The organism is Streptomyces sp. PKU-EA00015, assembly GCF_013387495.1.
Classification (GTDB): Bacteria; Actinomycetota; Actinomycetes; order Streptomycetales; family Streptomycetaceae; genus Streptomyces.
The window spans coordinates 170,996-228,086 of sequence record NZ_JABZEE010000010.1 but is presented as its reverse complement, the minus strand read 5'-3'; the positions used below and the strand labels follow the sequence as shown (position 1 = coordinate 228,086).

The 57,091-nt window shown below is 72.1% G+C and carries 52 protein-coding genes (2 of these 52 cut by a window edge); 21 read left to right on the top strand and 31 right to left on the bottom strand.

Annotation, left to right across the window (positions count from 1 at the left end):
- The 8 genes from ddaH to HW130_RS10270 all read right to left on the bottom strand — a co-directional run.
- Positions 1–167, bottom strand: the beginning of a protein-coding gene (ddaH, locus tag HW130_RS10305; RefSeq protein WP_177149155.1) for a dimethylargininase. Its footprint begins 664 nt before the window's first position; the window shows 167 of its 831 coding nt (coding positions 1–167); its start codon is at positions 165–167; the stop codon falls past the left edge of the window.
- A gap of 139 nt (positions 168–306) precedes the next feature.
- Positions 307–816, bottom strand: coding sequence for an Lrp/AsnC family transcriptional regulator (locus HW130_RS10300; protein WP_177149154.1), 510 nt, complete (start codon positions 814–816; stop codon positions 307–309).
- Between the two features lie 38 nt (positions 817–854).
- Positions 855–1,628 (bottom strand): hypothetical protein, encoded by a 774-nt coding sequence (locus HW130_RS10295; protein WP_309140387.1) that lies wholly within the window; start codon positions 1,626–1,628, stop codon positions 855–857.
- Entirely contained in the window at positions 1,612–3,207 is a 1,596-nt protein-coding gene (locus HW130_RS10290; protein ID WP_177149153.1) for a VWA domain-containing protein, read from the bottom strand. The genes HW130_RS10295 and HW130_RS10290 overlap by 17 nt, the downstream gene beginning before the upstream one ends.
- Entirely contained in the window at positions 3,207–4,451 is a 1,245-nt protein-coding gene (locus HW130_RS10285; protein WP_309140385.1) for a hypothetical protein, read from the bottom strand. Before HW130_RS10285 ends, HW130_RS10290 begins: the two co-directional genes overlap by 1 nt.
- Positions 4,452–4,639: 188 nt before the next feature.
- Positions 4,640–7,033: a SpoIIE family protein phosphatase gene (locus HW130_RS10280; RefSeq protein ID WP_177149152.1), complete on the bottom strand. Its 2,394-nt coding sequence runs from the start codon at positions 7,031–7,033 to the stop codon at positions 4,640–4,642.
- A gap of 189 nt (positions 7,034–7,222) precedes the next feature.
- On the bottom strand, positions 7,223–9,622 hold the full coding sequence (locus HW130_RS10275; RefSeq protein ID WP_177149151.1) for an MFS transporter: 2,400 nt from the start codon (positions 9,620–9,622) through the stop codon (positions 7,223–7,225).
- 212 nt (positions 9,623–9,834) lie between these two features.
- Positions 9,835–10,278, bottom strand: coding sequence for an SRPBCC family protein (locus tag HW130_RS10270; protein WP_177149234.1), 444 nt, complete (start codon positions 10,276–10,278; stop codon positions 9,835–9,837).
- A gap of 140 nt (positions 10,279–10,418) precedes the next feature.
- Here HW130_RS10270 and HW130_RS10265 point away from each other — a divergent pair, with 140 nt between their 5' ends.
- Positions 10,419–11,450: an Rv2578c family radical SAM protein gene (locus HW130_RS10265; RefSeq protein WP_177149150.1), complete on the top strand. Its 1,032-nt coding sequence runs from the start codon at positions 10,419–10,421 to the stop codon at positions 11,448–11,450.
- A 78-nt stretch (positions 11,451–11,528) separates the two neighbouring features.
- Here the strand turns inward: HW130_RS10265 and HW130_RS10260 are convergent, their stop codons facing one another.
- Positions 11,529–12,095 (bottom strand): adenylosuccinate lyase, encoded by a 567-nt coding sequence (locus HW130_RS10260; protein WP_177149149.1) that lies wholly within the window; start codon positions 12,093–12,095, stop codon positions 11,529–11,531.
- Positions 12,096–12,427: 332 nt separating this feature from the next.
- Here HW130_RS10260 and HW130_RS10255 point away from each other — a divergent pair, with 332 nt between their 5' ends.
- From HW130_RS10255 to pssA, 9 genes are all read left to right on the top strand, one after another.
- Positions 12,428–14,209 carry a 3-hydroxyacyl-CoA dehydrogenase family protein gene (locus HW130_RS10255; RefSeq protein ID WP_177149148.1) on the top strand — a complete coding sequence of 594 codons (1,782 nt, stop codon included), beginning with the start codon at positions 12,428–12,430 and terminating at the stop codon, positions 14,207–14,209.
- Positions 14,210–14,306: 97 nt separating this feature from the next.
- Positions 14,307–15,158, top strand: coding sequence for a TetR family transcriptional regulator (locus tag HW130_RS10250; protein WP_218183337.1), 852 nt, complete (start codon positions 14,307–14,309; stop codon positions 15,156–15,158).
- Between the two features lie 384 nt (positions 15,159–15,542).
- Positions 15,543–16,880 carry a crotonyl-CoA carboxylase/reductase gene (ccrA, locus tag HW130_RS10245; protein ID WP_177149146.1) on the top strand — a complete coding sequence of 446 codons (1,338 nt, stop codon included), beginning with the start codon at positions 15,543–15,545 and terminating at the stop codon, positions 16,878–16,880.
- A 17-nt stretch (positions 16,881–16,897) separates the two neighbouring features.
- Complete coding sequence (locus HW130_RS10240; protein ID WP_177149145.1) at positions 16,898–18,910, top strand: protein meaA; 2,013 nt, start codon at positions 16,898–16,900, stop codon at positions 18,908–18,910.
- The gene (locus HW130_RS10235) at positions 18,907–19,881 is read left to right on the top strand and encodes a CoA ester lyase (RefSeq protein WP_177149144.1); all 975 of its coding nucleotides are present in this window, start codon (positions 18,907–18,909) and stop codon (positions 19,879–19,881) included. The genes HW130_RS10240 and HW130_RS10235 overlap by 4 nt, the downstream gene beginning before the upstream one ends.
- A 16-nt stretch (positions 19,882–19,897) precedes the next feature.
- Complete coding sequence (locus HW130_RS10230; RefSeq protein WP_126884275.1) at positions 19,898–20,410, top strand: MaoC family dehydratase; 513 nt, start codon at positions 19,898–19,900, stop codon at positions 20,408–20,410.
- A 2-nt stretch (positions 20,411–20,412) separates the two neighbouring features.
- Complete coding sequence (locus tag HW130_RS10225; RefSeq protein ID WP_177149143.1) at positions 20,413–21,618, top strand: acyl-CoA dehydrogenase family protein; 1,206 nt, start codon at positions 20,413–20,415, stop codon at positions 21,616–21,618.
- A 172-nt stretch (positions 21,619–21,790) separates the two neighbouring features.
- Positions 21,791–22,447: a phosphatidylserine decarboxylase gene (locus tag HW130_RS10220; RefSeq protein WP_177149142.1), complete on the top strand. Its 657-nt coding sequence runs from the start codon at positions 21,791–21,793 to the stop codon at positions 22,445–22,447.
- Positions 22,440–23,297: a CDP-diacylglycerol--serine O-phosphatidyltransferase gene (gene pssA, locus HW130_RS10215; RefSeq protein WP_177149233.1), complete on the top strand. Its 858-nt coding sequence runs from the start codon at positions 22,440–22,442 to the stop codon at positions 23,295–23,297. Before HW130_RS10220 ends, pssA begins: the two co-directional genes overlap by 8 nt.
- Before the next feature lie 67 nt (positions 23,298–23,364).
- On the opposite strand, the gene HW130_RS10210 is transcribed toward pssA, so the two are convergent.
- The 3 genes from HW130_RS10210 to HW130_RS10200 all read right to left on the bottom strand — a co-directional run bounded on the left by HW130_RS10210 (position 23,365) and on the right by HW130_RS10200 (position 25,732).
- Entirely contained in the window at positions 23,365–23,751 is a 387-nt protein-coding gene (locus HW130_RS10210; protein ID WP_177149141.1) for a VOC family protein, read from the bottom strand.
- A gap of 108 nt (positions 23,752–23,859) precedes the next feature.
- Positions 23,860–24,318: an SRPBCC family protein gene (locus HW130_RS10205; protein WP_177149140.1), complete on the bottom strand. Its 459-nt coding sequence runs from the start codon at positions 24,316–24,318 to the stop codon at positions 23,860–23,862.
- 280 nt (positions 24,319–24,598) lie between these two features.
- Positions 24,599–25,732: a glycerate kinase gene (locus tag HW130_RS10200; RefSeq protein WP_309140383.1), complete on the bottom strand. Its 1,134-nt coding sequence runs from the start codon at positions 25,730–25,732 to the stop codon at positions 24,599–24,601.
- A 185-nt stretch (positions 25,733–25,917) separates the two neighbouring features.
- On the opposite strand from HW130_RS10200, the gene HW130_RS10195 reads away from it, so the two are divergent.
- The 4 genes from HW130_RS10195 to HW130_RS10180 all read left to right on the top strand — a co-directional run bounded on the left by HW130_RS10195 (position 25,918) and on the right by HW130_RS10180 (position 29,906).
- Positions 25,918–26,412: an NUDIX hydrolase gene (locus HW130_RS10195; protein WP_177149139.1), complete on the top strand. Its 495-nt coding sequence runs from the start codon at positions 25,918–25,920 to the stop codon at positions 26,410–26,412.
- Positions 26,413–26,549: 137 nt separating this feature from the next.
- The gene (locus HW130_RS10190; protein ID WP_177149138.1) at positions 26,550–27,758 is read left to right on the top strand and encodes a hypothetical protein; all 1,209 of its coding nucleotides are present in this window, start codon (positions 26,550–26,552) and stop codon (positions 27,756–27,758) included.
- A gap of 158 nt (positions 27,759–27,916) precedes the next feature.
- Positions 27,917–29,074 (top strand): hypothetical protein, encoded by a 1,158-nt coding sequence (locus HW130_RS10185; RefSeq protein ID WP_177149137.1) that lies wholly within the window; start codon positions 27,917–27,919, stop codon positions 29,072–29,074.
- 85 nt (positions 29,075–29,159) lie between these two features.
- Complete coding sequence (locus HW130_RS10180) at positions 29,160–29,906, top strand: Sir2 family NAD-dependent protein deacetylase (protein ID WP_177149136.1); 747 nt, start codon at positions 29,160–29,162, stop codon at positions 29,904–29,906.
- A gap of 39 nt (positions 29,907–29,945) precedes the next feature.
- On the opposite strand, the gene HW130_RS10175 is transcribed toward HW130_RS10180, so the two are convergent.
- Positions 29,946–30,440: a methylated-DNA--[protein]-cysteine S-methyltransferase gene (locus tag HW130_RS10175; protein WP_177149135.1), complete on the bottom strand. Its 495-nt coding sequence runs from the start codon at positions 30,438–30,440 to the stop codon at positions 29,946–29,948.
- A gap of 13 nt (positions 30,441–30,453) precedes the next feature.
- A complete protein-coding gene (locus HW130_RS10170) occupies positions 30,454–31,929 on the bottom strand; it encodes an AlkA N-terminal domain-containing protein (protein WP_177149134.1) in 1,476 nt (491 codons plus the stop codon).
- Between the two features lie 266 nt (positions 31,930–32,195).
- Here HW130_RS10170 and HW130_RS10165 point away from each other — a divergent pair, with 266 nt between their 5' ends.
- Complete coding sequence (locus HW130_RS10165) at positions 32,196–33,347, top strand: hypothetical protein (RefSeq protein WP_177149133.1); 1,152 nt, start codon at positions 32,196–32,198, stop codon at positions 33,345–33,347.
- Positions 33,348–33,413: 66 nt separating this feature from the next.
- A complete protein-coding gene (locus tag HW130_RS10160; protein WP_177149132.1) occupies positions 33,414–34,433 on the top strand; it encodes a zinc-dependent alcohol dehydrogenase family protein in 1,020 nt (339 codons plus the stop codon).
- Positions 34,434–34,461: 28 nt separating this feature from the next.
- On the opposite strand, the gene HW130_RS10155 is transcribed toward HW130_RS10160, so the two are convergent.
- Positions 34,462–34,995: an O-acetyl-ADP-ribose deacetylase gene (locus HW130_RS10155; RefSeq protein ID WP_177149131.1), complete on the bottom strand. Its 534-nt coding sequence runs from the start codon at positions 34,993–34,995 to the stop codon at positions 34,462–34,464.
- Positions 34,996–35,041: 46 nt separating this feature from the next.
- Positions 35,042–36,457: an NAD(P)/FAD-dependent oxidoreductase gene (locus HW130_RS10150; RefSeq protein WP_177149130.1), complete on the bottom strand. Its 1,416-nt coding sequence runs from the start codon at positions 36,455–36,457 to the stop codon at positions 35,042–35,044.
- An 88-nt stretch (positions 36,458–36,545) separates the two neighbouring features.
- Here HW130_RS10150 and HW130_RS10145 point away from each other — a divergent pair, with 88 nt between their 5' ends.
- The gene (locus tag HW130_RS10145; protein ID WP_177149129.1) at positions 36,546–37,340 is read left to right on the top strand and encodes a nucleotidyltransferase domain-containing protein; all 795 of its coding nucleotides are present in this window, start codon (positions 36,546–36,548) and stop codon (positions 37,338–37,340) included.
- A gap of 28 nt (positions 37,341–37,368) precedes the next feature.
- Here HW130_RS10145 and HW130_RS10140 read toward each other — a convergent pair whose 3' ends face one another.
- The 4 genes from HW130_RS10140 to HW130_RS10125 form a co-directional block, all read right to left on the bottom strand.
- Complete coding sequence (locus HW130_RS10140; protein WP_177149128.1) at positions 37,369–38,187, bottom strand: inositol monophosphatase family protein; 819 nt, start codon at positions 38,185–38,187, stop codon at positions 37,369–37,371.
- A gap of 108 nt (positions 38,188–38,295) precedes the next feature.
- Positions 38,296–38,952 carry a M15 family metallopeptidase gene (locus HW130_RS10135; RefSeq protein ID WP_177149127.1) on the bottom strand — a complete coding sequence of 219 codons (657 nt, stop codon included), beginning with the start codon at positions 38,950–38,952 and terminating at the stop codon, positions 38,296–38,298.
- Positions 38,953–38,997: 45 nt separating this feature from the next.
- The gene (locus HW130_RS10130; protein WP_177149126.1) at positions 38,998–39,609 is read right to left on the bottom strand and encodes a TetR/AcrR family transcriptional regulator; all 612 of its coding nucleotides are present in this window, start codon (positions 39,607–39,609) and stop codon (positions 38,998–39,000) included.
- Between the two features lie 34 nt (positions 39,610–39,643).
- On the bottom strand, positions 39,644–41,077 hold the full coding sequence (locus HW130_RS10125; RefSeq protein WP_177149125.1) for an amidase: 1,434 nt from the start codon (positions 41,075–41,077) through the stop codon (positions 39,644–39,646).
- 55 nt (positions 41,078–41,132) lie between these two features.
- Here HW130_RS10125 and HW130_RS10120 point away from each other — a divergent pair, with 55 nt between their 5' ends.
- Positions 41,133–41,924, top strand: coding sequence for an SDR family oxidoreductase (locus tag HW130_RS10120; protein WP_177149124.1), 792 nt, complete (start codon positions 41,133–41,135; stop codon positions 41,922–41,924).
- A 39-nt stretch (positions 41,925–41,963) separates the two neighbouring features.
- Complete coding sequence (locus HW130_RS10115; RefSeq protein WP_309140381.1) at positions 41,964–42,947, top strand: nucleotidyl transferase AbiEii/AbiGii toxin family protein; 984 nt, start codon at positions 41,964–41,966, stop codon at positions 42,945–42,947.
- Here HW130_RS10115 and HW130_RS10110 read toward each other — a convergent pair.
- From HW130_RS10110 to HW130_RS10075, 8 genes are all read right to left on the bottom strand, one after another.
- Positions 42,913–44,442, bottom strand: coding sequence for an NCS1 family nucleobase:cation symporter-1 (locus HW130_RS10110; protein ID WP_177149123.1), 1,530 nt, complete (start codon positions 44,440–44,442; stop codon positions 42,913–42,915). The two genes, HW130_RS10115 and HW130_RS10110, sit on opposite strands and share 35 nt — an antisense overlap.
- A 24-nt stretch (positions 44,443–44,466) precedes the next feature.
- Positions 44,467–45,468, bottom strand: coding sequence for a TIGR03842 family LLM class F420-dependent oxidoreductase (locus HW130_RS10105; RefSeq protein WP_177149122.1), 1,002 nt, complete (start codon positions 45,466–45,468; stop codon positions 44,467–44,469).
- 21 nt (positions 45,469–45,489) lie between these two features.
- Positions 45,490–46,893, bottom strand: a complete 1,404-nt coding sequence (hydA, locus tag HW130_RS10100) for a dihydropyrimidinase (protein ID WP_177149121.1) — start codon at positions 46,891–46,893, stop codon at positions 45,490–45,492.
- Positions 46,894–46,928: 35 nt separating this feature from the next.
- A complete protein-coding gene (locus tag HW130_RS10095; protein ID WP_177149120.1) occupies positions 46,929–48,209 on the bottom strand; it encodes an aspartate aminotransferase family protein in 1,281 nt (426 codons plus the stop codon).
- Positions 48,206–49,048, bottom strand: coding sequence for a nitrilase-related carbon-nitrogen hydrolase (locus HW130_RS10090; protein ID WP_177149119.1), 843 nt, complete (start codon positions 49,046–49,048; stop codon positions 48,206–48,208). The genes HW130_RS10095 and HW130_RS10090 overlap by 4 nt, the downstream gene beginning before the upstream one ends.
- Positions 49,049–49,216: 168 nt before the next feature.
- Positions 49,217–51,040 carry a hypothetical protein gene (locus HW130_RS10085; RefSeq protein WP_177149118.1) on the bottom strand — a complete coding sequence of 608 codons (1,824 nt, stop codon included), beginning with the start codon at positions 51,038–51,040 and terminating at the stop codon, positions 49,217–49,219.
- A 107-nt stretch (positions 51,041–51,147) separates the two neighbouring features.
- The gene (locus HW130_RS10080; RefSeq protein WP_177149117.1) at positions 51,148–51,345 is read right to left on the bottom strand and encodes a winged helix-turn-helix transcriptional regulator; all 198 of its coding nucleotides are present in this window, start codon (positions 51,343–51,345) and stop codon (positions 51,148–51,150) included.
- Between the two features lie 66 nt (positions 51,346–51,411).
- Positions 51,412–51,666 (bottom strand): helix-turn-helix domain-containing protein, encoded by a 255-nt coding sequence (locus tag HW130_RS10075; RefSeq protein ID WP_177149116.1) that lies wholly within the window; start codon positions 51,664–51,666, stop codon positions 51,412–51,414.
- 64 nt (positions 51,667–51,730) lie between these two features.
- Between HW130_RS10075 and map the strand changes: the two genes are divergently transcribed.
- Positions 51,731–52,498 (top strand): type I methionyl aminopeptidase, encoded by a 768-nt coding sequence (gene map / locus HW130_RS10070; protein WP_177149115.1) that lies wholly within the window; start codon positions 51,731–51,733, stop codon positions 52,496–52,498.
- Here the strand turns inward: map and HW130_RS10065 are convergent.
- Complete coding sequence (locus HW130_RS10065; RefSeq protein ID WP_177149114.1) at positions 52,495–53,286, bottom strand: glycoside hydrolase family 75 protein; 792 nt, start codon at positions 53,284–53,286, stop codon at positions 52,495–52,497. The two genes, map and HW130_RS10065, sit on opposite strands and share 4 nt — an antisense overlap.
- A 103-nt stretch (positions 53,287–53,389) precedes the next feature.
- Entirely contained in the window at positions 53,390–55,204 is a 1,815-nt protein-coding gene (ggt, locus tag HW130_RS10060; RefSeq protein ID WP_177149113.1) for a gamma-glutamyltransferase, read from the bottom strand.
- A gap of 106 nt (positions 55,205–55,310) precedes the next feature.
- Between ggt and HW130_RS10055 the strand changes: the two genes are divergently transcribed.
- Positions 55,311–56,054 (top strand): hypothetical protein, encoded by a 744-nt coding sequence (locus tag HW130_RS10055; protein WP_177149112.1) that lies wholly within the window; start codon positions 55,311–55,313, stop codon positions 56,052–56,054.
- A gap of 648 nt (positions 56,055–56,702) precedes the next feature.
- On the opposite strand, the gene HW130_RS10050 is transcribed toward HW130_RS10055, so the two are convergent.
- Positions 56,703–57,091, bottom strand: partial view of a DUF6278 family protein gene (locus tag HW130_RS10050; RefSeq protein WP_177149111.1) — the 3' portion only. It continues 64 nt past the right edge of the window; the window shows 389 of its 453 coding nt (coding positions 65–453); the start codon falls outside the window, past its right edge; the stop codon is at positions 56,703–56,705.

Below are 57,091 nucleotides of genomic sequence, written 5' to 3'. Positions count from 1 at the left end.
CCGAGGTCTCGGTAGGTGCTGACGAGGGTCTGCCACTGGGCGCGGGCCAGGTCGTGGTCGACCTCGCCGCCCTCGCGCATCCAGGGATTGATGGCGTACTGCACGTCGTAGTACCGGGGTTCACAGACCAGGTAACGCCTGGGCCGGGGCACACGTCTTTGTGGCACCGAGGGATTCCTCCCGCTTCGTCTCGATGTCCGGTGGACGTCTCCACGGTAGGAATCGGGACGGAGCGGCGACAAGAAACAAGAGCTGCGTGTACGCGCAGGAATGCTGCGTTTTCGGGTGTCCCGGCGGCGGTTCGCTTCACGCCTCGCCGGAAGGGGGTTCCTCCATGGTCGCGGCCCTTCCCGCACCGGCCTCCGGACTGGAGGTGAGCAGGTGGGAGAGCACCATGTAGCTGATCGTCTTGCGGATGAACGGCTCCGCCCGGATACGCTCCAGCACCTCCTCGAAGTGCTCCACGTCGGTGGCCCGCACGTGCAGGAGCGCGTCGGCGCCGCCGGTCACGGTCATCGCGGCCATGATCTCGGGGTAGTCGCGCACGACTTCCGCGAGACGGCGCGGCGGCGCCGCGCTGTCGCAGTACACCTCGACGTACGCCTCCGTGCGCCAGCCGAGGGCGGAGGGGCGGACCGTCGTGGTGAACCCGGTGATGATGTCGGCCTCGCGCATGCGGTCGACGCGTCGTTTGACGGCGGTCGCCGAGAGGCCGATCGCCGCGCCGATCTCGGTGAAGCTCGTCCGCGCGTTCGCGACGAGAGCGGCGACGATCTTGCGGTCCAGCTCGTCGAACGGCGCGGATCTGTTGGTCATGGCGCATTTCCTCCGGACGGCCCTGCTGCGCGCGGACACTATCGGAAGATGGCCATGGCCTGCACTTCGAGCACCGATTCGGCCGCGTTCCAGTCCTGCACCTTGCCCAGGCAGCGCGCCGAGAACGTGCCCTGCGGGACCTCGTTGCGCAGCCCCTCGGTCGCGCAGGTGACGCGGACGCGCGGACCGGACGACGGGTCGTCGGTGTCGCCGTAGGGGGCGAGGAGGACCGTGGACTCGGGCGATTCGCCGATCTTGCGGAACCGGCCGCGGATGAGCACGAAGTCCTCGATGTCGCGCAGCCGCACGGTCTGCGCCGGCGAGGCGCCGGACCGGGGATCGTTCGCCAGCGCGCGGGCGAGCGCGGCGTTGCGCCGTACCGTTTCGCCCACGAGGTCGACATGGACGATGACGTCCTTCTTCTCCAGGACGTCCATGATGACGCCGATGACGGAGATCGGCTCGGCGACCTCCATGTACTTGCTGACGATCTCCCTGTTGTCCTTGCGCCCGCCGCCCGCGCTCAGCCCGAAGACCTTCGCCCGTACGCTGCCGTCCTTGCTGTCACTGGTGCGCTGCTCGACCTCCTTGCGCAGCGCCGCCGCGTAGCCGCGCATCTGGTAGTGGTCCATGACGGACCGGTCGTGCAGGTAGAAGCAGATGCTGTACGTCAGGTCCCGGCCGCCGCGTCCGCCCCGGACCAGCCGCTTCACGGTCAGGACGAACAGCACGGCGGCGCCCGCGGCCGTCGTCAGCCACAGGAGCATCCAGGGCCACCACACGCCCCACCATGCCTCAGTGAACACACCCACGGATCTCCTTGAATGCGCTGAGGAGGGAACGGCCGGTGGCGTCGACCATGCGGCCGCCCGTCGCCCGTGCCCCCCGGTCCAGTTCCTCGTCGTCCGCCTCGCCGTAGCGGACGGTATAGGTGCGCACCGCGCGGGTCTCCTCCGGCAGCCGCGCGTGGCGGCGGACGAAGGCGTCGAGACCTATGCCGGTGTTGTTCTCGCCGTCCGTCATCAGCACGATGGAGACGTTGCGCCCCGGCCGCTGCCGCAGGGCCGTGGACACGCTGCGGTAGGCGCTCTCGAGGGAGGACCATACGGCGGTGCTGTCGTCGAAGTCGTCGGACGCGACGAAGCCGCGTAGGCGGTCCAGGTCGTCCTGGCCCTCGTACGTGACGCTGCGCTCGTCCAGTACGCGCCCGCCGAAGCGCATCACGGTCAGCGTCTCGCCGCGGTAGAACCGCACGAACTTGCCCGAGTGCGAGTCGTCCGCGCCGGCGAGTCCGTCGAAGGTGGCGCGCAGCCGTTCGATGCGTTCCCCGCGCATCGACGTGGAGAAGTCGAGCAGGAAGATCACCTGGGCCGTGCGGTCGCGGTGCGGGTCCCCGTAGTCGGTGAGGAGCCGGTCGACGACTCTCTGGTCGTCGGGGAAGTAGAGCGCGTTGCCGACTCCCTCGCGCAGCGGCGCGACGCGGGGCACCGCCGGGTCGATCGGGCGGCGCATGGTGCGTTCCATGATCCGTCGCTGGACGGGTTCGCTGCGCAGCCACTCCACCAGCCGGTCGTACGCGGCGCGCTTGGCCGGGTCGAGGAGGAGCAGGGGGTAGTCGGACAGGACCATCCCGTCCTTGGGATAGACGATCTCCAGCGGTTCGCGGAGCCGGCCGCTCCTGTTGAGCACGAGCAGTTCGGACTCGTAGGTGATCAGGGCGTTCAGCTCGCCCTGGCGGGCCACGTAGCCGTCGGCGAGCGAGCCCGAGGCGTCGCTGGTGAGCGCGTGGCCGGCGAAGAAGCCGCGCAGCCGGTCGCAGGAGACGTCCGCCGGGCGCAGGGCGGTGCCGGTGCCGGCCGCGGCGGTCGCCACGCCGACGAGCGCGGCGAGGCCGCTGTTGCTGCGGCGCGGGTCGGCCATCCCGAACCGCAGGGAGCCGTCGGCGGCGGCGTCGGCCGCGTCGGACCAGGAGATCTGGCCGTCCGGGGAGTTCCGGCGCAGCCGGTCGGCGACGGCGCGCTTCATGCCGATGACGACGGGCGACCGCATGGTGTTGGTCGCCAACGGCTTCTCGCCGCTCGCACCGTTCGCCTTGGCCCTCAGCAGGTAGTACCGGTCGGACGACAGCCACGCCAGATCGTGCCGACGGGGGCCCGGTCCGGCCAGCTCGTTGCTGGCGTCCAGCGTCCCCCGGTGGTCCATCCGCAGCCTGATGCCGGTCTCGCGGTGCAGGTCGTCCAGCAGGGGCGCCATGTCGGCGAGTTCGGTGCTGGCCAGCACGCTCAGGGTGACCGGGTCGGGGCGGTTCGTCGAGCAGGCGGTAGCCGCGGCGAGCCACAGGCCCGCCAGGCACAGCGCGACCAGCCTGGTCGCGCGGCCGGGCGCCGCCATCAGGGCTGCCCGGACGCGATGCCGGCGGCGGGACAGTCCCCGACGGCGGAGATCATGCGCTCCAGAAAGCGCAGCCGGGGCATCTCCGACCTGGTGTCGTCGCCGTCGAAGGCGGGCGCGGGGACCTCGCGCTCCCGGAGGAAGCGGGTGAGCTGGTCGCCCGCGACCTGGCCGGCGGGGTCGAGGATGCGGAAGCCCAGTTCCATGGCGCGGCGCCGCAGCTCCGGGTCGCGTGTGATCAGTTCGCCGAGCCGGTCGCCGTCCTTGTTGAGGGCGATGAACTGCGGCTGGGTGACGAACTGTCCGGACGGGTAGAGCAGTACGCGCTGCGCGTCCGGCTTGCCGTACCGGTTGCGGTACTGCACCTGGTAGGCGAGGTACTGGTGCTCGTAGGCCACCACCACCGGGGCGATGTTCTTGCCCTCGGGGGAGATGTAGGTGCGGAAGACGTCGGCGGCGGGGAGGCCCTGCTCCATGAGGTGCCGGATGTCCCGGCCGCGTTCGTCGGCCTCCCGGTCCGTGTCCGGCACCTCGTCGCCGCCGCCGTTCCAGGTGAAGGCGACCAGCGCGAGGTAGGTTCCCGCGGAGTTGGAGCCGCAGACGTCGGGGGTCTGGGCGACGATCCGGTTGGCGTTGGTGATGCCGTGCCGCCGCACCCCGATGTCGTTCCAGCGGCGCTTGTCGTGGATGTGCTGGAGGAACTTCCGCATGTCCAGCACGTAGTAGAACGGCTGGCCGGAACCGGGCCCCCGCTGCGCGGTCGCGATGCCGGCGTCGGCGAGCGTCTCGGCGTACTCGCGGTAGGTGGCGAGTGCGATGGGGCTGACGAACGGACGGTGGACCTTGGCGTACCGGTTCGCCGCCGCGCGCTCGCCGGTGATCAGGTCGCCGGCGGGCTGCCCCGAGGGGAAGACGAAGTCGTACGAGGAGATGTCGTGGACGGCGACCTCGCGCGAGCCCGAGCTCGTGATGTGCACCCGTATGTGATACTTCATCAGGATGCGCTGCACCTCTTCGTCCTCGAAGAAGTCACGCTTGGAGGCCATCTTCCCCTCGAGCGTGACGACCCGTTCGAGGGGCAGCAGGATGTTCCCCGACACCGCCAGCACCGTCGTGCCCGTCAGCACGGCGGCCAGCAGCGGGAGGACCGTCAGGAGGAAGCTGCGCCGCGACCAGGACGATCGCGACTCCCGCCTGATGCCCAGCCGCGGTTCCTCGGCGGTCCGTCTCTCCCCGACCTCCACGGGCGCCTCCCCCTCGTCCCCGGCATCACCTCGAGCAACATCCTTTCGCCTCCGGGTGACTCCCCGGAGACCTCACCGCCACCGTCAGGTGAACGGTTCAACTCCCGCTGTCCAAGGGCCGCTTGGGCGGACGACGGCTTGTCCGGACGGCTCGGACCATCCGCCCCGGACACCCGCCCACCGGGCCGTTACGGCAGGGACAGTTCGCACCAGACCGTCTTGCCCCGCCCCGTACGGCTCGTGCCCCACTCCCGCGCGAGGGCGCTGACCACGCGCAGGCCCCGCCCCGCCTCCTCCTCCGGCCCTGCGCCGCGCAGCGTCGGCAGGGTGTGGTCCTCGTCGGCGACCTCGCACAGCAGCGTCCCGGCCCGTACGAGACGCAGCTCGGCGCGCCGCCCGTCGGTGTGGCGCACGGCGTTGGCCACGAGTTCGCCGACGAGCTGTTCCGCGGTCTCGGTGAGCGCGTCCAGCCCCCAGCCGGCGAGCTGTCCGCGGACGAGCCGGCGGGCACGGGCGGCCTCGCGCGGCTCGAGCGGCAGCTCCCAGGTGGCGACGGAACCGGGCTCGATGCCGTTCAGACGGGCCATCAGCAGCGCGACGTCGTCCTTGCGCCCGCCCCGGGTGTTGAGGGCACGGATGATGGTGTCGCAGGCGTCGTCCATGGACGCGGCCGGGTGTGCGGCCGACTCGCAGAGCGTCGCGAGGCCCACGCCGATGTCCTCGCCGCGCACCTCCACCAGGCCGTCCGTGCACATCACCAGCCGGTCGCCGGGCGACACGGGCACACGGACGCTCTCGAACGGCACGCCGCCGACGCCGATCGGGGCTCCGGTGGGCAGGTCGAGAAGTTCGCTGCGGCCGTCCTCGGCGCGGACGATCACGGGCGGGATGTGGCCCGCGTTCGCCAGGTGCAGTTCGCCGCGGATGGGGTCGTACACGGCGTAGAGGCAGGTGGCGAGGTAGTGCTCGCCCATGCGCTGGGCCAGGTCGTCGAGGCCCCGCAGCAGCTGCTCGGGCGGCAGGTCGAGGGCGGCCATGGTCTGCACGGCGGTGCGCAGCTGGCCCATCATCGCGGCCGAGTTGAGGCCGTGGCCCATGACGTCGCCGACGACGAGCGCGGTGCGCGAACCGGGCAGCTTGACGGAGTCGAACCAGTCGCCGCCGACCCGGCCCAGCAGCGTGCCCGGCAGATAGCGCGTGGCCGTGTCACAGCCGGCCATGCGCGGGGTGACCTGCGGGAGCATCGAGTCCTGGAGTGTCTCGGCGACGTTCTCCTGATAGGTGTACATGCGCGCGTTGTCGATCACGAGTCCCGCGCGGGCGGCCAGCTCGGCGCCGGTGACGCGGTCCATGTCGTTGAACTCGGGCCGCTCGGGGTGGCGCAGCAGGATCATGCACCCGAGGACGACGTTGCGCGCCTTGAGCGGTGCGATGAGCATCGAACGGCCGTTGATGAGCGGACGCATGTCGCGCTTGTCGAACTGCTCGGCGATCGCGGTGCCCATCTCCTCGGTGATACGGGGCACCAGGACCGGCTCGCCGGTGATCATGCACTGGAAGAAGGGCGTGTGTGCGGGGAACGGCATGGATTCGCCGACCGGCACGACGTCGTCCCAGCGCCCCGGCTCGTCGACGTGCTCGAAGGCGACACGGTGCCACATGGTCGTCGCGTCGGGATCCCCTTCCGAGAAGCCCTCGCCGGCGACGACCTCCTCCCGCAGGTAGGTGCAGGCCACGTCGCTGAACCGGGGCACGACCGCGGCGCTGACCTCATGGATCGTGCGGGCGAGGTCGAGCGAGGAGCCGATGCGTCCGCTGACCTCGTTCAGGAACTCCAGGCGCTCGCGCACAGCCGCGTACTCGAGGTCCTGCTCCAGATCCGCGGTGTCCACGGGGTGCCCGGCCGCGACGGCCTCCTCGGCGGCACGGCGGCGCGCGAGGCGCTCGGCCCTGCGCGGCACTCCCCAGTCAGGGGTTACGGGCACCCGGTCGTGGTGGCTGAACTCCAGTACGGGATAGCCGAGGTCGAGGATCTGGGAGACGATCCGGTTCGACTCGCGCACGCTCATGCGGGGCATGATCTCGGGGAGCCCGCGCGCCAGTTCGCCGAAGCCGGGGAAGTCGGTGTGCAGGGCGAAGCCGGGTGCGATGCGCTCGACACTCTCGTCCGCCCCGGCGAACTGGCCGGCGTCCGCCGCGAGGACGACCAGCCGTTCCCTGCCGGGCCCGACCATGGGGTAGGCCCACCACAGCACGTCGATACGGTCCTGGCCGGGATCGGACAGCCGGGCGCGGCCCGCCGCCGGGTAGTCGGTGAGGCCGCCGAGGGCGCCGTGCAGGGCCTGTCCGCCGTAGCCGTCGACGAAGTCGTCGGCAGCGTCGGCCGCCAACGCTCCGAAGACGGGCAGCAGTTCGACGGCGGGACGGCCGATCGCCGCCTCGCGCGCCGGGCCGAAGAGACGCCGGGCGCCGGTGGACCAGTGCGACACGAGGCCGTCGCCGTCCACGACGACCACCGCAAGCGGAATCCGCCCCGCGGCCGCGTACTCCTGCGGCGGGACCGACGGAAGACCACTGTCCATGGGCGGAGCGCTCCTTCCCGGATCCGGGACCTTGTGACCACGGTACGGCGCTGTGTGGTGCACGCGCCGGGCAAACGGCCCAACAGGTGGTGCGCCCGCGCACAATGGACGTCGGTCAAGCTCTCCACCGGTCCGGCCGCCGCGCGGACGGGCCGGTGCGCAGCCCCCTGCCGCGGGCCCGGGACCGGTTCAGTCGGCGTGCCCGAGCTGGAGGTCGCGTTCCGTACGCCCGCCGCCCGCGACCTGGAGCACGGTGGCGACCGGCGGGTAACCGGCCGCGATGACCGTGTACTCGCCGGACGACAGGTCCACGAAGCGGAACATGCCGTCCGGTCCGGTGGTGAGCGTGTCGACCACGTTGCCGGCCGCGTCGAGGAGAGTGACCCGGGCGTCGTCGACCGGCCGGCCGTCCCCGGCGCGCACGGTGCCGCGCAGCACCGCCCCGCCGGCCAGTTCGATGTCCTGGCGGGTCTCGCGGGACGGCTGCACGCTCACGGGGTGCGCGGCCGGCCGGAAGGCGGGGGCGCTGGCGGCGAGGGTGTACTCCCCCGCGACCAGTTCGCTGATCACGTAGCCGCCCTCCCGGCCGCTGCGGGTGGAGGCCACGACCTCGCCTCGCACGTCGGTGAGCGTGACGGCCGCGTCGCGGACCGGGGAGCCGTCGGCGGTGACGACGACGCCAGCGAGCCGGCCCGCTCCGCCGAGCACGACGTCGAGCTCGACGGGCCGTTCGCCGACGGTGACCGTCACGGCCTGGGGCTGGTGGCCGCCCGCGGCGGCGATCATCACGTACGAGCCGGAGCCCGGCACGCTCAGCGCGTACCGGCCGTCCTCGCCGCTCGCGCCGCGGCCGATCTGCTGCCCCTGGATGTCGATGAGGGTGAGCGCGGCGCGCGGGACGGTGCTCCCGTCGTGGTGCTGCACGGTGCCGCAGACGGGGACGCCCGCGACGGGGGCGGCGGCCGGTCCGGGCACGGCCCGCACGGCGGTGCGGGCGTGCGGGACGGCGGCGGGCTCGGCGGTGGAGGCGTTGTGGGACACCAGCGGTTTCTCCTTGAGGAAGAAGGCGAGGAAGAGGCCGAGGACGAGCACCGGCACGAGGTACAGGAAGATCCGCGGCATCGTGTCCGCGTACGCCTGGATGTAGCCCTCGCGCAGCGCGGGCGGCATGGCGTGGACCAGCTGCGGGGTGATCGATTGCGGGTCGGGCAGGCCGGCGCCGGCCGGGACACGGCCGGCGAGCGCGTCGGTGAGCCGGTCGGCGAACAGGGTGCCGAAGACGGCGGCGCCGACGCTGCCGCCGATCTGCCGGAAGTAGTTGTGGGCGCTGGTGGCGGTGCCGAGGTCGGCGGGCGGCACGGCGTTCTGGACGGCGAGGATCAGCACCGGCATGACGAGTCCGATGCCGATGCCGAGGACCGCCTGCCAGATGCTGTACTCGAGGCGCGGCGTGTCCGCCTCCAGCCGGGAGAGCAGCCACATGCCCACGACCGAGACGGCACTGCCCGCGACGGGGTAGACCCGGTAGCGGCCCGTACGGCTGATGAGCTGGCCGGAGACGATGGAGGCGACGACGATGCCGCCCATCATCGGCAGCATGAGCAGGCCGGACTCGGTGGCACTGGCACCGTCGACCATCTGCAGGAACGTGGGCAGGTAGCTCGCCGCCCCGAAGAGCGCGATGCCCACGACCGCGCCCACGAGGGACGTGAGCGTGAAGACGGAGTCGCGGAACAGCCGCAGCGGAATGAGCGGTTCGGGCGCGAAGCGCTCGACGACGAGGAAGAGAACGGTGCTCGTGGCGGCGCCCGCGGCCAGGGCGAGGACGACGCGCGAGTCCCAGGCGTATTCGGTGCCGCCCCAACTGGTCAGCAGGACGAGGCAGGTGGAGGCGGCGGCGAGGAACAGGGTGCCGAGGACGTCGAGCCGGGCCCGGGCGGCGGGCTTCGGCAGCTTGAGCACGAGACTGACCACGACCAGCGTGATCAGCCCGAAGGGGACGTTGAAGTAGAAGCACCAGCGCCAGGACGCATGGTCGGTGAAGAAGCCGCCGAGCAGAGGCCCCGCGACGGAGGCGAGTCCGAAGGCGGCGCCGATGAGTCCCATGAACCGGCCGCGTTCGCGTGCCGGGACGATGTCGGCGATGATCGCCTGCACACCGATCATGAGGCCGCCCGCGCCGACGCCCTGGACGGCGCGGAAGGCGATGAGCTCGTTCATGCTGCGCGACCAGCCGGCCAGTGCCGACCCGATCACGAAGACGACGATGGCGAACTGGAACACGCCCTTGCGGCCGAAGAGATCGCCGAGCTTTCCGTAGACCGGCAGGCCGATCGTGGCCGTGAGCAGATACGCGGTGATCGCCCAGGGCATCCGGTCCAGGCCCCGGAGCTCCCCCACGATCTTCGGCAGCGCTGTGGCGACGATCATCTGCTCGAGCGCGGCCAGGAGCAGCGCGAGCATGAGGCTCATGAACACGAGCCGAACGCGGCGGGGGCTCAGCGGATCCGGCGCGGCGGGTACGGGAGGCGGCGGGTCCGCCGGACCGGCGGCGGGCTGCTCGTCCTTCACCAGAGTGCTGCCGCTCACGTCCTGCTCCCCTCGTCACGCTGCGCGGCGTCATTCTTCGCATCGCGCATGAAGGGGGAGCAAGTCGGGCGCACTCCCGGCAGGGCGTTCGAGACTGCCCCAACAGGGCGTGCGCGAGGCGCACTTGGGGCGCTCATCAGGGGCTTTCCCGCGACCCGGCGCGCCAGGGGCGCACGTGCGGGCCGCGGGGAAAACCACCCGATCCGGTGAGGCTACTTCTCGACGTGGGCGGCGAGCCTGTCCAGCACGCTGTCGTAGATCCGGCCGAGCCCCTTGGGCGCGAAGGTCCTCTCGAAGAAGCCGCCGATGCCGCCGGCGCCGGTCCAGACGGTGGTGACGACGGCCTTGGACTTGCCCTCACCGGCCGGGGTGACCCGCCAGGTGGTGACCATGGAGGAGTTGCGGTCCTTCTCCACGAGCTCGCCGTCGGTGGGCTCGGTGACCTCCAGCAGGCAGTCGCGGACGCGCTTGCTGGTGGCCTGGAGCTTCCAGTGGACGAGGGTGCCCTCGCCGTCGCCGCCCTCGCGCACCTCGTACTCGCTGAAGTGCTCGGGCAGAAGCTTCGCGCGGGTGCCCTCGTAGTCGGCCAGCGCGTCGAACACCGTCTCCGCGTCCGCCGAGATGATCCGTTCCGTGGTGGCCTCGACCTGCGCCATGTCCTGTTCCTCCAGCAGTTGCTCCATCGGGATGCGCCGCTAGCCAATCACCTCCGGCGCGCCCTCCCAAATCACAGTGGAAGCGATCATGGGAACACGTGTTCTATTCTGGAGCCCGGAGCGAGCGAGGAGGCACCCCCATGCGCTGGGACAATCTGGCCGACAGCCCCGCCACCAGCGGGGAAGCCGCCCTGTTCGGGGCATCGGCGGTGACCACCCGGACCTTCGACAGCCCCGAGTTCCGGGGCATCACCTTCCACGAGATCCGCGCGCGTTCGATCCTCAACCGGGTGCCCGGAGCCTCCCGGATGCCGTTCGAATGGACGGTGAACCCCTACCGGGGCTGCACGCACGCCTGCGTGTACTGCTTCGCCCGCAAGACCCACAGTTACCTGGACCTCGACACCGGACTCGGCTTCGACTCCCAGATCGTCGTGAAGGTCAACGCCCCCGAGCTGCTGCGCCGCCAGCTCGCCTCCCGCCAGTGGCAGGGCGCGCACGTCGCCATGGGCACGAACGTGGACTGCTACCAGCGCGCCGAGGGCCGCTACCGGCTGATGCCGGGCATCATCTCGGCGCTGCGCGACCACGCGAACCCGTTCTCCGTCCTGACCAAGGGCACGCTGATCCTGCGCGATCTCGACCTGCTGCGGCAGGCCGCGGAGGTCACCGAGGTCGGCATCTCCGTCTCGGTCGGCTTCACCGACCGCGAGCTGTGGCGCACCGTCGAGCCGGGCACGCCCTCGCCCGAGCGCCGGCTCGACGTCGTACGCGCTCTGACCGATGCCGGGATCGGCTGCGGCGTGCTGATGGCGCCGGTCGTTCCGTTCCTCGGCGACCACCCGGACCAGCTGCGGGCGACCGTCCGCGCGATCGCCGCGTCCGGCGCCACCTCGGTGACCCCGCTCGTGCTGCATCTGCGGCCGGGCGCCCGCGAGTGGTACATGGCCTGGCTGCGCGAACACCATCCGCACCTGGTCGCCCGCTACGAGCGGCTGTACGCGGAGGGCGCGTACGCCCCGAAGTGGTACCAGCGCCGTATCACCCGCCATGTGCACGAACTGGCGGCCGAGTTCGGGATCGGCCCTTCTGCCAGGCCCGGCGGCCACCGCCGCCTGCCGGTGCGTCCCGAGCCGTCGGTCCCGGAGCCCACCCAGCTGACCCTGTTGTGAATCACGGGCGAGGGTGAGCCATGACCCGGCGTCCTCGCCGACGCACCGCGCCCCCGGCGCCCGGCCGCACCCCGGGCGTCACTCCAGCCGGGCCAGGGCCGCCGAGGCCGCCGCCGTCAGGCGCGGATGCGACAGGGCCCCGCGCAGCACCTCGCCGGCGCGCGGGTCGCCGAGGGCGCCGAGGCCCTCCACACAGGCGAGGGCGACCCGCCAGTGCGGATCGCCGGGGGCCAGGCGCCGTCCGAGGACCGTGATCAGCGCCGGTACCGATTCGGGCGCCCGCAGCCGGGTCAGCAGCCGCACCGGCACCAGCGCGTACGCGACCCGCAGCTCGTTGGTGGCGAGTGCGGCCGCCGCGCGCGGCGTGCGGGGGTCGGCGAGCCGGCCGAGCGCGTGGGCGGCGGAGACGCACCGCTCGGGGTCGCGGTGGTTGAGCAGGAGGACCAGGGACTCGAAGGCCCGCCGGTCACCGGCGCAGCCGAGGCGGAAGGCGGCCATCTCGCGCGCCCAAAGGGGGCGTTCCTGCTCGGTGAGGACCGCAGCGAGTTCCTCCCGGTCCGAGGTGGCCAGCAGCCGTTCGTACGCCGGACCGCCGCCCGCCTCGTCGCGCAGCCGTGTCGCGAGCGACCGCAACTCCTCGTCCATGGCGGTCAGGGTATCGGCGGGCCGGCACGGCGATCCAGATCACACCCCCCGAGGGGTGGCGCGCTCGTTACCCGCAAGTTAATCTCATGTGAGCGGGTAACCCCCGCACCCGCCGCGGCCTGGTGACGCAGCCGCGGTTGGGGGCACCCCCATGCGAAGGCTATGGGGGAAGTCGGTTCGGCAGTTCTGCCATCAGTACGACGTGACACGGGACAGAGTCCGTCGGCCCACGCGAACACCCGTGCGCCATGCGCCCGTTGGCGTTCCCACGCCTGTACGGCTTCCTCCGCGCGCGCTCCTCATCAGTCGTCACTCATCCCTGGAGTCCCCCGATGGACACCCCTCTGCACACCATCGCCGTGGTCGGCCTCGGCACCATGGGCACCGGCATCGCCGAGGTCCTCGCCCGCGCCGGCCGTGAGGTCATCGGCATCGACGTCAGCGAGGCCGCCGCCCGCCAGGCTGTCGCCGCGCTCGAGGCCTCCACCGCCCGCGCCGTGGAGCGCGAGCGGATCACCGAGGAGGAGCGCCGCAACACCCTCGCACGCTTCCGCACCTTCTCCGACCTGCAGGCAGCGGCGGACGCCGACCTCGTGATCGAGGTCGTGCCGGAGTCGTACGAGGCCAAGCAGCAGGTCTTCCGCGAGCTGGACGCCGTGGTCCGCCCGGACGCCGTCCTCGCCACCGGCACGAACGCCCTGTCGGTGACCCGGCTCGCCGCCGAGTCCCAGCGCCCGGAGCGCGTGCTCGGTCTTCACTTCTTCAACCCTGCCCCGGCGATGAAGCTGGTCGAGGTCGTCTCCTCGGTGCTGACGTCGCCGCAGGCCGTCGAGGCCGTCACCGCGCTCGCCCGCGACCTCGGCAAGGAGCCGGTCGCGGTCGGCGACCGGCCGGGCTTCATCGCGGACGGCCTGCTGTTCGGCTACCTCAACCAGGCCGCCGCCATGTACGAGGCCCGGTACGCCTCCCGCGAGGACATCGACGCCGCCATGAAGCTGGGCTGCGGACTGCCGATGGGCCCGCTCGCCCTGCTCGACCTGATCGGCATCGACACCGCGCGCACCGTGCTGGACGCGATGTACGCCGCCTCGCACGACCGGCTGCACGCCCCCGCGCCGATCCTGGGCCAGCTCAGCGAGGCGGGCCTGACCGGCCGCAAGGCGGGCCGCGGCTTCTACACGTACGCCGCCCCCGGCTCGGCCGAGGTCGTCACGGACGCGCTCACGCCGCTCGGTGCGGCCGCGGCCGCCGCCGGCCGTGAGATCCGCTCGGTCGGCGTGGCCGGCTCGGGCACCATGGCGAGCGGAATCGCGGAGGTCTTCGCCAAGGCCGGCTACGACGTCGTCCTCGCGGCCCGCAGCCTGGAGAAGGCCGAGAACGCCAAGGGCCTGATCACCAAGTCGCTGAACCGCTCGGTGAGCAAGGGCCGGATGACCCAGGAGGCGTGCGACGCCACGCTCGCGCGCGTCACGCCCGCCGGCTCGCTGGACGCCTTCTCCGACGTCGATCTGGCCGTCGAGGCCGTCGCCGAGGACCTGGAGATCAAGCAGCAGCTGTTCGCCACCCTCGACAAGGTGTGCAAGCAGGGCGCGGTGCTGGCCACCACGACCTCCTCGCTGCCCGTCGTGGCCTGCGCACGCGCCACCTCCCGGCCGCAGGACGTGATCGGGATGCACTTCTTCAACCCGGCGCCGGCGATGAAGCTGGTCGAGATCGTGCGGACGGTCCTGACCGCCGACGACGTCCACGCGACGGTCCGCGAGGTCACGACGAAGATCAGGAAGCACCCGGTGGACTGCGGCGACCGCGCCGGATTCATCGTGAACGCGTTGCTCTTCCCGTACCTGAACAACGCGATCAAGATGGTCGAGGAGCACTACGCCACCCTCGACGACATCGACGCCGCGATGAAGCTGGGCGGCGGCTACCCGATGGGCCCGTTCGAGCTGCTCGACGTCGTCGGCCTCGATGTCTCGCTGGCCATCGAGAAGGTGCTGCACCAGGAGTTCCGCGACCCGGGCCTCGCGCCCGCGCCGCTGCTGGAGCACCTGGTGGCCGCGGGGTGCCTGGGACGCAAGACGGGTCGCGGATTCCGCGAACATGCCCGGCGCTGATCCCGACGGCGCGTGGGGCGGGCTGCTCGGTCCGGGCGGCCCGCCCGCCGCGTCCGAACGGGCCGGGCCCGACCCGCGGGCGCGCCCGGCTGTGCGAATGCAGTACGTTCAGGTCATGCCCCAGCCCGCTGATCCCGCCCGCCGGCCCGGCCGCGCCGGCGCCGCGTCCGACGCTCCGGAACGTGCCGCAGGCTCCCGCGCCGCCGCGCAGCGCCTGAAGATGCGCCGCGAACTCGCGGCGGCGGCCATGGAGTTGTTCGCGACCAAGGGGTACGAGGCGACGACGGTCGACGAGATCGCCGCGGCGGCCGGTGTGGCGCGCCGGACCTTCTTCCGCCACTTCCGCTCCAAGGAAGAGGCCATCTTCCCCGACCACGACGACACCCTGGTGCGGGCCGAGGCGGTCCTGAACGCGGCTCCGCCCCACGAGCACCCGCTCGACACGGTGTGCCGGGGCATCAAGGAGGTCATGCGGATGTACGCGGCCTCCCCGGCCGTGTCCGTCGAGCGTTACCGGCTGACCCGTGAGGTGCCGACGCTGCGGGAGCGCGAGATCGCCTCGGTGGCCCGCTACGAGCGGCTGTTCACGCGCTATCTGCTGGGCCACTTCGACGAGCGGGACCACCACGACGGCAACGACGACCCGCTGCTGGCGGAGGTGGCCGCATCCGCGGTGGTGACGGCGCACAACCACGTGCTGCGCCGCTGGCTGCGGGCGGGCGGGCAGGGCGACGTCGAGGCCCAGCTGGACCACGCGTTCGCCATCGTCCGCGACACGTTCGGCACCGGCATAGGAGCCGGCCGCAAGGCGGCGCACGCCTCCCCGGCCGCCGAGCCTCCGCCTGCGGACGTGCGCACCGAGGGCGAGGTCCTGGTGGCCGTGGCCCGCACCGACGCACCGCTCAGCGAGGTCATGCGCACGATCGAACAGGCACTGAAGGAGGGCTGAGCCTCCCGGCTCACCCAGTCGAAGACCGCCCGATTCAGGCGGTCTTCGCCATTTTTGCGGCCTCATTCGATCGATCATCGCTCACATGTGTCCAGCGGATTGCATCTGAGAGAAATTCTTGGCACGGAGTGTCTTGCCACCTGGCACGGCGTGCCATACGTTGAAGTTGTCCGGGCGGCCGGCGTGCAGAGCACACTCGTACGCCGGCTGTCCCAGCAACCCTTCGTGGCTGCCCGCCCGGACGCCTGCGTCACAGGCACCTTTCGCGCCCACCAGCGCTGCCAGCAGCACCATCCGCCGAACCGACGGCACACCTCCACAGCAGCACCACCCGACGTACCCCTCAGCGTCCGCCCATGGGCGCTTCTCGCCGGAGGCAACACCGTGAAGGAAATCCTGGACGCGATCCAGTCGACGGAGTCCACGTCCGCCGACTTCGCCGCACTGAAGCTCCCCGAGTCGTACCGCGCGATCACCGTCCACAAGGACGAGACGGAGATGTTCGCCGGCCTCGAGACCCGGGAGAAGGACCCGCGCAAGTCCATCCACCTGGACGAGGTCCCGGTCCCCGAGCTGGGACCCGGCGAGGCTTTGGTGGCCGTCATGGCCTCCTCGGTCAACTACAACTCCGTGTGGACCTCGATCTTCGAGCCGCTGTCGACCTTCAGCTTCCTGGAGCGCTACGGAAAGCTCTCCGAGCTCACCAAGCGCCACGACCTGCCGTACCACATCATCGGCTCAGACCTCGCGGGCGTCGTCCTGCGCACCGGTCCCGGCGTCAACGCCTGGAACCCGGGTGACGAGGTCGTCGCGCACTGCCTCTCGGTCGAGCTGGAGTCCTCGGACGGCCACAACGACACGATGCTCGACCCCGAGCAGCGCATCTGGGGCTTCGAGACGAACTTCGGCGGCCTGGCGGAGATCGCGCTCGTCAAGTCGAACCAGCTGATGCCCAAGCCCAAGCACCTCAGCTGGGAGGAGGCGGCAGCGCCCGGACTGGTGAACTCCACCGCGTACCGCCAGCTCGTCTCCCGCAACGGCGCCGGCATGAAGCAGGGCGACAACGTCCTGATCTGGGGCGCGAGCGGCGGACTCGGTTCGTACGCCACGCAGTTCGCGCTCGCCGGCGGCGCCAACCCGATCTGTGTCGTCTCCAGCGACCAGAAGGCGGACATCTGCCGGGCGATGGGCGCCGAGGCGATCATCGACCGCAACGCCGAGGGCTACAAGTTCTGGAAGGACGAGCAGACCCAGGACCCGAAGGAGTGGAAGCGCTTCGGCAAGCGCATCCGCGAGCTCACCGGCGGCGAGGACATCGACATCGTCTTCGAGCACCCCGGCCGCGAGACCTTCGGCGCGAGCGTCTACGTCACCCGCAAGGGCGGCACCATCACCACCTGCGCCTCGACCTCGGGCTACATGCACGAGTACGACAACCGCTACCTGTGGATGTCGCTGAAGCGGATCATCGGCTCGCACTTCGCCAACTACCGCGAGGCGTGGGAGGCCAACCGCCTGATCGCCAAGGGCAAGATCCACCCCACGCTCTCCAAGGTCTACTCCCTGGAGGAGACCGGCCAGGCCGCGTACGACGTGCACCGCAACCTCCACCAGGGCAAGGTCGGCGTCCTCGCGCTCTCCCCGCAGGAGGGCCTGGGCGTCAAGGACCCGGAGATGCGCGAGAAGCACATCGACGCCATCAACCGCTTCCGGAACGTCTGAGGGGCCGGGGTTCCCAGATGACAGAGCGCAAGAAGGACCGGCCCTGGCTCATGCGGACGTACGCCGGTCACTCGACCGCCGAGGCGTCCAACGAGCTGTACCGGCGCAACCTCGCCAAGGGCCAGACGGGACTGTCGGTCGCCTTCGACCTGCCGACACAGACCGGTTACGACCCCGACCACATCCTCGCCCGCGGCGAGGTCGGCCGGGTCGGTGTGCCGGTCTCCCATCTGGGCGACATGCGCCGGCTGTTCCAGGACATCCCCCTGGAGCAGATGAACACCTCGATGACCATCAACGCCACGGCCATGTGGCTGCTGGCGCTGTACCAGGTGGTCGCGGAGGAGCAGGGTGCGGACATCACCAGGCTCCAGGGCACGACCCAGAACGACATCGTCAAGGAGTACCTGTCGCGCGGGACGCACGTCTTCCCGCCCGGTCCTTCGCTGCGCCTGACCACCGACATGATCACGTACACGGTGGCCCACATCCCCAAGTGGAACCCGATCAACATCTGCAGCTACCACCTGCAGGAGGCCGGGGCCACGCCGGTGCAGGAGATCGCGTACGCGATGTCCACCGCGATCGCGGTCCTCGACGCCGTCCGCGACTCGGGCCAGGTGCCGGCCGAGAAGTTCGGCGACGTGGTCGCCCGGATCTCGTTCTTCGTGAACGCGGGCGTCCGCTTCATCGAGGAGATGTGCAAGATGCGCGCCTTCGGCCGCATCTGGGACAAGGTCACGCGTGAGCGCTACGGCATCGAGAACGAGAAGCAGCGCCGTTTCCGCTACGGCGTCCAGGTCAACTCGCTCGGTCTGACCGAGGCCCAGCCGGAGAACAACGTCCAGCGCATCGTGCTGGAGATGCTGGCCGTCACGCTCTCCAAGGACGCCCGCGCGCGTGCCGTGCAGCTGCCCGCCTGGAACGAGGCGCTGGGTCTGCCCCGCCCCTGGGACCAGCAGTGGTCGCTGCGCATCCAGCAGGTGCTGGCGCACGAGTCGGACCTGCTGGAGTACGAGGACATCTTCGCCGGTTCGCACGTGATCGAGGCCAAGGTCGACGCCCTCGTCGAGGAGTGCCTGGCGGAGATCGACCGGATCCAGGAGATGGGCGGCGCGATGGCGGCCGTCGAGTCGGGCTACCTCAAGTCGCAGCTGGTCTCCTCGCACGCCGAGCGGCGCGCGCGGATCGAGGCCGGCGACGAGAAGATCGTCGGCGTCAACATCTACGAGACGACCGAGGAGAACCCGCTCACCGCTGACCTCGACACGGCGATCATGACGGTCGACCCGGCGAACGAGGCACGCGTCGTCGCCAAGCTGCACGAGTGGCGCGCCGGCCGCGAGGAGTCCCGCGCCGCGGAGGCCCTCGCGGCGCTGAAGAAGGCCGCGGCGGGCACCGAGAACCTGATGGCGGCCACCGTCGAGTGTGCGCGTGCGGGCGTCACCACCGGCGAGTGGGCCTGGGCGCTGCGTGACGTCTTCGGCGAGTTCCGTGCGCCGACAGGCGTCAGCAGCGCCCCGGTGGCGGTCACCGCCGAGGCGGGCACCCCGCTCGCCCTCGTACGCGAGAAGGTGGCCCGCACGGCGGACGAGCTGGGAGCGGGGCGGCTGCGGCTGCTCGTCGGCAAGCCCGGCCTGGACGGCCACTCCAACGGCGCCGAGCAGATCGCCGTGCGGGCCCGCGACGCCGGGTTCGAGGTGGTCTACCAGGGCATCCGGCTGACCCCCGAGCAGATCGTCTCCGCCGCCCTCGCGGAGGACGTGCACTGCGTCGGTCTGTCGATCCTGTCCGGCTCGCACGCCGAACTGGTGCCGGACGTGCTGAAGCGGCTGCGTGAGGCGGGCGCGGCCGACATCCCGGTGATCGTGGGTGGCATCATCCCGAACGCCGATGCCACCGAACTGAAGGCAGCGGGTGTGGCCGCCGTCTTCACCCCGAAGGACTTCGGAATCACGGAGATCATCGGCCGTATCGTCGACGAGATCCGTCAAGCGAACAAGCTCGACCCCCTGGAGGTCCACGCATGAGCACGCCTGTGCACCCGGTCAACCGTCTCCGCCCGCGCCGTTCCTGCCTGGCCGTGCCCGGTTCGAACCCGCGCTTCCTGGAGAAGGCCCAGGGCCTGCCCGCCGACCAGGTCTTCCTGGACCTGGAGGACGCCTGCGCGCCGCTCGCCAAGCCGGAGGCCCGGCACACCATCGTGAAGTTCCTGAACGAGGGTGACTGGACGGGCAAGACGCGGGTCGTGCGCGTCAACGACTGGACCACCGAGTGGACCTACCGCGACGTCGTCACCGTCGTCGAGGGCGCCGGCCAGAACCTCGACTGCATCATGCTGCCGAAGGTGCAGACCGCCGAGCAGGTCGTCGCGCTCGACCTGCTGCTCACCCAGATCGAGAAGACCATGGGCTTCGAGCTGGGCAAGATCGGCATCGAGGCGCAGATCGAGAACGCGCAGGGCCTCAACAACGTCAACGCCATCGCGCAGGCGTCGCCGCGCGTGGAGACGATCATCTTCGGCCCGGCCGACTTCATGGCCTCCATCAACATGAAGTCCCTGGTCGTCGGCGAGCAGCCGCCCGGCTACCCGGCCGACGCGTACCACTACATCCTGATGAAGATCCTGATGGCCGCCCGCGCCAACAACCTCCAGGCGATCGACGGCCCCTACCTCCAGATCCGCAACATCGACGGCTACCGCGAGGTCGCCCAGCGCGCCGCCGCGCTCGGCTTCGACGGCAAGTGGGTGCTGCACCCGGGCCAGGTCGAGGCGTCCAACGAGATCTTCTCGCCCTCCCAGGAGGACTACGACCACGCCGAGCTGATCCTGGACGCGTACGACTACTACACGTCCGAGGCGGGCGGCAAGAAGGGCTCGGCGATGCTCGGCGACGAGATGATCGACGAGGCCAGCCGCAAGATGGCCCTGGTCATCTCCGGCAAGGGACGCGCGGCCGGCATGCAGCGCACCACCAAGTTCGAAATCCCCGCCAACTAGAGAGGCCCTGAGCGACATGCAGTTCGGACGCACCTACGAGGAGTTCGAGGTCGGGGCCGTCTACAAGCACTGGCCCGGGAAGACGGTCACCGAGTACGACGACCACCTCTTCTGCCTGCTCACCATGAACCACCACCCGCTCCACATGGACACGAACTATGCGGAGAAGACGACGGACTTCGGCAAGAACGTCGTCGTCGGGAACTACATCTACTCGCTGCTGCTCGGCATGTCCGTGCCGGACGTCTCCGGCAAGGCCATCGCCAACCTGGAGATCGAGTCGCTGCGGCACGTGGCGCCGACCTTCCACGGCGACACGATCTACGGCGAGACCACGGTCCTCGACAAGACCCCGTCGAAGTCGAAGAGCGACCGCGGCATCGTCTACGTCGAGACCAAGGGCTACAAGCAGGACGGCACCCTCGTCTGCGTCTTCCGGCGCAAGGTGATGGTCCCGACGGAGACGTACATCAAGGAGCGCGGCGGCGAGCAGCCCGGCCGCCCCGAGCTGAAGGCGCAGGAGAAGTAGTCATGGCCCGACTCGCCCAGACCGCAGGTCTGACCGATGTCCAGCAGGAGATCCTGTCCACCGTCCGTGACTTTGTCGACAAGGAGATCATCCCTGTCGCCACGGCGCTGGAGCACAAGGACGAGTACCCGCAAGAGATCGTCGACGGCCTCAAGGAGCTCGGCCTGTTCGGCCTGATGATCCCCGAGGAGTACGGCGGCCTGGGTGAGTCCCTTCTCACGTACGCGCTGTGCGTCGAGGAGATCGCCCGCGGCTGGATGTCCGTCTCGGGCATCATCAACACGCACTTCATCGTGGCGTACATGCTCAAGCAGCACGGCACGCAGGAGCAGAAGGACACCTTCCTGCCGCGCATGGCGCTCGGCGAGGTGCGCGGCGCGTTCTCGATGTCGGAGCCGGGCCTCGGCTCGGACGTCTCGGCGATCACGTCCAAGGGTGTGAAGGACGGCGACGAGTACGTCCTGAACGGCCAGAAGATGTGGCTGACGAACGGCGGCACGTCCACCCTCGTCGCGGTCCTGTGCCGGAGTGACGAAGGACACCCCGAGGGCACGGCCCCGCACAAGTCGATGACGACCTTCCTCGTCGAGAAGGAGCCGGGCTTCGGCGAGGTCCGTCCGGGCCTGACCATCCCCGGGAAGATCGACAAGATGGGCTACAAGGGCGTCGACACGACCGAGCTCATCATGGACGGACTGCGCATTCCGGCCAATCGGGTCCTCGGCGGGGTCACCGGCCGAGGGTTTTACCAAATGATGGACGGCGTGGAGGTCGGCCGCGTGAACGTCGCCGCCCGTGGTTGCGGTGTCGCGCAGCGTGCCTTCGAGCTGGGTGTCTCGTATGCCCAGCAGCGTCACACTTTCGGCAAGCCGATCGCCGCCCACCAGGCGATCCAGTTCAAGCTGGCCGAGATGGCCACCAAGGTCGAGGCCGCGCATGCGATGATGGTGAACGCGGCACGCAAAAAGGACTCCGGGGAGCGAAACGACCTGGAGGCAGGGATGGCGAAGTACCTCGCCTCCGAGTACTGCAAGGAAGTCGTCGAGGACGCCTTCCGCATCCACGGCGGCTACGGCTTCTCCAAGGAGTACGAGATCGAGCGCCTCTACCGCGAGGCTCCGATGCTGCTGATCGGCGAAGGTACCGCCGAAATCCAGAAAATGATCATCGGACGTCGACTGCTCGAGGAGTACCGGTTCCAAGGCTGATTGCCGCTTTTGAGTCGGTTCGGCCGCGAAGAAGATCACACCCTGTCATCATCTTCCGGCCGCCGACTCGGTTTCCGGCTTTCCCAGTTGTGCTCCGTACCCGATAACATCGGCCGGAAAGCCGCCGTCCCCCGTGTTACCAGCGCGGCATCATCCGCTACGAAGGTCATCCATGCCCCACAGCCAAACCTCTGCACCACGCGACAGCCGCTTTGGCGTACGTATCGCTCGCGGAGCATCGCCGTGGCTTCTGCCGACCGTCGCCACCGCTGCACTCAGCCTGGTCCGTGCCCGCCGTTCGCGGCGGGCCGCGGCCGTTGCCGTGCCCACCACCGCGCTCGCGGCGGGCATGCTGTGGTTCTTCCGCGACCCGGAGCGCGAGATCGCGTCCGGGCGGGTCATCTCGCCCGCCGACGGGGTGGTGCAGAGCATCATGCCGTGGAAGGACGGACGCACCCGCGTCGCGATCTTCATGAGCCCGCTCAACGTCCACGTCAACCGCGCGCCGCTCGCCGGCACGGTGACGTCGGTCGAGCACATCCCCGGCGGTTTCGTGCCCGCGTTCAACAAGGAGAGCGAGAACAACGAGCGCGTTGTCTGGCACTTCGACACCGAACTCGGCGACATCGAGATGGTGCAGATCGCCGGCGCGGTCGCACGGCGTATCGTCCCGTACATCCCGCAGGGCACCAAGGTCGAGCAGGGTGAACGCATCGGTCTGATCCGCTTCGGCTCGCGCGTCGACATCTACCTTCCCGAGGGTGTCGAGGTCGCTGTCGAGGTGGGCCAGACCACGACGGCGGGGGTGACTCGCATTGACCGTGATTGATCCCGACACACAGGCGAACTGGGCGGCGGAGTCCGAGGAAGAGGACGACGCGGAGGAGATGCCGCTCTCTCTGCGGCTGTCGATAGCGGACACCCTCACGCTCGGCAACGCCACGTGCGGATTCATGGCGGTGTACTTCACCACCACCGGCATCCTCATCCCGCATCTCCAGGGCAGCCAGGAGACCGGCATGGCGCGGCACAGCGCCGCGACCGCCGTGATCCTGATGCTGCTGGCGGCGATCTTCGACCTCTGCGACGGGCTCGTGGCCCGCAAGCTGCGGTCGTCGCCGATGGGCGCCGAGCTGGACAACCTCTCGGACCTGATCAGCTTTGGTCTCGCGCCCGCGTACTTCGTGCTGGTCTACGGCATGGTCGCGGACGACGCCCATCAGCGGGTCTCGGCGGTGGCCGCGATCGTGGTGCTGCTGGCGGTGGTGCTGCGGCTTGCGAGATTCTCGTGCGTGACGATGAAGGACGGCATGTTCCAGGGCATGCCGAGCCCCTTCGGAGCGCTCACGGTCGTCTCGATCGTGCTGCTGGAGCTGCCCTTCATCCCGACGCTGCTGGCGATCATCGGAGCGGCGTGGCTGATGGTGAGCCGGGTCGAGTACCCCAAGCCGCGGGGTGTCCTCGCGGTGGCGATGCTCGGCTGGATCGTTGCGGCGATGGGCATGCTGGCGGCGTGGGCGTTCGACGCGCCGGGCGGCCAGGTGCTGCTGCAGATGGGCTGCGCACTGCAGATCGTGATGGCGGCGACGATCCCCCTCTTCGCCACCGCCCGTCGCGTGAACACGTTCCGCGACAACCGCCGCGAGAGCCGCGAGGCCCGTGCGGCGCAGATCCCGTAGCACACGCGTGCTGTACCCCGAGGGCCCGGAAGCTTTCGCTTCCGGGCCCTCGGCGTTTCGGGGTGGGTCACGGGCGATGGCGCAGGGGATGGTCCTCGGGCACTTCGACCACCGCGATCCGCACGCCGTCCGGGTCGGCGATCCACATCTCGATCAGCCCCCACGGCTCCTTCTGCGGCGCTCTGAGCACCTCGACGCCCCGCTCCAGCAGTTCGTCGTGGGCGGCCCGCACGTCGGGCACCTGCAGCCACAGCCGCACGGCCGGCGAGGGCGGGGTGTCGGAGCGGCCCGAGAGTTCGAGGAACCCGCCGCCGAGGAAGTACACCGTTCCCCGCTCGGGGCCGGTCCCGAATTCGCGGTAGACCGCCAGCCCGAGAGCGCGGCCGTAGAAGTCGCGCGAGCGCTGCGGATCGGTGGGGCTCAGCAGCATCCTGCTGCCCAGTACATGCACCATGCACAGAGCGTATCGGGAGCGGGGAACCGGGGCCGGCGATTCGGCCTCGGTTCCCCGCTGCCGGTGAGGATCGGCCATCGGGCGGTGTGAGCCGCTCCGGGACCGGCGTCACCCGGGCTTGATGCGGCCGCGCCAGGCTCCGCTCTCGCCGCCCTGGTGCTCGATGTACTCCTTGAAGCGTCGCATGTCGCCCTTGACGCGCCGGTCGATCATTCCCGTCATGTCAGCGGCCTTCTCGGCCATGCCGCCGGGCTCGACGTCCATCACGAGTTCCACCCGTGTGTGCGTGTCGTCCAGGCGCTGGAAGCTCACCATGCCCTTCTGCTTGGTGTCGCCGCTGATGGTCCGCCAGGCGATGCGTTCGTCGGGGAGCTGGTCGACGATCTCGGTGTCGAATTCCCGCTGTACTCCTCCGATCCTGGTGGTCCAGTGGTTGTGGCGGTCGTCGACCTGGGTGACCGCCTCCACGCCTTCCATGAAGTTCGGGAACTCCTCGAACATCGTCCACTGGTTGTAGGCGGTGCTGACGGGGACCTCGACCTCGACGGTCTCCTTCACCGTGCTCATTTCCGCGCCTCCTCCTGGATCTGCCGCGGGGCGGGGTCTGCCCGCGCAGGCTGTGCACGTCGTGCCATGTGGCGGGTACCCAGTGGCCGCCTTCCTGCACGGGGGAATCCGCACGTACCGCGTGCGTGGCGGCGGACGGTCGAGGCCCATCGCTGCGGGGGCTCCACAAAAAAAAGACGCCCCGCCCCCGGGCGGCGCGGGCCAGGGGGGCGGGGCCGGGGCCTCGCGGGCGGTGGCCGCAGCGGCGCGGCCCGAAGCCGCCGCGCCCTGGGGCGTCCCGTCAGGTGAGGAAGTCGCGGGCGATCGACTCCGCCGCCTGTTCCAGCAGCGGGCCCGCGTGGGCCATGCACATCGCCGGGTCCGGTTCCAGGGCGGTCAGGGCGTAGGCGCGGCGGATGCCCGCGCGGCCCAGGGCCTCCGGCGGGAGGGCCAGGCGGCCGCAGACCGCGACCACCTCGATGCCCTGCGCGCGGGCCGCCGAGGCCACGCCCGCCGGGGCCTTGCCGTGCAGCGTCTGCTCGTCCAGCGAGCCCTCGCCGGTGATGACCAGCGTCGCCCGCTCCAGCGCCTGCGCGAAGCCCAGCACGTCCAGCATGACCTCGATGCCCGGCCGGAAGCGGGCACGGAGCGCGACCAGCGCGCCGTAGCCGATGCCGCCCGCCGCGCCCGCGCCGGGCGCGTCGGCCAGGTCGGGGCCGAGGACGGACGCGTAGTGGGCGAGTGCCTCGTCGAGGGCGGCCACGTCGTCCGGCGTCGCGCCCTTCTGCGGGCCGTAGACCGCGGGCGCGCCCTTCGGTCCGGTCAGCGGGTTGTCGACGTCGCTGGCGAGGATCAGGTCGACGTCATCGAAACGGGCGTCCAGGCCCGACAGATCCGCCGTCGCGAGCGCGCTCAGGCCGCCGCCCCCCGGCGGCACGGGCTTGCCGTCCGCGTCCAGGAAGCGGGCGCCGAGCGCGGCCAGCATCCCGGCCCCGCCGTCCGTGGTCGCGCTGCCGCCGACGCCGAAGACGATCGTGCGCGCGCCCGCGTCGAGCGCGGCGCGCAGCAGTTCCCCGGAGCCGTACGTCGTGGCGCTGAGCGGTGCGAAGACGCCGGCCGGGAGGTGCTGGAGGCCCGACGCCTCGGCCATCTCCACGACCGCGGTGCCGTCCTTCAGGGCGTACGCCGCGGTCACGGGGTCGCCGAGCGGCCCGGTCACCCGTACCTCACGGCGTTCGAACCCCGCCGCCACCGCCGCGGCGACCGTGCCGTCGCCGCCGTCGGCGACGGGCAGGGTGTCGACCTCCAGGTCCGGGACGATCCGCCGCAGCCCGGTCGTCACCCGCTCGGCGACCTGCACCGCTGTGAGCGAGCCCTTGAACTTGTCAGCTGCGACGAGCACCCGCGCAGGCTGAGAAACTGCTCCGTCCCTCACCGTGTATCCCTTGCTGTCGAACAGGCAGTCGCGCCGTCCCCGACCCTATCCGCACCCTCGGGCGCCCTGCTACCCCGGCATCGGACGGCGTCAGGGCGGACACGTGGGTGTTTCCTCCATATGCGGCGCCACCGGGGCATGGCGCACCCGCCGCGGCAGGAGGCGGATGACCTACGCTGCCTGCCGTGACGACCTCCGACTACGCCGCCTACATCGCCTCCCTCCCCCGCATCCTCGCCGGAGCCGCCGCACTGTTGCGGGACGCCGAGGGGCGGGTGCTGCTCGTCGAGCCCAACTACCGCAAGGGCTGGGCGCTGCCCGGCGGCACCGTGGAGTCGGACCTCGGCGAGACGCCCCGGCAGGCCGCGCGCCGGGAGACGCTGGAGGAGATCGGTCTCGATCTCGAGCTGGGCGCGCTGCTCACGGTGGACTGGGTACCGGGCGAGGGGCGGCCGCCGATCGCCGCGTACGTGTACGACGGCGGCGTGCTGACCGACGCTCAGTTCGAGGCGATCAGGCTCCAGGAGGACGAGCTGCTGTCCTGGCGACTGGTGGGACGCGAGGACCTGTCCCACTACCTGCTCGGCTCGCTGTGCCTGCGGGTCGAGGCGTCGCTCGAGGCGCTGGCGTCCGGCACGGGGGCGGTCGAGCTGGAGAACGGACTGCCGCCGAAGCCGTGACCCCACGATGGGCGTTTTGTGCCGAATGCCGGTGACCGCCGTACCGTAGACGGGCGTTCACGGCGCGTTGTCCGCGCCGCCCAGGCCCGTGCACACCCACCGGGCAGCCTCCGGATCCCCAGGACTCCGGAGGGACCATGCTCACGCAACTGCGCGGCTGGATCACCGCCCTCGCCGCTCTGGCGCTGACCATCGCCGGCGCGGCCCCCGCCGCCACCCCGCACGAGATCCCCGCACGACCCCCGCAGACCGCGGCCAGGACTCCCCAGCTGCCTGCGCGACCGCTGCCCCTCGCGGTCGACGGCGGCTCCTGGCGCTCCGGCCATCTCCAGGGCATGGCGCTCGACCGGGCCCGGCGCCACCTGTACTTCTCCTTCACCGACATGCTCGTCAAGACCGACCTGAGCGGCCGGCCGCTCGGGTCGGTCCGTGGCATCGGCGGCCACCTGGGCGACCTCGACTTCGACACGGCGGACGGCCGCGTCTACGGCTCGCTGGAGTACGGCAGGGACGCGGCGTTCTACATCGCCGTCTTCGACGGCAGGCGCATCACGCGCATGAACATGGACGCCCGGACCAGCGGGGTCCTGACCACCGTCCACCTCGGGGAGGTCGCCCGCGACTTCACCGCGGACATGGACGGCGACGGCGTCTTCGACGGCGACACCGGCCACACCGCCGACCACCGGTACGGGAACGCCGGCATCGACGGCGTCGCCTTCGGCCCCGCCTTCGGGACGACGGGCGGCCCCCAGATGCTGACCGTCGCCTACGGCGTGTACACCGACACCGCGCGGCGCGACAACGACCACCAGGTCCTGCTCCAGTACGACGTACGGGACTGGAGGCGGTACGAGCGCCCGCTGAACGAGTCACGTCCGCACCGCAGCGGGCCCGCCGGGCACGACGGCAAGTACTTCGTGTACACCGGCAACACGACGTACGGCGTGCAGAACCTGGAGTACGACGGGCACAGCGGCATCTGGCTGATGGCCGTGTACAGGGGCGCCAAACGCCAGTTCCCCAACTACGGGCTCTTCGCCGTCGACGCGGGCAGGCCGCCCGTCGAGGGCGGCGTCCGCGGCCAGCGGCGGCCGGAGCGGGGCATGCTGCTGTCGCTCCTTCCGCAGGGGGAGCACCACGCGCCCTCGGGGACGTACGGCTGGCACGCGCCGGGGCAGTTCGGCTTGGTCTCCCTCGACGACGGCCGCTTCTACGTCGGCGAGTCGGCGAAGGCGCGCGGCGGCACCGCCACCCAGACGGGGAAGGCGCTGCTGCACCGCTGGACCGGCCGCACTCCCCTGCCGTTCGCCCCGCTCACCGGCTCCGGTGCGGCAACCGGCTGACGGCCGCCGCGCGCCGGTCCCCGATGACGCCTCCGCCGCCTTCCGTTGACAGAGCATCAGTACATCTGGGTATGCCGCTTACGGGTGTGCGCGCCGTCCGGTACGGCGCGCACACCCCCGCTGGGCACCATCCGGACTTCGAGGACACCGGAGGGATCATGCACAGGCACGCGTACGGTTTGCTGACGGCCGCCGCCTTCGTGGCCGCCGCGACGATCGGCATCACCACCCCCGCGACCGCCGCCGGCCCGCCCCCCGAGGCGGCCGAGCCACCCCTCACGGTGGACGGCGGCGCCTGGCAGGCGGGGCACCTGCAGGGCATGGCGCTGGACCGGCAGAAGGGGTTCATGTACTTCTCGTTCACGAACCTGCTGGTCAAGACGGACCTGCAGGGCAGGCCGGTCGGATCCGTGACCGGGTTCACCGGCCATCTGGGCGACCTGGACTTCAACACGGCGGACGGGCGCGTCTACGGCTCGCTGGAGTACAAGGCGGCCGAGGCGTTCTACATCGCGATCGTGGACGGCGACCGCATCGACCGGATGAACATGGACGCGGAGACGAGCGGGGTCGTCACCACGGTCCACCTGAGGGAGGTCGTGGAGGACTACACCGCCGACATGAACGGCGACGGCGTCTTCGACGGCAACACGGGCGCGACGGCCGACCACCGCTACGGGTGCAGCGGCATCGACGGGGTCGCCTTCGGCCCGGTGTTCGGCAGGAAGAACGGGCCGCAGAAGCTGACCATCGCCTACGGCGTGTACGCCAACACGACGCGCCAGGACAACGACCACCAGGTCCTGCTCCAGTACGACGTACGCCAGTGGCGCAAGTACGAGCGGCCGCTGACCGAGTCGGCGCCGCACCGCAGCGGCCCGGCGCGCACGGACGGCAAGTTCTTCCTCTACACCGGCAACACCAGGTACGGCGTGCAGAACCTGGAGTACGACGGGCACAGCGGCAACTGGCTGATGGCCGCGTACAAGGGCTCCAAGCCCGGCTTTCCCAACTACTCGCTGTTCGTCGTCGACGGCGACGGCAGACCCCGATGGGGCGAGATCCGCGGCCAGCAGGAGCCGGAGACCGGGCGGCTGCTGCCCCTGCTGCGTGAGGGACTGCACCACGAACCCTCGGGCACCTACGGCTGGCAGTCGACGGGGCAGTACGGTCTGGTCTCGCTCGACGACGGGCGCTTCTACCTGGCCGAGACGGCGAGGGTCCCGGACGGCGATGTGGTGAAGGAGTCGGGCAAGGCGGTCCAGCAACGCTGGACGGGTCTGACACCGACGCCGTTCGCCAAGGTCACCCCCTAGGGACCGCCGCGGAGCGGCAGTCGGGCGGGCCGGCGGCGGCCAAATCGGTCGCCGCCGGCCCGCCGGGCTGCGTACGCTCGTTCGTATGACACTCGTCGCGATCCTCAGCGGCGCCGGTATCTCCACCGATTCCGGCATCCCCGACTACCGCGGCCCGCAGGGCCTGTGGCGGCGGGATCCGGAGGCCGAGAAGCTCGTCACGTACGACTACTACATGTCCGACCCCGACATCCGGCGCCGCTCCTGGATCATGCGCCGCGAGAGCGCGACCTGGCGCGCCGAGCCGAACGCCGCGCATCGCGCCGTCGCCGAGCTCGACCGCCGGCCCGGGGTCGCCGTCCGGGTGATCACCCAGAACGTGGACGGACTGCACCAGCTCGGCGGCATGCCCGACCGCAAGGTGCTCGAACTGCACGGCACCGCGCGCACGGTGACGTGCACACGCTGCCATGTGCGCTCGCCGATGGCCGACGCGCTGGCCCGCGTGGAGGCGGGCGAGGAGGATCCGGCGTGCCTCGCGTGCGGCGGGATCCTCAAGTCGGCGACCGTGATGTTCGGCCAGCGGCTCGACCCGGAGGTGCTGGGCCAGGCGATGGCCATCGCCAAGGCGTGCGAGGTGTTCGTCGCCGTCGGCACCACGCTGAAGGTGCAGCCCGCCGCGTCCCTGGCGGGGATCGCGGTCGAGCACGGGGCACGGCTGATCGTGGTGAACGCGGAGCCGACGCCGTACGACGAACTGGCCGACGAGATCGTGCGCGAGCCGATCGGCACGGCGCTTCCGGCGCTGCTCGACCGCCTGGCGGCCCAGCCGCCGGAGCACCTGGCGTCCTGAGGGCGGGCCGACCGGGCAGCGCGCTCCTGGAACGCGCTCCTAGAACAGCGCGTCGTCCGGCGTGCCGTGCTCGAAGGCGAGCAGGCGCTTCTTGCGGTCGAGCCCGCCGCCGTAGCCGACCAGGCTGCCGGACGAGCCGATCACCCGGTGACACGGGACGATGATCCCGATCGGGTTCCTGCCGTTGGCGAGACCGACCGCGCGAGAGGCTGCCTTGTTGCCGAGGATCTCGGCGAGTTCGCCGTAGGTGCGGGTCTCGCCGTAGGGGATGCGCCGCAGCTGGTCCCAGACACTGCGCTGGAACGGTGTGCCGTCGCAGTGCACCGGCAGGTCGAAGACGGTGAGTTCGCGGGCGAAGTACGCGGCCAGCTGCTCGACGGCCGCGCCGAACGGCGCCTCGTCGGGTACGCCGAAGGTCTCCTCCCCCGGGCGGTGCCGCTGACCGGTCATGTAGAGCCCGCTGAGCACGCCGTCGGTGGCGACGAGCGTGAGCGGGCCGTAGGGGCTGTCGACGACGGTGTGCTGCCTGGTCATGCTCCGGACTTCCTTACGCGGGGAGGTGGTTGATGGGGTGGTCGTCCGAGGCCCAGAGGTACTGGACCGCGTACGCCCGCCAGGGCCGCCAGGCCGCGGCGCGTGCCGTGAGGGCGGCCGGCGTGGCGGGCAGGCCGAGTCCGGCGGCGGCGCGGCGCATCCCGAGGTCGGTGGGCAGGAAGGCGTCGGGGTCGCCGAGCGCGCGCATGGCGATCACCTCGACGGTCCAGGGGCCGAAGCCGGGCAGCCCGGCGAGCTGTGCGCGGGCCCGGTCCCAGTCGCTGCCCGGGTCGAGCCGCAGCGAGCCGTCGGCGAGCGCGGCGACGAGTGTGGTCAGGGTGGTGCGCCGGCTGCGCGGCAGGGCGAGGGCCTCGGGGTCGAGCGCCGCGAGGGCGTCGGGGGCCGGGAAGAGGTGGGTGAGCCCGCCTTCGGGGTCCTCGACCGGCACACCGTGCGCCGTGACCAGCCGGCCCGCGTGGGTGCGGGCGGCGGCGGTGGAGACCTGCTGGCCCAGCACCGCGCGCACGGCGAACTCGGCCGCGTCGACGGTGCGCGGCACGCGCCTGCCGGGGGCCTTGTCGACCAGCGGGGCGAGCTCGGGGTCGGCGCGCAGCCGGTCGTCCACGGCGACGGGGTCGGCGTCGAGGTCGAGCATCCACCGGCAGCGGCTGATGGCGATGGTGAGGTCGCGCAGGTCGGTGAGGGAGAGCCGGCACGCGATGTGGTCGGGCCGCGGCGTGAGCGCCACGATGCCGTGCCCGTACGGGAGGGACAGGGTGCGCCGGTAGGCGCCGTCCCGCCACTCCTCGACGCCGGGGACGCCGGTGGCGACGAGGTGCCCGAACAGGTTGCCGGGGTTGAGCGGCGCGCGGTACGGCAGCCTGAGCGCGATCACCCCGGGCGTGGCGGGCGGCGCGGAGCGGCGGCCCGACGCACGGGTGCGCAGGTCGCCGGGCGCGAGGGCGAAGACCTCCCGGACGGTGTCGTTGAACGTGCGGATGGAGGAGAACCCGGCGGCGAAGGCGACCTCGGCCATGGGCAGGGACGTCGTCTCGACGAGCAGCCGGGCGGTCTGGGCGCGCTGGGCACGGGCGAGAGCGAGCGGCCCGGCGCCCAGCTCGGCGAGGAGCTGGCGCTCGATCTGGCGCGTGGAGTACCCGAGCCGGGCGGCGAGCCCGGGCACGCCCTCGCGGTCGACGACCCCGTCGCCGATGAGCCGCATGGCGCGGGCCACGGTGTCGGCACGGGCGTTCCAGGCGGGCGAGCCCGGGCTGGTGTCGGGCCGGCAGCGCTTGCAGGCGCGGAACCCTGCCTGCTGGCAGGCGGCGGCGCTCGGGTAGAAGGTCATGTTCTCGGCCTTCGGCGGCACGGCCGGGCAGCTGGGACGGCAGTAGATCCGTGTGGTCAGGACGGCGGTGAAGAACCATCCGTCGAACCGCCCGTCCTTGGACCGGACGGCGCGTACGCAGCGCTCGGTGTCGGTGTGCATGGGGTCAAGCATCGGGCACGCCGACACCCGGGGGCTGGCGGAAATCCGACATCAACGCCGCACTGCCGGCACTGGTCCGAGAGCCTGGGCGGCCACGAGCGGCATCCGGGTGGACGCGTGCGGTCACCGTATCCCTGCCGCCCGTTTCGGACGGCCGAACGGGGGCACTCACGGCGTCGTCACGTCATTGGTCGCCACGCGCTCCACAGGCGCTATACCGGCATAATCTGGTGGTATTCACCATCCACGATTGCCTGGGGGTAATCATGGAACTCGGCTTCCTCAAACCGCTCTTCGCCCGGCCAGGCCCATGGGCTTCCGTCTACATCGAGACCACGCGTGCGACCGAGGACGCACAGAAGGTGCAGCAGCTCCGCGAGCGCGCCGTCGCCTCCCAGCTCATCGAGGCCGGTGCCGACGCGTACACCGTCAGGGCCGTCATGGACAAGCTCGCCCACGAGCCAGTCTCCGGCGCACCGCCCGGACGGGCCCTGTTCGCCGCGGGCGCGGAGGTCGTGCTCGACACCCCGCTCTCGGTGCCGCCGGCCGGCATTCCGGCGACGTGGTCGATCCTGCCCCACGTCGCGCCGCTCGCGGACCTGCGGGGTGACCGGCCGGCGTGCCTGGTCGCGTACATCGACCGCATGGGCGCCGATCTCGAGCTGCGCGACGCACACCACCGCGAGGCCCTGGGCCAGGCGAACGGCAAGGAGTGGCAGGGCCGCGGGCACCGCAGCATTCCCGCGGACCGGTACGAGTGGCACTACCGGAACAAAGTCGAGAACAGCTGGAACGAGACCGCCGACATCATCGCCCGCGAACTCGCCCGCAGGCTGTCCGAGAGCAACACCGAACTCATCGTCCTGACCGGCGATCCCCGCGAGCGCAGGGCCGTCTTCAACCGGCTCCCCGAGCGGGTCCAGGCCGTCACCGTCGAGGCCGGGAACGGCAGCAGGTCGCCGGGCGCGTCCACGAGCCTCCTCGACCGGCAGATCGCCGAGGCGTGCGAGAAGTTCGCGCGCGACCGGCTCGAGAGCGCGCTCGACCGCTTCCGTGTCGGACGGGGCAGGCCCGGCGAGCACCGCGAGACCGCCGCCGTCGACACCGGGCCCGGAGAGGCCGCCGAAGGCATGCCCGCCGTCGTGGACGCGGTGCGCAAGCACCAGGTGGCGACCCTGCTCCTCACACCGGACGCGGCCGACGCGGGCCGCGAGGTGTGGATCGGCCCCGGCGTGGACCAGGTCGCGGTGCAGCGCGGCCAGGCGCAGGCGATGGGTGTGGCCAAGCCCGAACGGGCACGCGCGGACGACGCGCTGCTGCGCTCCGCCGCCGCGTCGGGCGGCGAAGTCCTCATGGTTCCCGAAGGTATGCACGGCCCGGCGGGCGGACTCGGGGCGGTGCTGCGCTGGAGTATGTGAGTGAACCGCCGGCCCGGCCCCTCGCCGGGCCGGTACCGGACACATGACGGAAGCGGCGGGACGAGGATGGCACCCCCGGTGCCGGGAGCGACGTCGGCCTGGGTGGTCGAGTCCCCAGGTCCGATCGCGTCGGCCCCGCTGCGCCGGCTGGAGCGCACGACGCCGGAGCCCGGACCGGACCGACTCCTGCTACGGGTACGCGCCTGCGGGGTGTGCCGGACCGACCTGCACCTGGCCGAGGGCGACCTGCCGCCGCGCAGGCCGCGTTGCACACCGGGCCATGAGGTCGTCGGCGAGGTCGTCGCCGCCGGGCCCGGTGTCACCGGCCTGCGGGAAGGCGACCGGCTGGGGGCGGCCTGGCTCGCGGGGACCTGCGGACGGTGCCGTCACTGCCGCGCCGGGCGGGAGAACCTGTGCCCCGGGTCCCGCTACACCGGCTGGGACATCGACGGCGGATTCGCCGACCACATCCTGGTGGACGCCCCGTTCACCTACCGCCTGCCGGAAGGGTGGCGTGACGAGGACGCCGCACCGCTGCTGTGCGCAGGCATCATCGGCTACCGCGCCCTGCGCCTGGCGGAGCTGCCGCCCGGCGGCCGGCTCGGAATCTACGGCTTCGGGGCGTCCGCCCACCTGACCGCCCAGCTCGCCGTGGCCCAGGGCGCCACGGTCCACGTCGTCACCCGGTCGGCGCGGGCGCAGCGTCTGGCGCGGGAGCTGGGCGCGGCCTCCGCGGGAGCCGGCGACCCGCCGGAACCACTGGACTCCGCGATCCTGTTCGCCCCGGCCGGGGGCCTGGTGCCGGTGGCGCTGGCGGCACTGGACCGCGGCGGCACACTCGCGATCGCCGGGATCCACCTCAGCGCGGTCCCCCCGCTGGACTACGACGTGCACCTTTTCCAGGAACGCACGGTGCGCAGCGTCACCGCCAACACGCGCGAGGACGGCCGCGCCTTCCTCGCCGAAGCGGCGCGGCTGCGGCCCGCGGTACGGGTCACGCGCTACCCCCTGCGGCAGGCCGACCGTGCCCTGTCGGACCTGGCGACGGGCCGGATCACCGGGGTGGCCGTGCTCATGGCGCCATGACCCGGACGCCGGGCCGGGACCGGCGGCGTCAGCGCTCCGCGGCCAGAGCCGCCTGGAAATGGGCGTACGCGTCCTCGTCGAAGAGCACGAATCGCACTTCGGCGACCGGCGGCGTGGCGGCCTCGCGGACCGTGCGGACGGCGATGCGGGCGCCGTCGTCCATGGGCCAGCCGTAGACGCCGGTGGAGATGGCGGGGAAGGCCACGGTCCGCGCCCCCAACTCGGCTGCCACGCGCAGCGATTCGCGGTAGCAGGAGGCGAGCTGCGCCGAACGGTCCTCCTGGCGGGACCAGACCGGCCCGACGGTGTGGATGACATGGGCCGCGTGCAGCCGGCCGGCCGTGGTCGCGACGGCGGCGCCGGTGGGCAGGCCCTTGCCGTAGTGGGACGCGCGCAGTGCGCGGCACGCGGCGAGGATCTCGGGGCCTCCGTTGCGGTGAATGGCGCCGTCGACGCCGCCTCCGCCGAGCAGCGAGGAGTTGGCGGCGTTGACGATGGCGTCGGCGTGCTGCTCGGTGATGTCACCGCGCACGAGGGTGATGTCCGGGGCGTGCTGTGTCATGCGCCCCATGATGCCGACCCGCGCCCGGCGGAGGCGGCAGGCGGCGTCAGCGCTGACGCAGTCGCCGCCAGACGGCCTTCGCCGCGTGGTGCCCCGACATGCCGTGCACCCCCGGCCCCGGCGGGGTCGCCGACGAGCACAGGAACACGGCGGGGTGCGTGGTGGCGTACGGGACGCGGGCCAGCCGGGGGCGCAGCACGGTCTGGAGGCCGGCGAACGCTCCGCAGGCGATGTCACCGCCGACGTAGTTCGCGTTGCGGGCGGCCAGTTGGGGCGGGCCGGCGACGGCGCGGGCGAGGACCAGGTCGCGGAAGCCGGGCGCGAACCGGTCCAGCTGCCGCTCGACGGCCTCCGTCGCGTCCCCCTCCCAGCCGGCGGGCACATGGCCGTACGCCCACAGGACATGGCGGCCCTCGGGCGCCCGGGTGGGGTCGATCAGGCTGGGCTGGGCGGTGATCAGGAACGGGGCCCGGGGATCGCGCCCCTCGACGGCCCGCCGAAGGGCGTCGTCGATCTCGCCCGCGGTCGGTCCGATGTGCACGGTACCGGCCGCGCGGGCCTCCTTCGCGGTCCACGGCATCGGGCCGGACAGCGCGTAATCGATCTTGAACGCGGAGGCGCCGTACCGGTAGCGCCAGTACGCGTGGCCCAGTCCGGCGATCCTGGCGAGCGCGGTCGGCGAGGTGTCGAAGACGTACGCGCGGGCGGGCGGCAGCTCGTCCAGGCGCCTGACCTCGACGCCGGTGTGCACGGTGCCGCCGAGCTCGCGCAGGTAGGAGGCGAGGGCGTCGGAGATGGCCTGGGAGCCGCCCCGGGGCACCGGCCAGCCGACCTCGTGCGCGGCCAGCGCGAACATCAGGGCGATGCCGCCCGTGGCGACCCCGCTCGTGGGCGCGATCGCGTGCGCCGCCAGCCCGGCGAGCAGCGCCCGGCCCTTCTCGCCCCGGAAGCGGCGGGCGAGCCAGGTGGCGGGCTGGATCGCGTCCAGTCCGAAGCGGGCGAAGCGGTACGGGGCGCGGGGCAGGCCGTCCCAGGGCGTACGCAGGAAGTCGGCCGCGAGGTCGTCCCAGTGCCCCAGGTACGGCGCGACCAGGCGGCGGTAGGCGCCCGCGTCGGCGGCGCCGAGGGACATGGCGCTCTCGCCGACCGAGCGGCTGAGGACCGCGGCCGAGCCGTCGGGGAAGGGATGCGCGAGGGGCAGCTCGGGGTGCAGCCACTCCAGGCCGTGCCGGGCGAGCGGCATGCCGGCGAACGCGGGCGATCCGATGCCGAGCGGGTGCACGGCGGAGCAGGGGTCGTGGCGGAAGCCGGGGAGGGTCAGCTCCTCGGTGCGCGCACCGCCGCCCACGCTGTCCAGGGCCTCGAACACGGCGACGGACAGGCCGCGGCGGGCCAGTTCGACCGCGGCTGTCAGTCCGTTGGGGCCCGCCCCCACGACGACGGCATCGAGCATCGACGGCACCTTCGGACTCCTTTGTCAGCCGACGGCCATGAGGACCCAGGATATTCCGGGGCGCCGACAGCGGGGCCACGGGTACCGTTCCCTCCCGATGGAGACCACGATCGAGACGATGTCCCGGCGGCTCACGACCGTTGCCGGGATCCGTGCGGTGGCGCTCGGCGGCAGCCGGGCACGCGGCGCCCACCGGACGGACTCCGACTGGGACCTGGGCGTGTACTACCGCGGCGAGCCCGATGTCGCGGCCCTCGCGGAGCTCGCGTCCGAACTGACCGGTGAGCCGGTGGAGGTCGCCGGGCCCGGCGGCTGGGGGCCGTGGGTCGACGGCGGGGCCTGGCTCACCGTGGACGGGGCGGCGGTGGACTGGATCCTGCGGGATCTGGACCGGGTGCGGCGTGTGTGGGCGGACTGTCGCGCCGGCCGCTACGAGACGGGTGCGCAGCCGGGGCATCCCCTGGGCTTCTGGTCGCCCGCCTACGCCGGCGAGGTGGCGCTGTGCCGCGTACTGGCCGATCCCACAGGCGAGTTGGCGGAGCTCCGGGCGCAGACGGCGACGTACCCTGAGCCGTTGCGCGCGGCGCTGGTGGAGGCCGCCTGGGAGGCGGAGTTCTCCGTCGCGGTGGCGCGCAAGTCGGCGGCGTCGGGTGACACGCTGCACGTCTCGCTGTGCCTGTCCCGGGCGTTCGGCGTCCTGGTGCAGTCGCTGCACGCGTATCACCGCGCGTGGTGCCTGAACGAGAAGGGCGCGCTGGCGGCCGCCGCCGCGCTCCCGGGTGTGCCCGGTGACTTCACCGCGCGCGTGTCGGCGGCGCTCGCCGGTCTGGACGCGGCGGCGGTGGAGTCCGCGGGCGAGCTGGTGCGGGAGGTCAGGTCACGGCTGACCTGACCGCACCGGCCGGGGGCTGCCGGACGGGTCAGGTCAGCAGTTCCCGTATACGCCGTGCGGTCGCCTCGTCACGGGCAGCGGTGAAGGGCAGGCTGTTGCCGCCCGTGATGCGGAACGGTGCGCCGGTGACGGTGAGGTGGGCGCCGCCCGCCTCGGTGACCAGCAGCAGTCCGGCCGCGTGGTCCCAGGCGTACTCCCACGAGAAGGCGACGGCGTCCAGGACGCCCCTGGCGACGTCCAGGTACTCCAGACCCGCCGATCCGCACGGGCGCGCCAGCACCCCGGGCTCCGCGAGTCCGACCAGCGCCCGCTTCTGCTCGGGGGTCGTGTAGTCCGGGTGCGACATGGCGACCTCGAGCACGGCGCCGGGGGCGGGCGAGCCGGAACGCAGCACCTCGCCGCCCAGCCGGGCACCCCCGCCGCGCACGGCGACCGCGAGCTCGTCGGCCACGGGCGCGTACGTCCAGGAGGCGAGGACCTCGCCGCGGTGCGCGAGCGCGACCAGGGTGCAGAAGCCGGGCTCGCCGTGGACGAACTGGCGCGTGCCGTCGACGGGGTCCACGATCCACACGGGCGCGTCGCCGTGCAGCGCCTCGTACACCGCCGGATCCGCGTGCACCGCCTCCTCGCCGACGACCACGGAGCCCGGCAGCAGGGCGGTCAGCGAGGCGGTCAGATGCGCCTCGGCAAGCCGGTCGGCGGCGGTGACGAGGTCGTGCGGGCCGTTCTTCTCGACGATCTCGTGCTCGGCGAGCTGCCGGAAGCGCGGCGTGATCTCGGCGGCGGCCGCCTTGCGCAGCGCCTCCTCGACGTCGGAGAGATCACCGGTCAGAAAGTCATCCATCATGTCACCAGCCAACCACGCCCCGCTGACATCGCGGGAGGCGGCCGGTTCCCCGCCCCGTAACCCCGCGTTCCCCCGCGGTTCGGCACGCCGGGCGCCCCGGGGCGCCGCTCAGGTGCCGTCGGCGGAGAAGTGCTGGTAGTCGGGCGGCGACCAGTGGCCGCCCCACTGCCAGCCGGCGCTCTCCATGGCGCGGGTGACGGCGTCGCCGGGCATGATGAGCCCCTCGGCGGCCGGGTCGCGCTCCAGGTGGCGGCCGGCGGCCGGCGGGTGGACGGCGCCCGAGCGGTCCACGTACGGGTTCTCCAGCGGATTGATGTCGACGGCGTCGCCGTAGGAGTGGCGGGACAGGTGGCCGGCGTCGCCCGTCACCCGTCGGCAGTTGAAGGCCGAGGTGTTGTCGTCCGCCATGGCGCGCGCGTCGCTCCCGTCGTACTCCGCCATGACGCGCATGCGCCGGATCGGGAAGCGTTCGTCGAAGATCTCCCGGAAGACGCGCAGCACGGGGCGGACCATGTCCTGATGGACGATCAGTTCGCCGCGGTGGACGCGCCCGTCGAAGCCCCAGTGGTTCATGGTGATCAGCCGCAATCGCTGCGGCGGCACCGGGCAGCCGGGCCCGTGACTGGCTCCGAGCTTCTCCCCCGGCACGTCCCGCACGGTCGCCGCGAGCCGGGGCGCGTCGGCCGCGGGGGCGTGGCCGGGCAGGAGACCGAGCGCCAGCCCCAGCCCCAGGGCGAGCGCGGCGCATCGGCGAGCGATATGCACCCTTTCAGGGTAATTTCGTGGTGTCCGGCCCGCATCAGGCGGGCGTCAGCGCCCGGCGGGCGGTACGGGCACGCCGTTTCCGCTCGGAGCGACCGCGCCCCGCGCCAGCAGCAGCAACGCGTCGACCAGGTCCTCGGCGGGCCCGCCGGTGGCCAGACGGCGCAGTTGCAGGCCCATCACCAGGGCGACCGTCGTCGCCGCGTACCGCTCGGCGTCCGGGACGCCGAGACCGGTCAGGATCTGGGCGGCGAGCCGGTCGTACGCGGCGAACGCCTCGGCCGCCGCCTCCCGCAGCCGCTCGTCCCTCCCCGCCTCGACGTACAGCTCGAACGTGGCGATGTGCTCGCTGTCGAAGCCGATTCCGCCTGCCACCCGGCCGGCGAGCGCCGCCGCGCCCGCGATGTCGACGCCCTCGCTGCGGCACTGGTCGGCGAGTGCGGTGAAGCGCCGGGTCTCGTCGCGGACGAAGTGCAGCAGGCTCTCCCGCAGCAGGTCGTGCTGGGTGGCGAAGTGGTACGTCACCGAGCCGAGCGAGACCCCGGCCTCCTTGGCTATCCGCCGGTTGGTGACCGCCGCGACCCCGTCCCTGCCGATGATGTGCAGGACGGCCTCGATGATGCGCTGCCGGGTGGCGACGGCGCGGGCGGCGGTGGACATGGACGCCATTGTCCCATCGGCGCACTCCCGCTGATCACGGGGTGGGGGTGCCGCCGACGGCCGCCAGGCCGTGCGGCGAGGGCGGACGCTTCTCGTACCACCGCTGATCGGCCTCCAGTTGGGCGGCGAGGGAGATGAGCCGTTCCTCGCTGCCCGCGGGGCCGAGGAGTTGGGCGCCGACGGGCAGTCCGGCGGAGGTGAGGCCGGCGGGCACGTTCACCCCGGGCCAGCCGAGCACGTTCCACGGCCAGGCGTACGGGCACGCCGCGGTGATCTTGATGTCGGTGCGCTGCGCGGACAGGCCGTCGAAGGCCCCGACCCGTGGCGGCGGGACGGCCGTGGTGGGGGTGAGCAGCACGTCGAAGCCGCCGAAGAAGGCGCCGATCCTGCGGTGCTGCGCGGCCTCGCGGGCGCGTGCGGCGGGCACGAGACGGCCGAGGCGGTGGCCGGAGCGCGTCGCCGACCGGGTGCGCGGGTCGAGCAGGGCGGGGTCGGGGTGGCGGTCGGCGTACGCGGCGATGCCGGCCGCCGCGCGGGGCAGGAAGGCGAACCCGACCAGGCCGTAACGAGGGCGGGCCTCCTCGACGTCGTGGCCGAGGCGGGCCAGTGTCTCGGCGAGCGCGGTGACCGCGCGGCGCACCTCGGGGTGGGCACGGGCGCCCGTGAGGGTGAGCGGCGGACGCAGGGCCAGGGCGATGCGCAGTCGTCCCGGTTGCCGGCGGGCCGCCGCCGACGCGTCGATCGCGGCCGGCCGGAAGCGCTCCCGCGGGTGGGCGCCCGCGGCCGCGTCGAGCAGCAGGGCGGCGTCGGCCACGGTCCTGGCGAGCGGGCCGTTGACGGTCAGGCCCTGGAAGCAGTCGTCGTACGGGTGGACGGAGACGCGCCCGCGCTGCGGCTTGATGCCCACGAGATGGGTCCAGGCCGCGGGAATGCGGATGGATCCCGCTCCGTCGGAGCCGAGCGCCGCGGGCACCAGTCCCGCCGCCACGGCCGCCGCCGAGCCGCCCGAGGAACCGCCGGGCGTATGGCCGGTGGACCAGGGGTTGCGGGCGGCGCCGAAGGCCGGGCCTTCGGTGAACGGCCACTGGCCCAGCTCGCACGTGTTGGTCTTGCCGACGATCACCGCCCCCGCGGCCCGCAGCCGGCGCACCGCCTCTCCGTCCTCCGCGGCGGGCGGGATGTCGCCCGCGCAGCCGAAGAACGTGGGCACACCGGCCACGTCGGTGTCGTCCTTGACCGCGATCGGCACGCCGAGCAGCGGCAGCCTCTCCCCCGCGGCGAGCCTGCGGTCGGCCGCCCGCGCCTCCTCGACGGCGGCCTCGCCGCGCACGGTACGGAAGGCGTTGAGGGTGCCCTGAGTGGCCTCGATACGGGCGAGCGCGCCCGTCACGAGCGCCTCGGACGTGGTCTCGCCCGCCGCCAACGCCCTTGCGTGCTCGGCCAGTCCGCCGAACGGGTCTGTGGACACGCTGCCCCCGCCTCCTTATTGTTCGTTCGAACGAACAGAACTGGAGGGTAACCAGATGCGGATCACCGGAGCAAGCGTTCTGCTCACCGGCGCCACCGGCGGAATCGGCGGCGCCCTGGCAGCCGAATTCGTGGCCCGCGGGGCCACGTTGACGGTGAGCGGCAGGCGAGCCGAGGCTTTGCGCCCCCTCGCCGAGCGCCACGGCGCCCGCGCGGTCGTCGCCGATCTGGCCCAACCGGACGACGTGCGCCGCCTGGCCGACGAAGCCGCCGGCACGGACGTCCTGATCTCCAACGCCGCGCTGCCCTCCAGCGGCGATCTCCTCGACTACACCCCCGAGCAGGTCGAGCGCGCCTTCGCCGTGAACCTGCACGCGCCGACCATGCTCGCCCGCCTGCTCGCCCCCGCCATGGTGGCGGCGGGCCGGGGCCATCTGGCGTTCATCGGCTCCATATCGGGCAAGGCGGCCACGAAGTCGGCGTCGCTGTACAGCGGCACCAAGTTCGGACTGCGGGGCTTCGCGCTGGGGCTGCGCCAGGACCTGCACGGCACGGGCGTCGGGGTCTCGGTCGTCCAGCCGGGCTTCGTCCGGGACGCGGGCATGTTCGCCGAGACGGGCGCGAAGCCCCCGGCGGGCATACGGACGGTGTCACCGCGTCAGGTGGTGGCCGGCGTGATGCGGGCCGTGGAACGCGACGTCGCCGAGATCAACGTCGCTCCGCTCGAATTGAGGCTCCTGAGCGCCATAGCGGGACAGTTTCCCGGTTTCGCGGAACGTGTCCAGCGCGGCGGACCCGGCGAGAAGACGCTGCGGCAGCTGGTCGCGGCCCAGCGCGACCGCCGCTGAGAGGGCCTGTCGGCGGCACCTGTTACGGTCGCACCGCCCGTGCCGACCTGGGAGGTGTGCACCGTGCGCGAGGCCCGTCGCGCGGCCCTCGATCATGCGCTGCGTCTGATCGCCACTGCTCCGTGGAGCGGCGGTCTGGTGCTGCGCGGCTCCATGACGCTGACGGCATGGCTGGGACCCGCGGCCCGGGAGCCCGGCGATCTGGACTTCATCGCCCTGGAGCCGGCCTCCGACTCGTTCCCGGACCCTCTCGCGCCCTTCCCCCACCTCGACGCGATCGCGGACGTGCAGCAGTGGCCCGAGGCCGCGCACGGCGCGGCCGCCGCCCAACTGTGGTGTCCCGAAGGAGAGTTCGACACCTTCGGCAGCCGTCCCGCTGTGCCGCCGGAGGGACTGCGCTGGCTGGGGCGGTGCGCATACGAGCCCGCCTCCCCGCACGAGGACCTGGTGGCGGCCGTGCGAGCGGACCCGCACGCGGCCGGTGGCGTCCTCCTCGACGCCGACGGCATCGAGGAGGACGGCAACTGGACGTACCGCGAGTACGAGACCGCCGGCGTCCGCCTGAAAGTGCCCTTCCGGCGCCGCTGCGGCGAACGGGGCGAGATCCACATCGACTTCGCGAGCGACGAGGTGCTGCCCGAGGCGCCGGTGTGGACAGCGGTTCCTCGGGGCGACGGCGGACCGCCCACCCCGGTGCCGACCGCGAGCCCCGCGCTGTCCCTCGCGTGGAAGCTGCTGTGGCTGTGCACCGACGCCGCCGGGGACGGGGTGGCGGGCGCCAAGGACCTCTACGACGCCGTGCTGCTGGCCGAGTCGCCCCGCACCCGGCTGCGCGCACCACTGCTGCGCAAGGTGCTCGGCGAGCACGCGCACGGCTTCGCACCGGACACCGTGCGCGGCTGGCAGGCCGACTGGCACACCTTCCGCGCCGCGTACCCGCGGGTGACCGGCGACCTCGCGAGCTGGCGCGACCGCCTGGCGACGGCGCTCACGCCGGTGTGCGCGAACCTCGCGTCCCCATGAGCGCCATGTACAGCACCAGCGACGCCGTCAGGCCCACCGCCCAGCCGTAGTCCGCGAGCGGCCGCAGGAACGGGATCAGACCTTCCGAGGGGAAGGGGCCCTTGCCCGGTGCCGAGTGGGAGCCGCCGACCGCGAGCACGCCGCCGACCGCGAAGGCGGCGACCGCGCGCAGGTTCCAGCCGGACGTGTACCAGTAGCGTCCGTCCGGCGTGTAGAGCGCGGGGAGATCGAGGACGGTGCGCCGCACCAGCCAGTAGTCCGCGATGAGGATGCCGGCGACCGTGCCGAGCAGTCCGCCGACCAGGCCGAGCCAGGTGAAGATGTACAGCTCGGGCGTCGCGGTCAGCTTCCACGGCATGATCAGCACACCGACGACGCCCGTGATCAGCGCGCCCCTGCGGAAGTTGACGAAACGCGGCGCCAGGTTCGCCAGGTCGTACGCCGGTGAGACGACGTTCGCCGCGATGTTCACCGAGATCGTCGCGACGAGCACGGTCACCAGCGCGAAGAGCAGTCCGAAGACGTTGTCCGTCCTGCCCGCGAGCGCGACCGGGTCCCAGACCGCCACTCCGTACACGGCCTGCGAACCGGAGGTGACGAAGACGGACAGCAGGGCGAAGAGCGTCATCGTGGTCGGCAGCCCGAGCGTCTGGCCCCAGATCTGGGCGCGCTGGCCCGCGCCGAAGCGGGTGAAGTCGGGGATGTTGAGCGACAGTGTGGACCAGAAGGCGATCATGCCCATCAGGGACGGGAAGAACACCGGCCAGAAGTCCGCGCCCCAGCCCAGCTTCGACGGCTGGTCGAGCAGCGGTCCGAGGCCGCCCGCCTTGGCCGCGATCCATGCCAGCAGCACCAGCGCGCCGACGATGACGAACGGCGCGGCCCAGTTCTCGAAGCGGCGCAGGGCCTCCATCCCCCGGTAGATGATGGCCAGTTCGAGCACCCAGAACAGGACGAAGCACACCCACAGCGTCCACGGCTGGCCGCCGACCTTCGCCACCTCGGCCCAGCCGCCGAACAGCTTGCCCAGCAGGACGAAGATGCCCTGGCCGCCGATCCACGTCTGGATGCCGAACCAGGCGCACGCGACGGCGGCCCGGATCATCGCGGGCAGGTTGGCGCCGCGCAGCCCGAACGAGGCACGGGCGAGCACCGGGAAGGGAATGCCGTACTTGGGCCCGGCGTGCCCGGTGAGCAGCATCGGCGCCAGCACGATGAGGTTGGCCAGCGCGATGGTGAGAACGGCCTGCTTCCAGTCCATGCCGAGCGCGACGAGGCCGGAGGCGAGCAGCCAGGAGGGGATGTTGTGCGCCATGCCGACCCACAGGGCCGCGAAGTTGTACGTGGTCCAGCGGCGGCGCGAGACGGGCACGGGCAGCAGGTCGTCGTTGACGAAACGGCCGTCGGCGGGGAGGGCGCCCGGCGGGAGTTCGACACGTCCTGCCGGGTCGGCTATGGGTCCTGTGGGGGGCACGGGCGGGACGGTCGCGGTCATGAGGCCTGGCCCTTCAGCAGATGCTCATCTGGTCAGTGCGGGGATGATCTGCGCGCCGTAGGCGTCGATCGTCGCTTCCTTCGCGTCGTGCATGTTGTAGACGGCGAACTGGTCCACGCCCAGATCGCGCAGCGCCTTGAGCTTGTCGATGTGCGCCTCGGCGGGCCCGAGGAGGCAGAACCGGTCCACGATCTCGTCCGGCACGAAGTCGGTGGACGGGTTCCCGGCGCGGCCGTGGTGGCTGTAGTCGTAGCCGTGCCGCTCCTTGATGTAGGCGGTCAGCACCTCGGGGACCATGTCGGAGTGCTCGCCGTAGCGGGAGACGAGGTCGGCGACGTGGTTGCCGACCATGCCGCCGAACCAGCGGCACTGGTCGCGGGCGTGCGCGAGGTCGTCGCCGACGTACGCGGGGGCCGCGACGCAGATGGTGATCGACGACGGGTCGCGTCCGGCACCGGCGGCCGCCGCGCGCACGGCCTTCACCATCCACTCGGTGAGGTAGAGGTCGGCGAGCTGGAGGATGAACCCGTCGGCCTTCTGCCCGGCGAGCGCCAGCGCCTTGGGCCCGTACGCCGCCATCCACACCGGCAGCCTGCCCTCCTTCACCCAGGGCAGGCGGATCGGCTGCCCGTCGACGACCGCCTCTCGGCCCTCGGCGAGATCGCGGATGACGCCGATCGCCTCGCCGAGCCGGGCGAGGGTGTTGGGCTTGCGGCCCGCCACCCGCATGGCCGAGTCGCCCCGGCCGATGCCGCACACCGTGCGGTTGCCGTACATGTCGTTGAGCGTGGCGAAGGTGGAGGCGGTGACCTCCCAGGTCCGGGTGCCGGGGTTGGTGACCATGGGGCCCACGGTCAGCTTCTGGGTGTGCTCGAGGATGCGGCTGTAGATGACGAACGGCTCCTGCCACAGGACCGCGGAGTCGAAGGTCCAGCCGTAGCGGAAGCCGTTGCGTTCCGCGCGCCGCATCAGCCCGACGACGGCGGACGCGGGCGGGTCGGTCTGCAGGACGAGTCCGAAGTCCACGAGGTGGCCTCCTGGTTCTGGCTAGTTCAGGTACTGGCAGGTGGAGCGCGGGGTGTAGACGCCGTGTCCGGCGCGGCCCGTGAACACGCGCCGGTCGATGACCACCTCGCCGCGCGACAGCACGGTCTCCACCTGCCCGGTGACGGTCCGGCCCTCGTAGGCCGAGTAGTCGACGTTCATGTGGTGGGTCTCGGCGGACAACGTCTGTTCGGTGTGCGGGTCGTAGATCACGACGTCCGCGTCGGCGCCGGGTGCGAGGGTGCCCTTCTTCGGGTGGAGGCCGAACATCCTGGCCGGGGTCGCGCAGGCGATCTCGATCCATCGGCGCCGGCTGATGCGGCCGTCGACGACGGCCTGGTGGAGGAGGTCCATGCGGTTCTCCACGCCCGGAAGCCCGTTGGGGATCTTGGAGAAGTCGCCGCGGCCCAGCTCCTTCTGGCCGCTGAAGCAGAACGGGCAGTGGTCAGTGGAGACGACCTGGAGGTCGTTGGTGCGCAGACCGCGCCACAGCGCGGCCTGGTGCTCCTTGGGCCGCAGCGGGGTGGAGCAGACGTACTTGGCGCCCTCGAAGTCCGGTTCGGCGAGGTTGTCGGTGGACAGGAACAGGTACTGCGGGCAGGTCTCGCCGAAGACGTTCAGCCCCTTGTCGCGGGCCGCCGCGAGTTCGGCGACGGCCTCCTCGGCCGACACGTGCACGACGTACAGCGGCGCGCCGGCGACGCGGGCGAGCTGGATGGCCCGGTGGGTGGCCTCGGCCTCCAGGAGGACCTTGCGGACCTCGCCGTGGTAGCGGGGATCGGTCTCGCCTCGGGCGAGCGCCTGCTCCACGAGGACGTCGATGGCGATGCCGTTCTCCGCGTGCATCATGATCAGGCCGCCGTTGGACGCCGAGCGCTGCATGGCGCGCAGGATCTGTCCGTCGTCGCTGTAGAAGACGCCCGGATAGGCCATGAAGAGCTTGAAGGAGGTCACGCCCTCCTCGACCAGCAGGTCCATCTCCTTGAGCGAGGACTCGTTGACGTCGGAGAGGATCATGTGGAAGGCGTAGTCCACGGCGCAGTTGCCGTCGGCCTTGGCGTACCAGGCGTCCAGGCCCTCGCGCAGGGAGCGTCCCACCGACTGCACGGCGAAGTCGACGATGGTGGTGGTGCCGCCCCAGGCCGCCGCGCGGGTGCCGGTCTCGAAGGTGTCGGAGGCGGACGTGCCGCCGAACGGCAGCTCCATGTGGGTGTGGGCGTCGACGCCGCCCGGGATGACGTACTTGCCCGTGGCGTCGATGACGCGGTCCGCGGTCCAGGAATCGGCGGCGGAGGTGCCGTGTGCGGCGAGTGCGGCGATGCGGCCGTCGTCGATCAGGACGTCGGCGTAGATCTCGTCGGCGGCGGTGATGACGAGACCGCCGCGGATCAGGGTGCGGGTGCTCATGGTCTCCTCGTGTGTGGACTCGGTCGGCCGGAGGCCTAGACGGCGCGCAGGGCGTGTTCGAGGAGGGACGCGCCCTCCTCGGCCTCGGCGACGGTGAGCGAGAGCGGCGGGGCGATGCGCAGGACGCTGGTGTTGTGGCCGCCGCCCTTGCCGATCAGCAGGCCGCTCTCGCGCGCGGCCTCCAGGACCTTGCCGGCGGCCTTGGGGTCCGCCTCGTCCGTGCCCGGCCTCACCAGCTCGATGCCGATCATCAGGCCGCGTCCGCGCACCTCCCGTACGGCGGGGACCCCCGCGCCGATCGCGCGCAGCCGCTCGACGAGCAGCCCGCCGACGCGCCGGGCGTTGCCCTGGAGGTCGTGCTCCAGCAGATAGGCGAGGTTGGCGACGCCGGCCGCCATGGTCACGGGCGAACCCCCGAAGGTGGAGATGGAGTTGGCGTCCAGGCAGTTCATGACCTCGGCGCGGGCGACGACACCGCCGATCGACATGCCGTTGCCGATGCCCTTGGCGAAGGTGAGGATGTCCGGCGGGCCGTTCTGGGCGTGCGCCTGCCAGCCCCAGAAGTGCTCACCGGTGCGGCCCCAGCCGGTCTGCACCTCGTCGGAGATCCACAGGATGCCGTGCCGGTCGAGCACCTCGCGGAAGGCGGCGTACAGCCCGTCGGGCGGGGAGGTGAACCCGCCGACGCCCTGCACCGGTTCGGCGATCAGCGCGGCGACGTCGCGGGTGTGGCCGAGCAGGTCCTGAAGGTCGGCGACGCAGGCCTGGATGAACTGCGCGTCGGACAGCCCGGCGTAGGGGCCCCGGGTGCGGACGCCGCCGTGGACGTACAGCGTCTGGAGCGGGGAGAGGCTGGTCGGGGACCAGGCGTGGTTGCCGGTGACGGAGACCGCGGAGAAGGACCGGCCGTGGTAGCTGTTGCGCATCGCCAGGATCTGGTTGGAACGGCGGTACGCGGTGGCGAGCAGCAGGGCGGTGTCGTTGGCCTCCGTACCGGAGGTGGTGAAGAAGACGCGCGCGTCGGGGATGCCGGAGAGGGCGGCGATGCGCTCGGCGAGCTCCACCATGGGGCGGTTGAGGTAGAGGGTGGAGGAGTGGATCATCCGCGCGGCCTGCTCGCTCACCGCCTTGGTGACCTCGGGCAGGGCGTGCGCGGTCATGGTGGTGAGGATGCCGCCGAAGAAGTCCAGGTAGCGGTTTCCGTCCGCGTCCCAGACGTGGCGTCCCTCGCCATGGGTGATCTCGATGGGGCGGTCGTAGTAGAGGGCGAGCCAGTCCGGGAGGACGGCCTTGTGGCGCCCGTACAGGTCGGTCACGGCTGCACAAGCCCTTCGTACGCGTCGGGGCGGCGGTCCCGGTAGAACGCCCACTGCTGCCGTACGGCCTCGATCAGGTCGAAGTCGAGGTCGCGTACGACCAGTTCCTCCTCCTTGTCGCTGGCGAGGTCGCCGACGAACTGGCCGCGCGGGTCGACGAAGTAGCTGGTGCCGTAGAAGTCGTTGTCGCCGTACTCCTCGATGCCGACGCGGTTGATGGCGGCGACGAAGTACTCGTTGGCGACGGCGGCGGCCGGCTGCTCCAGCTGCCAGAGGTGGGAGGACAGACCACGGTGGGTGGCGGACGGGTTGTAGACCAACTGGGCTCCCGCGAGGCCGAGTTGGCGCCAGCCCTCCGGGAAGTGGCGGTCGTAGCAGATGTAGACGCCGACCTTGCCGACAGCGGTGTCGAACACCGGCCAGCCCGCGTTGCCCGGCCGGAAGTAGTACTTCTCCCAGAAGCCCTTGACCTGGGGAATGTGGTGCTTGCGGTATTTGCCGAGGTAGCTGCCGTCGGCGTCGATGACCGCGGCGGTGTTGTAGTAGAAGCCCGCGCCCTCGCTCTCGAAGACCGGGACGACGATCACCATGCCGGTCTCGCGGGCGAGGTCCTGCATCCTGCGGACGGTGGGGCCGTCCGGGACGGGCTCGGCCCAGCGGTAGTGCTCGGGCTCCTGCACCTGGCAGAAGTACGGGGCGTTGAAGACCTCTTGGAATCCGATGACCTTGGCGCCCTGCCCGGCGGCCTCGCGGGCGTGTTCCTCGTGCTTGGCGATCATCGATTCGGTGTCGCCGGTCCAGGTGGCCTGGACGAGGGCGGCGCGTACGACATGGGCCATGAGCTGCTCCTTCGACGGGACGCCAGAGAGCCTCTACGCACGTAGACGCAATACGCAGATGGAGAACGTAAGCCACGTCACACAGCGGGGCAAGACCATCGTCGTCAACCCGCGAAGTCGATCATGTTTCACACCCGAGCGGTCGATTTCGGAACGGTTTCGTCTCGGTCAGGCGCCGAGGTAACCGGCCACGCGCAGCGCGTGGACGAGATCGCGCTCGCGGTCCGGCGAGACGTCGCGGGCGGCGTCGAGCAGGGCGGGGACGAGCCGGGCCGGGTCACGGCCGGCGACCCTGGCTGCGTCCTCGGCGGGGCGCACCTGCGCGTAGGCGGCGAGCAGCGCACGGGCGCGGGCGCCGAGGCCCTCGTCCGCCAGCGCGATCGCGGTCTCGGCGATCTCCTCGGCCGGCCGCGAGACCCCCTGGCGCAGCAACTGGCGCCCGTCGTCGGGGCGTCCCGCCGCGGCGAGCGCGTCGGCGGCCGCGGCGAGGTGCGCGGCGGGCTGGGACGCCACCTCCCACAGGAGAGTGCTCCAGTCCGCGTCCAGTCCGCCGCGGTGGAGCTCGGCGGCGAGCGCGGGCAGCCAGCCCGGCGGCCGGGCGGCGGCCTCGCACAGCACGACGTGCGCCTCGCCGCCGCGGCCCTCGGCCCGGAGCCGCCCGAGAGCGGCGACGGTCTCGCGCGCGGCCCGTTCGGCGCCGGCACTCTCGTGCGCGGGCTCGGGGGGCGGGGCCGGCGCGGGGGCTGCCGCAGCGCCGCCGTACCGCGCGCCCCGGGGCACGTCACCGGCGACGGGCAACACGGGCACGGCGACCGCGCCGCCGTCGTCGTCCTCCACCCCCGCGAACCGAGCCCCTCGCCGGGCCTTCCGCTTCCCCCGGGAGGAAGCGCCGCGCTCGGCGGGTTCGCCGGCGGCGACCCTGCCGGGCCCGGGGACCCCGTACGGAGCCGTGTCGGCGTTCGGTGCGCCGGGGCCCGCCCCGTGCGGGGCCGTGCCGCCTGCGGCGTAGCCGGGCAGCGCAACCGGCGCGGCATCTTTGGACGCGCCGGTTCCCACGGGTGCCCCGTGCCTGCCCGTCCCGTAGGGGCCGGCGTCGGCGCCCGGTGCGCCGTGGTCGGCCCCGGCCGGTGCGGAGCGGGGCCCTGCCCTGCCAGGCTCGCAGTGCCCGCGAGGAGCACCGGGCGCGGCCGCGCCGTCGGCGCCGGTCTCCGCCGTGCCCGTCGCGCCGGCCCGGCCGGGAGCCGCAGCCATGCCCGCAGTGCCGGCCCTCGTCGGCCCGGCCGGGCCCGCGGCCCACTGCCTGTCGGGTGATCCGCCCATGACGGGCTGCCCCGAGCCGGCCGTCTCCATCGCGTACGCCCCCGCGGCGCCGGGCATGCCGGTCGGCCAGGGCCCGTCGGGTCCCTGCTCCCCGGGGCCGGCCGGGCCGGGCAGCGCGGCCGGGCCCGTGGCGTCGGGTCCGGCCGGGGTGAACCAGGACGCGGGGTGGGGCAGCGATTCGAGGCGGGACGTCAGTTCCCTGACGCGCGACGTCGCGCGGGTGTGGTCGTCACGCGTCCAGGACAGTTCGTGCGTCAGGCGCTCCGCCTCCGCCGTGCCCTCCGGCTCTCCGGCCAACGACCGCAGCAGCTCCTCTGCGCGGGCCGCCGCGTACGCCTGCTCGTCGCGCATCAGCTCCCGCCGCTCCTCCAGCGCCTCGCGTCCGCCCGGCAGTCGGTCGTGTGCCGCCGCTGCCGCCGCGTGGAGCGCACGGGCCCGGCCCCACTCCCGCTCGGCGTGCTCCGGGCCCGTCGGCGTCGCCAGGTCGTGGAGCAGGGACTCGACCACGTCCCACGGAGGGATCTCGATCCCCTCCAGGCAGGCCCGCATTCCGTCGGGATCACGCTGCCAGAAGATCGCGCACCACCCGCCCGCGGGGTCGAGCCGCCCGGTCAGCTCTTCGAGGTACCGCGCGAACGTCCCGACCTCCGCCGGGAGTTGATGCACCGCCATCGCTGCCCCTGACCACTCGGAGGTAGAACCGCAGGCATTCGACCGCAGGCGTGTTACGCCGTTGCTACACGCCGTTTTCGGCGGGAAACCGCGATGCCCCGAGTCCGTCAGCCGCTCCCGTGAGCTTTCCGGGCCGCTAGCAGTGCGAGCACGCGCCCGCGCCCGGTCGCACGCCGCGTCCATGGGCAGAACACCGACCGCCCGGACCCGGTGAGCTCGTACGCGATCCGCGGCGGGTTCTCGTCGTACTCGGTACGGCTCACGAAGCCGCCGTGCTCCATGGCGCACCGTTTCGTGAGCGCCATCGGCGTGACAACCCGCGCCGTCACCGCGCCCGGGGCGGTCGCGAACAGGGGCGCCCGTCAGGGCGGTCAGGCGGCGGGCACGAGGGCGCAGCGCACGACCAGTTCGTCCATGGACAGGCCGAGCGTCGCGGCGAGGGCTGCGACGGTGAAGAACGCCGGGGTGGGCGCGCGGCCCGTCTCGATCTTGCGCAGGGTCTCGGCGGACAGTCCGGCCGCCGCGGCGACCTCCACCATGCTGCGGCCGCCGCGCGCCTGCCTGAGCAGCCGGCCGAGCCTCTCGCCGCGTTCGCGCTCTTCGGGGGTGAGGGGGGTGCGCACCATGCCGTTATTCTAATCCCGGCCGCGCCGGTATAAGAATAACGGCGAGACCGGTATAGTAATTGGCATGGTGGAGATCAAGACAGACGCGTCGATCGAAGCGATGCGCGAGGCCGGCCGCATCGTGGCCCAGGCGCTCACGGCCGCACGGGAGGCGGCCTTCGTGGGCGTCGCGCTCAGTGAGCTGGACAAGGCGGCCCGCGCGGTCCTGGACGAGGCGGGAGCCGGTTCCCCGTTCCTCGGGTATCACCCCGACTGGGCGCCGACCCCCTTCCCGGCCGTCGTCTGCGTATCGGTCAACGACGCGATCGTGCACGGCGTCCCGGGCGCCTACCGGCTCCGCGACGGCGACCTGGTCGGTCTCGACTGCGGAGCCGTACGCGCGGGCTGGGCCGGCGACGCGGCCGTGAGCTTCACGGTCGGTCGCGCACGGCCGGCGGACACACGCCTGATCCGGACGGCCGAGGACGCGCTCGCCGCGGGCATCAAGGCGGCCGTCGTCGGCAACCGCATCGGGGACATCGCCCACGCCGTCGGCACAGTGTGCCGTTCCGCCGGGTACGGCATCCCGGACGGCCTCGGAGGGCACGGAGTGGGCCGGCGCATGCACGAGGACCCGGGCGTGCCCAACGAGGGACGCCCCGGCCGGGGCATGCGCCTGCGACACGGCATGGTGCTCGCCATCGAGCCGATGGTCGTCGCGGGCGGCCGCGACGACCATTACACGGCGCGCGACGGCTGGACCGTGCGCACGGCGGACGGCAGCCGTGCCGCACACGTCGAGCACACGATCGCTGTCACCGACGACGGGCCGCGCATCCTCACGGCGCTCTAGGGGGACGGCCGCCTCAGGGCGTCGTCGACCAGCCGGCGGGCCATCTCGTCGCCGAGTGCGGCCTTCGCCCCGCGGACGTACCGACGGGCCAGCCTGTCGCCGATCGCGACGGCCGCCTCGTGGCTCTCGATCGGGGCCGCGCGCACGTTCTTGAACAGGATGTAGGTGACGCCCGAGGAAGCGCCGCCGTATGTCGGATGCGGGTCGATGCCGAGCGCATCGGCGGCGGCGTACGACGCCTCGCCGATGATCCCGGTCGGGCCGGTGTCACCGACGACGGCGTACACGACGCGGTCCCGGTACACCAGCGCGGCCACGGTTCCGCCGTGGATACCGGAGTCCCGGTAGTCCCAGATGCCGCTCGGACCCGGCACGACGACGAACGGCAGCTTCGCGGCGTTGAGGTGCCTTCCGTTGGACTGCTGGAAAGAGGTGTGCGGCTGGAACCAGCGGTCGGTGGTGCTGTTGCACTTCCGCGTGCGCACCCCGTCGCAGTCGATGTCGAGGTCGGCGGTCCAGTGCACGACCCCGTCCCGTTCGCAGACGGGGACGTCGGCGGGTGCGCCGTTGTCCGTGCGGTACTTGCCCTTCGATATCTGCCGGCAGGTGCCGAGGGCGTCCAGCAGGTCATCGGCGGGGACGGTGCCCTCGGCCGGCAGGGCTGCCCGGTGGGCGTCGAGGGCCCGTGGCGGCGAAGCCGGGGCGGTCGCGGCGGCGGCGGGCAGGGCCGCCGCCGCGAGAAGGACGGAACCGGCGGCGGCCGTGAGAGCGGTGCGTGATATGTACACAATGGTCCTTTCTGTCGAAAGGCTCCCTACCCGCGGGCACGCGAACCGGCTCCGTTTGTCCGCCGGACGGGTTACGTCTCCGTGCCCCGGCCGCCCTCGCGCGTCACGGCACCGGGTGGACCACCATGGCCGAGCCGCCGCCCCGCCGTACCTTCTCCGCAGCGGCCAGCCACCGGCCGTCGGGCAGCCGCTGTACGCCGGTCGCCGCGCCGATCTCCGGGTTCAGCCGGAAGGCGTGGCCGATGCGCTCGAGCTCGGCGCGCAGCCCCTGGTCGTTCCACAGGTCCGGTTCCAGCTCCGTCGTCACCTGGTTGCGCTGGCTGGCGCGCGGCGCGGCGATCGCGTCGACGAGCGGCAGCCCCCGGTCCAGATGCCCCGTCAGTGTCTGCAGGACGGTGGTGATGATGGTCGCGCCTCCCGGTGAGCCGAGTGCCAGCAGGGGCCGGTCGTGGTGGTCGAGCACGATGGTCGGCGACATGGACGAACGCGGCCGCTTCCCGGGGCCGGGCAGGTTCGGATCGTGGACCGCGGGATCGGCCGGGGCGAAGGAGAAGTCGGTCAGCTCGTTGTTGAGCAGGAAACCGCGTCCGGGCACGGTGATGCCACTGCCGCCCGTCGACTCGATCGTCAGCGTGTAGGCGACGACGTTGCCCCACTTGTCGGCCGTCGTCAGATGCGTGGTGTTCTCGCCCTCGTACGTGGTCGGCGCGGCTTCACCGGTCGAGCCGCAGGCGGCCGGCCGGCGCGGGTCGCCCGGTGCGAGCGGGCTCTTCAGGACCGCGTCGTCCTTGATCAGGCACTCGCGCGAGTCGGCGAACCGCTGCGACAGCAGCCCCTTCACGGGCACGTCCTCGAAGGCCGGGTCGCCGACCCAGTGCCCCCGGTCCGCGAACGCGATCCGGCTCGCCTCGATGAAGCGGTGCAGGTACTCCGCCCGGGTGGCCTCGTCCTCGGACAGGTCGGTGCGCTCCAGGATGTTGAGCGCCTCCCCGACGCTGGTGCCGCCGGAGGAGGACGGCGCCATGCCGTACACGTCGAGCCCCCGGTAGGAGACCTTCGTGGGGGCGCGGCGGATCGTCTCGTAGGCCCGCAGGTCGCGACGGGTCAGGTCGCCGGGGCGCACGACGCGGTCCGCGCCCTCGGCGACGGGGGGCTCCTGCACGGTGCGGACGATGTCGTCGGCGATGGGCCCCCGGTAGAGTGCGCCGACGCCCTTGCGGCCGAGCTCCTTGTAGGTGCGTGCCAGGTCCGGGTTCTTGAACACCGAGCCCACGACGGGGAGTCCGCCGCCGGGCAGGAAGAGTTCGGCGCTGGCCGGGAAGTCGGCGAAGCGGTCCTGGTTGGCCTGCGTCTGGGAACGGAACGTGGCGTCGACGGTGAATCCGTCCTCGGCCAGCCGCTCGGCCGGACGCAGCAGCTCCTTCAGCGGTTTGCTGCCCCAGGCGTCCAGTGCGCTCCGCCAGGTCGCGGGGGTGCCGGGCGTACCGACCCCGAGGCCCGACGTCATGCCCTCGGCGAACGGGATGGGCTTGCCGTTCTCCAGGAACAGGGACGCGTCGGCGGAGAGCGGCGCGGTCTCGCGTCCGTCGACGGTGTGGACCGTACGGGACTTGGCGTCGTAATGGACGAAGAAGCCACCGCCGCCGACACCGGCGGAGTACGGCTCGGTGACGCCGAGCGCGGCGGCGGTGGCCACCGCCGCGTCCACCGCGTTGCCGCCCTTGCGCAGGACCTCGATGCCGGCGGCCGACGCGTCGGCGTCGACGCTGGCGACGGCGCCGCCGTATCCCACGGCGAGCGGGGTCTTGGCAGGTGCCGCGTCCGGCGGGGAGGAGGTCGGTGGAGCCGCCGCGCCGATCGAGGCGACGGCCGCGGCAACGGCCAGTACCGACACATTCCGTACGGCGGAACGACGCATGCGTACCTCCCCGAGGGCCAAAGTCCGCGCAGCCTAACCCTGTCGCGGCCGCCCCGTCAGGACCGCCCGGTACGCCGTTCGGCTGACACCGCTAGCATGCGCGCCCATGACGGACGACGTACGCAACATCGTGCTCGGTGTGGTGGCCGCCGGGATCAGCGCCTCGATCGGCTGGATAGCCCGCACCTACCTCTGGCGCCGCAGGCTCCGGCGCAAGCAGGCGTTCTTCGGGCTGCCGGGCAACTCGGAGTGCCTGCTCGTCGTCAACCGCGAGGCCGGCGGCGACGGTGCCGTCCACCGCTTCGACGTCTTCGCGCTTCTCGAACTGTCCGCGCTCATCAAGGACTGCGGCGCAAACGCGCGCATCGTCCAGCACGACGCGACGCAGCAGGGCTTCGGCGAGCGTACGGAATTCTGCGTTGGGGGTCCGGGCTCGAATCGGCGCATGGAGGCGCATCTGCGGACCCTGCTGCCGGGGCTGTCCGTCAACACGGACGCGGAGCCCGTCGAGGACCGGGGCTTGTTCGTGCTCGGCTCCGAGCGCTACCGCGTGGACCCGGGCACGTGCGAGTACGTGCTCCTCGCCCGCCTGACGGCCGGTGAGGCAAGCCGCCCGGTGTTCCTGTTCTGCGGTCAGCGCGCCATCACCAACCAGGCCGCCACCCGCTACCTGGCCCGCCACCACGGGAAGCTCTACCGCAAGCACGGCCGGAACTCCTTCTGCCTGCTGCTGAAGGTGGTCAACTCGCAGGCGTACGGGCCGGATGTGGTCGAGGTCGTCGCCGACGTGACGAGGGCCGCCCTCAGCGCCCTCCCCGCGCCGAGTACCTCGGACGGCGCGGTGAGCTGACCGGAGGTCAGAGCAGTCCGGGGGGCCGGGGGTACGTCGGGGTCGGAGGCGAGCGGCGCCCTCGTCGTGTACCGGTGACGACGTGGGACCCGCTCGGCCTCGGCAAGCTGGTGGCACAACCCGACCGGCGCGCAGCTGACCTTCTCCTGTTCGCCCACCGACCCGTCCTGCCCGTCGGTCCGGCTGCGAGGGAGTGATCACCGGCTGCCGCCGGGCCCTGCGCACGGCAGGGCGGGGTGGTGCCCCAAGAGCTGCTGCCCTCTCACCCCCGCACCGGCGTGCGCGAAGGACCCCGGACAACAGCGTTCGTGGTTCGGCCGGCGCTGCTGGCGCGGCCTGTGTCACCCTCGTCTACGGGGACGAACTACGGCGGCGGGCGCCGCCTCGAGCGCAATGAGAAGTAGGTGTTGACGTCAGCTCGATCAACGGATCGACGGCCATACGCTGCCCTGCCCCTTTTCGCCGTGTCGCGGTCAGCGCAAACTATCCAGCCCGGTGAGGCCCTTCACACCCGACACGCATAAACACGACATAAGCCGTATAAATCGAGAATTCCTCCGGGCAGGGGGAGCACTCCGGGGCAGCCGCCAGCGCGCGGGAAGCGCATGAGAGGCCCCTGGGGTCCGACGCGTCGGCCTCCGCGCCCGGTCAGGCCTCGGCGGCCTCCGCGTAGACCTGGGAGAGCTCGGGCGCTCCGTTGACCGCCCACTCGAGACCCGCCTCCACGACGCTCACCTCGCGGCCCGATGCCAGCCGCACCACGGGGTGCCCGCCCGGCCAGACGTGCCAGGAGGCGCCGGGGACCGTCCGCACGATGACGGTGCCCAGGTACAGGCCCGCGTCGTTCCCCAGCCAGGGCAGCTCCTCCGGGTCGTCCCGCCAGCGCGGGGGCAGCTGGTCGAGCGCCGTCAACGAGGCTGGAGAATCGTCCAGTTCCAGCCCGGCCTGCCCCGCTCGGACGCGCAGCAGCTCACACTCGGACAGCAGCTCGGTGATCGCCGCCGCGCGCTCGGGGTCGGCCTCCTTCGCGGCGGCCC

Bases quoted from the DNA above. Each gene is read 5' to 3' on its own strand.
- HW130_RS10130 (WP_177149126.1), bottom strand. From the start codon at position 39,609: ATGTCCACCGCCGCCCGCGCCGTCGCCACCCGGCAGCGCATCATCGAG.
- HW130_RS10170 (WP_177149134.1), bottom strand. From the start codon at position 31,929: ATGCACACCGACACCGAGCGCTGCGTACGCGCCGTCCGGTCCAAGGAC.
- HW130_RS10080 (WP_177149117.1), bottom strand. From the start codon at position 51,345: ATGGCGCTCACGAAACGGTGCGCCATGGAGCACGGCGGCTTCGTGAGC.
- HW130_RS10110 (WP_177149123.1), bottom strand. From the start codon at position 44,442: ATGACCGCGACCGTCCCGCCCGTGCCCCCCACAGGACCCATAGCCGAC.
- HW130_RS10055 (WP_177149112.1), top strand. From the start codon at position 55,311: ATGACGGACGACGTACGCAACATCGTGCTCGGTGTGGTGGCCGCCGGG.
- HW130_RS10300 (WP_177149154.1), bottom strand. From the start codon at position 816: ATGACCAACAGATCCGCGCCGTTCGACGAGCTGGACCGCAAGATCGTC.
- HW130_RS10235 (WP_177149144.1), top strand. From the start codon at position 18,907: ATGAGCACGCCTGTGCACCCGGTCAACCGTCTCCGCCCGCGCCGTTCC.
- HW130_RS10205 (WP_177149140.1), bottom strand. From the start codon at position 24,318: ATGAGCACGGTGAAGGAGACCGTCGAGGTCGAGGTCCCCGTCAGCACC.
- HW130_RS10165 (WP_177149133.1), top strand. From the start codon at position 32,196: ATGGAACTCGGCTTCCTCAAACCGCTCTTCGCCCGGCCAGGCCCATGG.
- HW130_RS10230 (WP_126884275.1), top strand. From the start codon at position 19,898: ATGCAGTTCGGACGCACCTACGAGGAGTTCGAGGTCGGGGCCGTCTAC.
- HW130_RS10075 (WP_177149116.1), bottom strand. From the start codon at position 51,666: ATGGTGCGCACCCCCCTCACCCCCGAAGAGCGCGAACGCGGCGAGAGG.
- HW130_RS10145 (WP_177149129.1), top strand. From the start codon at position 36,546: ATGGAGACCACGATCGAGACGATGTCCCGGCGGCTCACGACCGTTGCC.
- HW130_RS10270 (WP_177149234.1), bottom strand. From the start codon at position 10,278: ATGGCGCAGGTCGAGGCCACCACGGAACGGATCATCTCGGCGGACGCG.
- HW130_RS10225 (WP_177149143.1), top strand. From the start codon at position 20,413: ATGGCCCGACTCGCCCAGACCGCAGGTCTGACCGATGTCCAGCAGGAG.
- HW130_RS10210 (WP_177149141.1), bottom strand. From the start codon at position 23,751: ATGGTGCATGTACTGGGCAGCAGGATGCTGCTGAGCCCCACCGATCCG.
- HW130_RS10185 (WP_177149137.1), top strand. From the start codon at position 27,917: ATGCACAGGCACGCGTACGGTTTGCTGACGGCCGCCGCCTTCGTGGCC.
- HW130_RS10090 (WP_177149119.1), bottom strand. From the start codon at position 49,048: ATGGCCCATGTCGTACGCGCCGCCCTCGTCCAGGCCACCTGGACCGGC.
- HW130_RS10220 (WP_177149142.1), top strand. From the start codon at position 21,791: ATGCCCCACAGCCAAACCTCTGCACCACGCGACAGCCGCTTTGGCGTA.
- HW130_RS10255 (WP_177149148.1), top strand. From the start codon at position 12,428: ATGGACACCCCTCTGCACACCATCGCCGTGGTCGGCCTCGGCACCATG.
- HW130_RS10240 (WP_177149145.1), top strand. From the start codon at position 16,898: ATGACAGAGCGCAAGAAGGACCGGCCCTGGCTCATGCGGACGTACGCC.
- HW130_RS10180 (WP_177149136.1), top strand. From the start codon at position 29,160: ATGACACTCGTCGCGATCCTCAGCGGCGCCGGTATCTCCACCGATTCC.
- HW130_RS10160 (WP_177149132.1), top strand. From the start codon at position 33,414: ATGGCACCCCCGGTGCCGGGAGCGACGTCGGCCTGGGTGGTCGAGTCC.
- HW130_RS10280 (WP_177149152.1), bottom strand. From the start codon at position 7,033: ATGGACAGTGGTCTTCCGTCGGTCCCGCCGCAGGAGTACGCGGCCGCG.
- hydA (WP_177149121.1), bottom strand. From the start codon at position 46,893: ATGAGCACCCGCACCCTGATCCGCGGCGGTCTCGTCATCACCGCCGCC.
- ggt (WP_177149113.1), bottom strand. From the start codon at position 55,204: ATGCGTCGTTCCGCCGTACGGAATGTGTCGGTACTGGCCGTTGCCGCG.
- map (WP_177149115.1), top strand. From the start codon at position 51,731: ATGGTGGAGATCAAGACAGACGCGTCGATCGAAGCGATGCGCGAGGCC.
- HW130_RS10260 (WP_177149149.1), bottom strand. From the start codon at position 12,095: ATGGACGAGGAGTTGCGGTCGCTCGCGACACGGCTGCGCGACGAGGCG.
- HW130_RS10120 (WP_177149124.1), top strand. From the start codon at position 41,133: ATGCGGATCACCGGAGCAAGCGTTCTGCTCACCGGCGCCACCGGCGGA.
- HW130_RS10175 (WP_177149135.1), bottom strand. From the start codon at position 30,440: ATGACCAGGCAGCACACCGTCGTCGACAGCCCCTACGGCCCGCTCACG.
- HW130_RS10250 (WP_218183337.1), top strand. From the start codon at position 14,307: ATGCAGTACGTTCAGGTCATGCCCCAGCCCGCTGATCCCGCCCGCCGG.
- HW130_RS10140 (WP_177149128.1), bottom strand. From the start codon at position 38,187: ATGATGGATGACTTTCTGACCGGTGATCTCTCCGACGTCGAGGAGGCG.
- HW130_RS10265 (WP_177149150.1), top strand. From the start codon at position 10,419: ATGCGCTGGGACAATCTGGCCGACAGCCCCGCCACCAGCGGGGAAGCC.
- HW130_RS10155 (WP_177149131.1), bottom strand. From the start codon at position 34,995: ATGACACAGCACGCCCCGGACATCACCCTCGTGCGCGGTGACATCACC.
- HW130_RS10085 (WP_177149118.1), bottom strand. From the start codon at position 51,040: ATGGCGGTGCATCAACTCCCGGCGGAGGTCGGGACGTTCGCGCGGTAC.
- HW130_RS10190 (WP_177149138.1), top strand. From the start codon at position 26,550: ATGCTCACGCAACTGCGCGGCTGGATCACCGCCCTCGCCGCTCTGGCG.
- HW130_RS10290 (WP_177149153.1), bottom strand. From the start codon at position 3,207: ATGGCGGCGCCCGGCCGCGCGACCAGGCTGGTCGCGCTGTGCCTGGCG.